A 56504-nucleotide genomic window follows, 5' to 3' on the forward strand; every position below is an offset into this window, starting at 1 on the left:
CACCGTCTCCTCCGACTCCTCACGCTCTCTCAAGCCATCGGCAATCTCGACATGCATGGCAAGAACATCAGCATGCTTCACCTGCAGGACGGTTCCACCCGACTTACGCCCGCCTACGACGTCGTGCCGCAAACCCACCTCGACAGCGACGGCAAGATGGCGCTCGCGATCAATCGAAAGTTCCTGCATGCGGCGATCACCGTCGACGACCTTATCGAAGAGGCGGAATCCTGGAAGCTGCGTTCGCCGCGAACGATCATCATGGAGACGCTGGATGCCGTGGAGGGGTTCGTTCATTCGGAAGCTCCCGTCAAGAACGCCTATGACCGACTTCAGGTCGACATCGCGGCATTCACGCGAAACCTTGTGGAAGGGCGACCGACTGGGCACGGCGAGTAGATTGCGTGGCGGACGCCGGCCCGAATTACGTGCTGACGAGCGGCACGATCCGATCGAACTCGTCGCGATACTTCTCGACGGTGACATCGAGGTCGTACCGGCTTTGGAGGTTCATCCAGAAACGGTCGGATGTGCCGAGGGCTCGAGACAGTCGCAGCGCCGTGTCGGGGGAGATCGCGCGCTTGCCGTGCACGATCTCGTTGATGCGTCGAGCGGGCACCGAGATGGTCTGGGCAAGGCGGTACTGAGTGATGACCATCGGGCTGAGGAACTCTTCGAGGAGGATCTCCCCAGGGTGGATCGGGTCGTGTGCGGTAGTCATGATGTCTCCCCTCTAGTGGTAGTCGGTGATCTCGACGTCGGCGGGTCCTGCCGGCGTCCAGGTGAAGCAGATGCGTAATGGTGATGGTACGCAGGGATCCTGGCGGCTATCCGTCTTTCTTAGCCACTAATTATGGGCGTCGCATCTCCTTCGCCGTCCGCGCATCCTTTCGGAGGGGCAACTTCCTCGAGGGTACATTTTGGCAATTGCCGAGACCAGAGTTGCCAATCTTGGGACACCTCTCGAGGCTTCGTGATTCGGCTTCACTGCGCTGAAGCGGCTCGATTTCACGCTCTTGGAGCCGTAGCACCGGTCCATCTGGTTGAGGTCAAAGCAGATCCGGATACCGATCCAACGGTCGGAGGGCGCGAATCGGTATCCGGGCATCTGGTTGCCGCCGTCGGAGCTTCCACCAGCGCGTCGATTTGGTTTCTGCTTTTCGGACCACATCGACCGATGGGTCCTTCCAGCCAAGCTGGAGAATCGGCGTCATTAGGGCGCGAGGAAAAATCGAATGTTCCGCTACGTTGATACCGTGACGCGTCGCTCCGGGGGAAAGATCATCGTCGTCATGCCCGCGCACAATGAGGCGGAGCTCATCCGAACCGCACTGGAGTCCCTCAGCGCCCAGACCCTGCTCGCCGATGAAGTCATCGTGGTCGCCGATCGGTGTCTCGACGACACCGCCGCTGCCGCGCGGGCGTCGGGGGCCACGGTGATCGAGACTGTCGACAACCAGTACGCCAAGGCGGGCGCGCTGAACGCGGTGCTCGATGACCTGCTTCCGCGCCTCACCGGCGACGATGCTGTGCTGATGATGGACGCAGACTCGTCGATCCCGCCCGAGTTTCTCGCCGAGGCCTCCGAACGGTTGGATGAGCCGTTCCGCGGCGACGTGCCTGTAGGTGGCGTCGGCGGCATCTTCCTTGGCACTCGGCCAATCGAGGGTTTCATTGGGCACCTCCAAAACAACGAGTACGTGCGCTATGCCCGCGAGATCGGGCGCCTCGAAGGCCGGGCCGCAGTGCTTACAGGTACAGCCACGCTGTTCTCGGTCCTCGCCCTGCGGGAAGTGAAGCTAGCGCGAGCGAAGGGGGAGTTACCGGCCGGGAAAGGTGTCTATGACGTCGGGGCGCTGACGGAAGACAACGAACTGACGCTTGCCCTCAAGCAACTCGGCTACAGCTGTGTGTCGCCGAAGGCGTGCACGGTTCGTACCCAGCTGCCGGACACGGCGGCGCGCCTCTTCTATCAACGGCTCCGTTGGCAGCGCGGGGCGATCGAGAACTTGTTGGCCTACGGAATCACCCGTCACACGCTTCCATACGTGGTGCGCCAGGTGATGAAGTACCTCGTCGTCATGTTCTTCCCGTTCTATCTCACGGCGGTCGTCTTCACATTGTTGACCGCCGGATCCATCGGGTTTCCTCTGTTCTGGACCGCGGTCACCGTGTTCATCGAGTTCGAGCGCGCCTGGACAGCGAGGAAGGGCGGATGGCGTTCGATCGCCCTCTCGGCCCTGGTGATCCCCGAGATCGCTTTCGACCTATTCCTGCACTCGGTGTACCTCAGGGCGGCGATCGACACGGCGGCGCATGCTCGGGAGTCCTGGGGGCGGCCGAGGCTCTCGTCCGTGTCGGGCTCTGAGCGTCGTCGTCGTGCCGTCGTCGGGGCGCTGACGGTGCTCTACATGATCGTCGCCCTCGGGGTGGTGATTGCTCTCGCGGTCGCCTGCAGCGTGCTCGGTGTCGCGTGGACGGTGATCTCAGTGCTCGTGCTGGCGGGAACGGCGCATGCCGCTATTCGCCTCAGCGGCAGAGATCCCCTCGGGTTCGCGCTCGGCAGCGGCGAGACCCTACTCAACGTTTCAAGGGCGAAGTAGAGCATCCGACCGATCGCGGTGGCCCAGCACGGCGGCCTTGATGCGATGTGGGTGATGATGGAGTGGGAGGCACGGACGACGGGCGGCGGATTTTGCCGTCCGCCCTTCGCGAGAATCGGGCGCGGTGGCAACATTTTGGCAACACTTGATCCGAATTTAGCCCACTCTCAAGTCATAACTTGAGACCGAAAAACCCCGAGATTCCGGGCTTTTTGGGCCGATTTGGCGCCACGAAAAGGGCTCACTTTCGCCCTCTCACGGCGGTAACACCGGTTCGAATCCGGTTGGGGTCACAGACGGTCCGGATGCCAATAATCCATTGGCATCCGGGCCTTTTGCGTTAAGGCCTCCTGAGCCCTCCACGGGATCAACCGTCGATAACTGTCCGCAAACGTTGCGCAGGGAGCACTTGCTGACGGTTGAGTTGCCGCCGGCACGCCGTGCGACCTTAGGGTGGCGTGTGCCGGCGACGCGAGAGTTTCGCCGGTTGTCCCTGAGGTGGATGAGGCGACCCAATGCTCGAGCTATCGAAACGGGTGGCGCGGTCATAATTGGTGTCCGGGCCGCTCAGCTCGGCCCCGGAGCCTCCCGCGGGCGATCAACCGTCGATAACTGTCCGCAATCGTTGCGCAGGGAACACTTCGTGACGGTTGAGTGGGTGGCCGCGCCTGCATCCGGTCATGCGCGGCGGATGCGTGGCCGAGCATCCGCTGCACCGACTTGAGGTGGGCGCCGGCCGACACTGCGAAGCTCGCGGCGGTGTGGCGCAACTCGTGGGGTGTCATCCCGTCGAGGCCGACTTCGTTGGCTGCGGGCTCAAACCAGCCTTTGCGGAAGGCGTTGCATCGCTGGGGTTTGAGCCGCATCCCTACTACAGACCGCCTGCGACCCAGGTCTAGATTCGCCGGGAGCCCGTGTCGATGAGCTTCACCTGAAGCCGGGCGCCGGAAGGATGAGATCCCAGATTCTCAGGGCCGACTGGTTGCCCGAGCGGGGTCCGCCAGACGCCACCGGCGGGATCAGCCGGCCACACGTCGCCGGTGATCGGCACGTAGGCCTTGTGACGGGGTGGGGTGGGCGGTACTTTATCCTCCATCACGTTCGGGTCACAATTCGTGTGCCCGATCAGTTCATCAGCAGTCACAACGTTTCAGGGGAGATCCTTCGTGAAGAAGTTAGTGGCATTTACCGCAAGCGCGGCTCTGTTGTCGGCGGCATTCTTGCTTGGCCCGCCCGCACAGGCTGCGGCTCCGACATACAACATCTCGACCCTCGCTGGGAAGGTCGCCTCGCTCAATGGCACGGCTGGTCTCCAGATCCGCTTCTCCGCCTATGTCGAGCAGGAGGCCAACACGGAGGTGTCGACCGCACCGGGCGATCCGATCACCCCGAACATCGTCCTCAGCAGTCCGTTGGACGGGACCTCGGTTGCTGCGCCGGCCGTCACTGTCAACCAGGACACCGCCGCCGCGCCCCAGAACGAGACCGCGATCGCCGTGGACCCCAATAATCCCAATCGGGTTGTGGGGAGCGCCAACGACTACGTGGCGCGCACCTGGGCCTGTTCTGTCTCGGGAACCCCGTGTAGCGCCTTGGGCGACGGGTACTCCGGTACCTACTTCTCCAACGACGGCGGAACCACCTGGTGCTGCAGCGCCTCAGACCCCTCGCACCTGGGGACGCTCATCCCCGGTGTCACCCATCTGGCGGGCGGCCCGTATGACGCGGCCGGCGACCCGGCATTGGCCTTCGACAGCCGGGGCACCGTGTACTACGCGGGGCTCGGGTTCAACAGGGCGAGCGCTCCGAACACGGTGACGGTGAGTAAGGGCACGTTTGACTCCGGCAGCCGCCTCAGCTGGGGCGCGCCGACGTTGATCAACGCGACGACCTCCCCGGCGGTCTTCAACGACAAGGAGTGGATCGCCGCCGATGCCAATGCGGCCAGCCCATTCCGTGACCGCGTGTACGTTTCCTGGACGCGCTTCGTCTTCAGCCCGACCACCGGCGCCTACGTGCAGTCGCCGATCTTCTTCGCGTCATCCAGCGACGGTGGGCGAACCTTCACGGCTCCGAAGTCCATCTCGGGCAACGTGCTGTATGACCAGGGTTCGCGTCCGGTTGTGGGTCCTGATGGCTCCCTCTACGTCTTCTTCGAAGGCGCGACGAGGTTGGCCACGGCCGATTCCACCTACGTGGTCAAGTCCACCGATGGAGGCGCGAACTGGGGCAAGCCACTGGCGATCTCCACGCTGGTCGACAGCGAGGTCCTCCGCGACACCGCGTTCCGCGACAACAGCTTCCCTGCTGCTGCGGCGGCCCCCAACGGTGATCTCTACGCGACATGGACGACGATGATGGGCGGGGCGTCCACCGCCGTGTACAGCAAGTCCACCAACGGCGGGACGACGTGGTCGGCGCCCGCTCGCGTCTTCTCGGCCGCCACGCGCACCGCGGTGGGCTACCCGGCCGGCACGCTGAGCGCGCCGTCACCGGGCGGGCCCGTCGAGGACATCTTCCCTGCCGTGGACGTGAGCTCCAATGGGCATGTCTACCTCGGCTCTTACCGCGGCAACACGGTGTCGCCGTGGCAGCTCTGCAAGGCCAGCCCACCGCCGCCGGTTGGTCGCATCACCTGTGATGTGCTCGGCGACTACATCCACAACACGAGGCTCGACTACGTCGTGACCGACCTGACGACCAGCCAGACGCGGACTGTGAGCACCCACCCGATCAACACTCGATACGGGTTCGGGGGCGGATTCTTCGGCGATTACACCGATCTATCGGCAGGGTCAGACGGAACGTTCCACGCGTTGTGGACCGACACCAACAACAAGCAGAACGTCGAGTGGTTCTACGGCGCCCAATTCGTGCCGACGCCTATCAACCAGCAGGACGTCGTCACCGCGCGAGGCAACTTCTAGTCAGCCTGAGTTCAGGTCGGTGAGAACGGCAACGTGGTCCGGCTGCGCAAAGCGCGCCGGGCCACGTTTGTCTGGTCGAGCTCGTCGCGCTGGCCGGACGGTCGTCCGTCAGTAAGTGTCCGCTGAAGGTGCGCAGGGAGCACTTTGTGACGGCTGAGTGGGTGTTCGTCGCCCAGCATCACGACGGGAGCTGATCGACGGTGCCCTGCGTCAGGCGCCCGCGGTCAGCGCCCTGAGCCGGCCGAAGGCCTCGCGGATGCACTGGGCGAAGTCACCGGTGGAGTCGTCCGCGATCCAGGTCGCGAAACCGATCTTGAAGACGGTGACGCCGGTCTCGGCGGCGAGGTTGGCGGTCAGTGTCGGGACCCCTCGTCGACGGAGGGCCTCGGCGACGGCGTCGGCGAGGGTCGAGAATTTGAGGAGTTCGCGCTCCTGAAGGCTCGAATTCGCGGCGACCACTGCCGCGCGTTGTCTGGAGTACTCCCGGCTCGGCAGCAGCGATGCGCCGATCTCCAGGGCGGCGAGCACGGCGTCGATGGGCTTCGCGTCGTCCGGCTCCGCATCGATCGCGCCCACCACGGCATCCTGCAGATCGCCCGATCCGGCGAACAGCACCTCCCGCTTGTCCGCGAAGTGGCGGAAGAACGTGCGCTCGGTGACGCCGGCACGCTCGGCGATTTCCGCGGCGGTCGTCTGCTCGAAGCCGTGCTCGGCGTAGAGCTCCATGGCGCTGAGCCTCAGGCGCCCCCGCGCATCTGGTTCCCATCGTCCCATCTGGTCATCTTAGTGATGTCCGTCACTGACATGGAGTGCTACCCTGATGACAGTGGCTGACATCGCCATTGACTCGGCACCCAGGCCGACCGAAAAGGAGACCCCCATGCGTGTGTTCGTCACCGGTGCGTCCGGATTCATCGGCTCGGCCGTCGTGCCGGAGCTTCTCGAGGCTGGGCACGACGTGGTCGGGCTCGCCCGATCCGATGACGCCGCCGCCGCGCTGATTGCCGCGGGCGCCACGGCGCGGCTCGGCAGCCTCGACGACCTCGACGGCCTGCGTGCGGGCGCAGAGGAATCCGACGCCGTGATCCACCTCGCCTACAAGCACGACTTCTCGGACATGGCCGGAGCCGCTGGATCCGAGCGCGCGGCCATCGAGACGTTCGGCGATGCCCTCGCCGGCTCGGATCGACCGTTCCTGTTCGCCTCGGGAGTCGCCGGGCTCGCGCCGGGGAGGGTGGCGACCGAGCGGGACGTCGTTCCGTGGACCGGCCCGGATGCGCCGCGCGGGGGAGCGGAGGCCCTCGCGTTCGCGTACGCCGGGCGCGGCGTGCGGTCGGTAAGCCTGCGATTCGCGCCCACCGTTCACGGCGAGGGCGACCACGGCTTCATCTCCACGATCGTGAATGTCGCGCGCGAGAAGGGCGCCTCCGGCTACGTGGGCGACGGCTCCAGCCGCTGGCCGGCAGTGCACAGGCTGGATGCCGCCCGCATGATCCGCCTGGCGCTCGAGAAGGCGGCGGCCGGCTCGGTCGTTCACGGAGTGGGGGAGGAGGGGATCGCGGCGCGGACGATCGCCGAGATCATCGGTCGCCACCTCGACGTGCCGGTCGTGTCGGTGGCGCCCGAGGATGCCGCGGCGCACTTCGGCTGGATCGGTGCCTTCTTCGCCCTCGACACCCCGGCCTCGAGCCTGCTCACCCAAGAGATGCTCGGCTGGACGCCGACCCGCCCCGGCCTCGTCGACGACCTCGAGGCCGGGCACTACTTCCGTTGATCACAAGGGTTCGGGACGGGGCCGTGGTTGACTCGACGGCATGACTGCAACGGCGACGCTCGGCAATCTGCGCGAGGTGGGCGGGCCCGGACTGCAGCGCGGCCGGGCCCGCACCGTCTACCGCGCGAACACGGAAGACGTGGGCCAGGAGGCGTATCCGCGGTCGGTGCGGACGGTGGTGGATCTCCGCCGAGCCGACGAGATCGCCGCGCTGCCGCATCCGCTCGGGGCGACGCTCGGCTACCGCAACGTGCCCCTGTTCGACCCCACCGTGCCCGACGAGGCGGTGGCGGGCGCGCTCACCCTCGAGGCCCAGTACGTGGACTGGCTCGACCGGCACCGGGCGACGATCGGCGAGGTGTTCCGCACCATCGCGGCCGCAGAGGGCGACCTGCTCGTCTGCTGTGCCGCGGGCAAGGACCGCACCGGCGTCGTGAGCGCGCTCCTCGCGCGCCTCTGGGGCGCCGACTCGAACGTGATCGGAGCCGACTACGCGGCCACCGGGCCGGCGCTGGCCGAGCGGTTTCGGCGGGAACGTGCCACGACGACCGATCCCGAGCAGACTGCCCGAAATCAGCGGTGCGTGCCCGAGACCGCCGTGCACGTCGTGAGCACCGTCGAGGAGCGGTTCGGATCGGTGCGCGGCTACCTGCTGTGGGTCGGCCTCAGCGAGGGCGAGATCGACTCGCTCTGACCGGCGGTGACCGTCCGCCCGCAACTCAACCGTCACTAAGTGCTCTCCGGGCGGCCGTAGCGAGCAGTTGGTGACGGATGAGCGGGTGGGTGCGGGTGGCCCGGGTCGGCCCGGCCCGGCCCGGGCCCGCCCGGTGGGAGAGTCCCCCTGCCAACTCAACCGTCAGTAAGTGCTGGCTGGACCGCCCCAGCGAGCAGTTGGTGACGGTTGAGTTGGGGCGGATGAGAGCTAGCATGAGCCAGTGCAGCAATTAACGAGAGACCCTCAGTTGGTTGGCGAACGGTGAGCGATTCGCTCGACGACCTCGCGGAGATGCTCGACCGCGCCCACTCGGATGCCGGCGCACGCGCAGATCCGCTCGATCCGGCGCGCATCGCGGCGAGACGCCGTCGCCACATCCGGCGAAGAATCACCGCGGGTGCCATCGCGCTCGTGATCGCCGCCGTGGTCGGCACATATCTTCCCGTGACCCTTCTTGCGCCCCTCGGCACTGCCGCCATGACGGTGCACAAGCCTCAGTTCGCCACCCCGGCCGCGGTGCAGCTCTCCCTTCCCGGCGTGGGCGCGAGCGCCATCAGTGTGGCGGGGGCCGAGGACTTCGCCGGCACGACGGGCACCGACGGCATCCTGGCCTCGAGCGGCGGCAACGGCGCGCTGCCGATCGCCAGCATCAGCAAACTGGTCACCGCCCTGGTGATACTGGATGCCAAGCCGCTCAAGCCGGACGAGGCCGGCCCCACGCTCGCCTTCGGCAAGGCCGAGGCCGACCTCTACGACAAGTACTACGTGCTGGGGGCGACCGTGTCCTCGATGAGGACCGGAACCTCGATGTCCGAGCACGACGCGATCGAGGTGATGCTCGTGGCGTCGGCCTGCAACTACGCGGAGGTCGCCTCCACCTGGGCGTTCGGCTCGCAGGCACGGTTTCTCAGCGCCACGCGCGCCTGGCTGACGGCCCACGGCCTGAGCGGCACGACAATCGTGGAACCCACCGGGCTCGACCCGCGAAACGTCAGCACCCCCACCGACCTGATCGCCATCGGAAAGCTCGCGATGGCGAACCCGGTGCTCGCGGCGATCGTGGGCTCGCCAAGCGTGAGCCTGTCCATCGGCACGCTCGCGAACAACAACAAGCTGCTCGGTACCGACGGCATCAACGGCATCAAGACCGGCACCCTCGCCAAGGCCGGCGCCTGCCTTCTCTTCTCCGCGGTCGTGGACGTCGGCACGGCCGCCCCCCTCACCGTGATCGGTGTGGTGCTGGGCGGCGCCGATCACGGGTCGGTGGACTCCGCCGTGAGCGCGCTGCTCGCGAGCATCAAGTCCGGTTTTCACCGGGTGCCCCTCGTGACCAAGGGCCAGGTGCTCGGCAGCTACTCGACGCCGTGGAAGGATCACGCCAGGATCGTGGCGGGGGACGACGCGACCGTGCTCACCTGGTCGAACAATCCCATCACCACCACCATGGTGACCAGTCCGCTGACGACCGGCGCGAACGGTGCGACGGTGGGAAGCGTGACCTTCGTGGCCGGGAAGGACACCGTCACGGTTCCCCTGCTGCTCGATGGCGCGATCACCGGCCCGGACGGCTGGTGGAGGCTGACCCACCCCGCGGAGCTGCTCGCGCGCTAGCGATCTCTCACGCGCCGGGGGGCCAGGTGCAACTCCGGCCGGGTGGTAGCGAGCTCGTCGAGCACTCGGGCGACCGCCTCGCCGGCGGGTCCGTCCAGCGCTCCGGATGTCGTCGCCCGGCGGACGAAGCCGTCCCAGTCCCCGCCGCCGGCACGGAGCGCCCGAAGCGGCGACAGCAGGGCCGCCCGGTGCAGCCACCCGTCACCGTCTCGGGCCCAGCGATCCAGTGCCACGTCCGCGCGAGCGCGGCTTCGCGGGGTCAGCCCATCGATGAGCGGGCCGATCACGTCCAGCGCGAGCGGGTCCACGAGCGCCCGCAGCCGGGCCCCGCGCACGAATCCCTCCAACCGGGTCAGGTCCGAGTTGTCGAGCAGCCGCAGATTGGACTGGAGGAGCACGACAGCGGCGAGGCGTCGCTCGAACACGGGCACTGCCCACAACTCTGAGCTCAACGCGGTGATGTCGTCGTGGGTCAGGCCCGGGTAGCGTCGACCCGCATCGCGGATCGTGCCACGCACGGCTCCCACCGATGCCCCGTAGAAGCGAAGGTCGCTTGCCAGACGGGCCCGCTCGGCCTCCGCTCGCTGCCAGGATCCCTCGCGCTGCAGGGTGGCATCCACGAACTCGCCGGCGTCACTCATCGTTCACGGGCGGCAGCGTCAGCCGCGCCACCAGTCGTCGAAGGGCGACGCCGGAACGCGCCGCTTGTGCTCCGTGACGAGGTAGCGCGCCTCGATCGCGTCGGCGACCGCGGACGGCACGTCGCGTCCCTCCAGGTAGTCGTCGATGTCGGAGTAGCTGAGGCCCAGGTTGGCCTCGTCGGTCTGCCCGGGAGTGTCGTCGAGCAGGTCCGCGGTCGGGGCCTTGAGGTAGAGCCGTTCCGGGGCGTCCAGGTGCTCGAGCAGGGCCCGCCCCTGTCTCTTGGTGAGGCCGGTGAGCGGCACGATGTCGACGCCGCCGTCCCCGTACTTGGTGAAGAACCCCGTCACCGCCTCCGCCGCGTGGTCGGTGCCCACCACGAGAAGCCGGCGCTGGCCGGCGATGGCGTACTGGGCGACCATGCGCGTTCTGGCCTTGACGTTTCCCTTGGTGAAGTCGCTCATGTCGGCACCCGTCGCATCGGCGAAGTCGGCCTGCACGCCGTCGACGCCGCGCTGGATGTTGAACGTCACGGTCTCCTCCGGGCGGATGAAGCTCAGCGCGAGCTGGGCGTCCTCCTCGTCGTGCTGCACGACGTACGGCATGCGCACCGCGACGAAGTCGGCGCCGACGCCCTCGCCCTGGAGTCTCTCGACGGCGAGCTGGCAGAGCCGGCCGGCCAGCGAGGAATCCTGCCCGCCGCTGACGGCGAGCACGAAGCCGGCCGCGCCGGTGGAGACGAGGTAGTCGCGGAGGAACCCGACTCGCTCTTCGATCTCCCGCTCCGGATCGATATCGGGCCGCACGGAGAGGTGGGCGATGATCTCTGACTGACGTTCCCGCATGCATCGACGATATCAACGCTGCTTCGTGAAGGTGCCCGGCGGGCTGGCCGTCTCCTAGACTCGGCGCATGCCGCGCCTGGTCGTCGTCCTTCCCCTCGTGCCGCTGCTGGTCGGGCAGACCTTCGCCATGGAGGACTGGCCCCTGCACATCACCGTGCTGCCGCCCTTTCTCACCGACGCCTCGCCCGAGCGGATCGCCGACGCCATCGCCGCCGCGACATCCGACCTGCCCGCCATCTGCGCCATCGCCGGTCGGGACGAACTCTTCGGGCGTCGGCACAACGTGCCGGTGACCGTGGTCGAGCACAACGAGGCACTCGCACGCCTGCACCGAACCCTCGCGGCGGCCCTGCTGCCGTTCGCCGCGGCCCCGGACGAATCAGCGTTCACCGGTCCCGGCTTCCGGCCCCACGTCACCGTCAAACCGCACGGGCGCGTCCAGGAGGGTGAGGTGCTCTCGCTGCGCCAACTCGCCCTCGTCGACATGGCGCCTCGGGACGCTCCGCAGGGGCGCCTGGTGCTCGCCACTCTGCCGCTTCCGGCACCCGGTGTCTCCGTGGAAGCGGCTACAGTCTGAACATGAAACGGATTACCTACGCCGGCGGGTCGATTGTCACCGGCAACGCCGTAGCGGCCGCACTCCTTGACTATGCCACGCAGATCGCAAGCAACGCGAACAGCTCCACGGTGGACATTCCGGTGCTCGAGGATGACGGCACAACGAGCATCCACACCCTCCTCGTCGGGCCCGCGACCCAGTTGGACGTGTCGGACGTGTCGGACGCCGAGGGTGTGTCGGCGGAGGATGAGGTCGAAGAATTCCCGATTCCGGACCTTCCGATCATCGGCATGGCCGCGTTGACCCCGTCTCCCGCGGACGAGTCTCAGGCGGAGAGCGACGCGCAACACTTCGACCGGGCCGTCGACGAGCTCGAGGAGGGACTCGCCGACGGCCGCTTCACATGACGAGTAGAATTCAGACGCTCCGGCCCGTTCCGGGGCAGTCGCACCACCTCATACCGATAGGTTCCCGATGGGAAAATTCATCTATGGCACACCCTCGATCTCAGTCGAGTTCGATGACCGGGTGCTGGCGCACCTGAAGGCCGTCATCGTCGCCAAGCTACGCCGCAATGAGGCATTCACTTTCTCCTGGGAATATGACGCCGCGCTGGGCAAGGGCAACAGTTCCGTGTGGCTCCACCCGGCCATCCCGATGCAGTTCGAGTTCTACGGCAGCCGCGCCCCGCAGCTCAACAGGGCCTGGCTGGAGGCGCTCGTGCAGCTGTCGAACACGCCGGGTGGGCTCCGGGTGATACCGGAGCCCAAGGAATTGGCCGCCGGGACGGCACCCTCCGCCGACTGATCACCGACTTCGCAGTCGTTGACCCTCGCGGGCGTGCCCGGATGGGACGTTCGGCCCAGCGCGGTGCCGAAACCTGGGGAACCATGGAACCCTCAGGGAGGTCTTCCGATGAAACTCAAGGTCATGCGTCCCGTGCGTATCCTGATCGCGGGAGCGCTCGTCGCGCTCGTGGCGGGATGCGGCATCGTCGCCCCCATCGTGCCGGGCGAGGACCGCACGGACACGAAGACGACGGATGCCGGCGGCGCGACGTCGGCCAGCGTCGAGGTCGACCTCGGCGCCGGCCAGTTGACCCTCGCGGGCGGTTCGAGCGGGCTGGCCACGACGAAGTTCACCTACAACGTGGAGAGCTGGAAGCCCACGGTCGACTACACCGTGAGCAACTCCCGCGGCACCCTGGTGATCGCTCAGCCGAGTGCACCGGTCGCGGTGGGCAAGAGCGTTCGCAACGACTGGGACGTGCGGCTCAGCAACAGCATCCCCATCGACCTCAAGGTCAACACCGGCGCCGGCAAGAGCATGCTCACGCTCGGCGGGATGTCTCTCGTCTCGGCCACCATCTCCGGCGGGGCGGGCGAGCTCCAGGCCGACCTGTCCGGCGACTGGAAGAAGTCGGCGGAGGTCGACGTGAACGGTGGGGTGGGGAAGATCAGCGTGCAGCTACCCTCCTCCGTGGGCGCGCGCGTGAGGGTGTCGACCGGCCTCGGCAGCGTGACCGTGAACGGCCTGACCAAGAGCGGCGACACCTGGGTGAACGACCAGTACGGCACGTCACCGGTCACCCTCGACGTGGTGATCAAGGCCGGCGTGGGCGAAGTGAACCTGGACGTGAAATAGGGCGGGGTGGAGTCGCGTAGCGCCCCTCGGTCAGCTCACGATCTCCGTGAGCCGCGCCCGAACGAGGTCGCCGAGCACGTCATCGGGGATGGGGTGCTCGGGGGTGAATCGAACGGTTCCCTTGGACAGCGAGAAGCCGCCGAGCCGGTCGCGCACCGAGTCGATGGCGGCGGGGGAGAAGGGGAACACCGAGAGGTGTTTGGCGCTCGCCGACACTCCGATCAGGGGCTTTCCGGCGACTCGCAGCGCGGGCACACCGTAGCTGACGCCGTCCTCGGCCCCCGGGGCGATGCCGCGAGCCACGTCGACGATGTGCCGCAGGCTGGCTCCCGCCGCTTCCGGGAGGCCGGCCAGAGTATCGTCAACGGAACCCATGAAGGGATTGTGGCACGGTGGTTCTTTCGTGACCATGTCCTTTCGGCCCGTTGCCGTTCGTCGTACCCACGTATCGACCAAACAAAGGAGATCTCATGGAGTACCTGCTGTTCATCTGCACCGACCCGGCCGCGCCGACCTATGTGCCGGAGGAGGACAACATCCAGGAGTGGGTGGCGGAGATGGAGGGTCGGGGCGTCACCCGTGCGGGAAACCGGCTGCGTCCGGTCGCCGACGCCACCACCGTCACGGTGCGGGACGGTGAGCTGATCGTGTCGGACGGGCCGTTCGCCGAGACCAAGGAGTGGATCGCCGGCTTCGACCTCATCGATTGCAGCGACCTGGATGAGGCGATCGAGATCGCCTCGAAGCACCCGATGGCCAGGTTCGGCAAGATCGAGATCCGGCCGATCTGGCCGTTCGGCACCGAGTAACAGGAGAGCGGTGACATCGCCCACTGACGAGCGATCCGACGAGCGATCCGACGAGCGATTCGCCGCCTCCGCCGTCGCTTCGGCCTCGGCGGAGGAGACGGCGCGAATCGTCTCCACCCTGATTCGCGTGACGGGGGACTGGGCGCTCGCCGAGGACTGCGTGCAGGATGCCTTCGCTCGGGCCCTGGTGGACTGGCCCGTGCACGGCATCCCGAGTAAGCCGGGAGCCTGGCTCACGACCGTGGCGAAGAACGCGGCCATCGACCGCCTGCGGCGCTTCGCCACCGAGCGCGCGGCGCTGCGCCAGCTGGCGATAATGGCCGAGCTCGAGGGGCTCGACAGCGAGGGCTCGGCGGGTTCCGGGCTCGAGGACGACGCGCTCGAGGACGACCGCCTGCGGCTCATCTTCACCTGCTGCCACCCCGCCCTGCCGATGGACGCGCGCGTCGCGCTGACCCTGCGCACGGTTGCCGGGCTCACCACGGGCGAGATCGCGCGCGCCTTCCTCGTCTCGGAGTCGACGATGGCCAAGCGACTGGTGCGCGCCCGGGCGAAGATCAGGGATGCCGGCATCCCGTATCGAGTGCCGCCGCCACGCCTGCTCCCGGGGCGCACCGCCGGGGTCTTCGCCGTGCTCTACCTGCTGTTCAACGAGGGCTATTCGGCGACGGGTGATCGGCTGGTGCGGGAACCTCTCGCTCGGGAGGCCATCCGCCTGACCCGCCTGCTCGTGCAGTTGCTCGGTGAGTCGCCTCACACCTCGGAGGCGCTCGGCCTGCTCGCGCTCATGCTGTTCCAGCACGCGCGCACGGCGGCTCGCCTCGACTCCGCCGGCGATGTCGTGACGCTCGAGCACCAGGACCGCTCCCTCTGGGATGCCGACGCCGTCGCCGAGGGCCTCGCCCTGCTGCGAACGGCGGATCGGCGCTGCCTCGAGCGCGGCGAGCGGCCCGGCCGCTACCAATTGCAGGCCGCGATCGCGGGCTGCCACCTCGTGGCGCGGGATGCCGCCAGCACTGACTTCGCCAGGGTGGCCGTTCTCTACGAGGCGCTGGCACTCATCGCGCCGTCGCCTGTGGTCGAGCTGAACCGCGCGGTCGCCGTGGCGATGTCGCAGGGGGCGGAGGCGGGGCTCGCCCTCGTGGACGCGCTCGACCGCGCGGGGTCCCTCGACGGCTACTACCTTCTGCCGGCGACGAGAGCCGACCTGCTGCGGCGGCTGGGCCGCACCACCGAGGCGGCGCGCGACTACCGCCGGGCCCGCGATCTCGCCCCGTCGGAGGTGGAACGGCGCTACCTCAGCCGGCGGCTGGCGGAGGGACGCGGATCGGCGGCGGAAAGATCTTTCCCAGACGGTCGGTGATTCTCGGGACGGTCAATGCGGGAGGAGTAGTTCGCCACCGACCCACGCCACCATGAAGAGGGTGACGAGGGAGCCAATGACGATCAAGACCCACGACAGATCGCGCCGAATGACGGCGACCACACCGAGAACGGCGCCGACGATGCCCAACGCGAAGATGGCGAACGTCGGGATCGGCGCGCCCACCGTTGACTTGAGGACGAAGAGCGCGGCGAAGGCGAGGATGAGCCCCAATGCCCACCAGCCGAGGGCGGACGCTGGCCATACCCGCGTGGACCGCAAGGGTTTACCTTTCCTTGTCATCGCGGGGGCGCCCCGTCATCCGCTCGATCTCGGCATCCACGTCCGCCTCGGTGTGATAGCGGCGGCCGGGACCATAGGCGTCCAAACCGGCGAAGAGGGCAGCGACGCCCATTCCGAAGATCGCCCAGATCGGCCAGAAGTACCCGCCGGGACTGGTGATGAACCAAATGGCGGTGAGCAGCAGGGCCACGGCGGCCCAGACGCCCAGGAACGACCAGAAATTGGACTTCGCCTTGAGGCGGCGCCGCGCGGCTTTTCTCAGATCTTCGTCGGTCATGGCCAGCAGGCTACGCCGGCCGGGAAGGGGTCACACGGACGAAGGTCCCGCGGATTCAGCGGGCGCGCAGCTCGCGGGCCAGGCGCTCGTAGTGCGCGGCGCGCGCCTCGATCTCGGCGGCCGATTCCGGCCCGGCCTGGCCGAGCTCCGCGCGCTGGAGCTGCGGCTGCGGCGCATCGTGGGCGTCGCGGATGAGCGCGACGGGCGAACCGCTCTCGATGGCGCGCGCCGGGGCGCCGTTCGACATCTTGTCGATCCAGGCCAGCGCCACGGCGGAGAGGATGAACACGGAGTGGATGATCACCTGCCAGAAGACACCGTCGGAGGTGTAGACCTCGTCGGTGACGTTGTCGGCCTCGGAGTTCTTGGCGCCGAGGTCGCCCACCTCGATGAAGGTCTTGAGCAGGTGGATCGAGGAGATGCCGATGATCGCCATCGCGAGCTTCACCTTGAGCACGTTGGCGTTCACGTGCGAGAGCCACTCCGGCTGATCGGGGTGACCCTCGATCTTGATCCGGGAGACGAAGGTCTCATACCCGCCGATGATCACCATGATCAGCAGGTTCGCGATCATCACCACATCGATGAGGCCGAGCACGCCGAGCATGATGGCGGCCTCCTCGATGTGCAGGGGGTCAGCGATCACCTCTTCCGCGAGGTGGAAGAGCTCCACCATGAAGACCACGACGTAGATCACCTGGGCGAGGATCAGCCCCACGTACAGCGGGGCCTGCAGCCAGCGGCTGAAGAAGATGAGGTAGCCGATGGCGGAGACACCGGAGTTCTGGGGGCGGAATTGGCGGGGCTGGCTGGGCGACGTCATGTCGCCGAGCCTAGACAGCCGCGCACGGGAAACCCTGTGAGCCGGAGCGGGTGGGTATTCTGCGGGCCTGGCCGCTCGTCCGGTAGGGTTGGGCACGCGAAGGGGAGTATTCCACCCGCGCTGCAGTCGTCAAGACGGTCGCCGATGATGCCGGCCCGGTTGCAGCGGTGCCGTTCACGGCGCGGAAGAGACTTTCGGGAATCAGGCGACCCATGCCTACCCCGACGAAAGGCCCCCGCCATGCACCTCGAACTCCCGCTCGCCTTCGAGGCGACATCCCTCGTGGTGATCATCGCGATCATCATCGCGGACCTCGTGCACGCCTACCTGCGTCCGCACGTGCCCTCCACCAAGGAGTCGAGCCTCTGGGTGGCGCTCTACGTGGTGCTCGCCCTCATCTTCGCCGTGCTCATGCTCGTCTTCGCCGACGCGGAACACGCGAGCCAGTTCCTGGCCGGCTGGCTCACCGAGTACAGCCTCAGCGTGGACAACCTCTTCGTCTTCGTGATCATCATGGCGAGGTTTTCGGTGCCGAGGCAGTTCCAGCAGGAGGTGCTGATGGTGGGCATCATCATCGCCCTCGTGCTGCGCGGCATCTTCATTCTGCTGGGGGCCCAGCTCATCGAGAACTTCAGCTGGATCTTCTACCTCTTCGGCGCCTTCCTGCTCTTCACGGCGTTCCAGCAGGCGTTCCTGAACAGCGAGGAGATGGATGAACGCGAGAGCGCCGTCATCCGCTTCCTGCGCAAGAGGATCCCGATCTCCAACGAATTCAATGGTTCGAAGCTGCGCACTGTCGTGGACGGCAAGAAGATCTTCACCCCGATCATCGTGGTGTTCCTCGCCATCGGCACCACCGACCTGGTCTTCGCGCTCGACTCAATCCCCGCCATCTTCGGCATCACTACGAGCCCGTTCATCGTGTTCACCGCGAACGTGTTCGCCCTGATGGGGCTCCGCCAGCTCTACTTCCTGCTCGGTGACCTCATCGACAAACTGGTGTACCTCAAGTACGGGATCGCGTTCATCCTCGCCTTCATCGGCGTGAAGCTCGTCTCCCACGCCCTGCACACGAACGAGCTGCCCTTCGTCAACGGCGGCAAGGGAGTGGACTGGGCTCCCGAGATCGACACCGTGACGTCGCTCGTCGTGATCGTGGTGTCGATGGCCGCCGCGACGGTCGCGAGCGTCATCAAGATCCGGGTCGACAAGCGCCGCGAGGTGGGCACCCCTACCCATTGACGGTCGGCCGGCGGTCGGTGAACATGCCAATAGAGTGATGAGCAGACTTTTGCTATGGGGGGAGGGGTGGATGTCGATCGAAATCCGGCAGGAATTCGAGCTTGCCGGCGTGACGGTACGTTTTCGATTCGCCGCCCACTCCGATCGCGGAGCCGTGCGCCGCGTGAACGAGGACAGCTACCTGAGCGCGGCTCCGATCTTCGTGGTCGCGGACGGGATGGGCGGTCACGCCTTCGGTGACCGCGCCAGCCAGACCGCCGTCGCCGCGTTCGCCGCGGCGTTCGACGGGACCAGGCCGACCCGCCCCGGCATCGTGCTCGACACCATCCGGCGGGCGAACGACGACGTGCTCGCCCTGACCGGCGAGACTGACTCGTTCGGCGCCCTCTCCGGCACGACCCTCACCGGCATCGCATTCGTGGACGTGGGCGGCGCGGACAACTATCACTGGATGGCCTTCAACGTGGGGGACTCCCGGGTCTACAGCTGGGATGGCCGCACGCTCCACCAGCTGAGTGTCGACCACTCCGCGGTGCAGGAGCTGGTGGATCTGGGCCAGATCACCCGTCGCGAGGCGGAGCGGCATCCGGAACGCAACATCGTGACGAGGGCCCTCGGCGCGGACACCGAGGTGGACCCGGACGTGTGGCTGCTGCCCGCCCGCCCCCACCAGACCTTCCTGCTCTGCTCCGACGGCCTCACCAAGGAGCTCGGCGACGACGAGATCGCGCGCATCATCGTCTTTCACGACGCCGAGGAGCGACGCGAATCGGACGGACTGCCGGTGACGCTCGCCGAGCGGCTCGCGAACGCCGCCGTCGCGGCCGGTGGTTCGGACAACGTGACCGTGATCATCGTGGAGTCCGAGCTGGTCGGGGCGAACGTGTCGGGGCCGGGGTCGAGCGAAGACACCATCGACCGGCACGGCCTGCCGAGATTTCTCGAAGAGACCAGGCCGAGGGGATGACCGTGGGCACCATGCGGATTCGACAGGCGTCGTCGGGCGGCTGGCTGGCCGTCGTGCGCGGCACGCGGCTGGTGGCGATCGGCCGTGCGCCGGAGAAGACCGTCATCGACCTCGCCTGGGACCGCCTCGCCGAGTCCGATGGGTTCCAACTGCTGCTCGACCTGCTCACCCGTGACGGGCTCGCTGCGACGCCGCCGTTCGTGCTCCTGGAATGGGATGCGACCGGCGGATGCCGTGTCGTCGTGCGCGGGTCGGCGAGCGTCACCGTCACCGGCGCCGGAGGCGATCAGGTCGTGAGCGGCCGGGGGGTGTCGACCTGGGTCGAGCGAGCCCTCGACGGCGTCGTCGCCTTCGCCCTGGACGTGCCGGACGCCGTGCCGATGACGCCCGCCGGGGCCCTGCCCTTCGAGGCAGGAAGCGCCTGGATCGCCGGACTCACGGCGTCGCTGACGCCTCCTCAGCAGAAGCCGAGCGGTCAGGCAACGACCGGCACGGCCGCGCCCACGGCGGCGGCGGTCACCGCCGATGTCGACATCGAGGCGACGGTCACGGAGGCGACGGTCACCGAGGCGCCCGCGAATTCCGAAGACCAGGAGACCGCCGAGTCCGTGGGGGCGACGATCGTGGCGCTGCCCGACCCCGCGCCGGAGGCCCCCCAGGAGGTGGCGGCCGATGACGGCTACGACTACCTCTTCGGCGCCACCGTGTTCCGCAACGTCGCGGACGCCGCGGTGCGGGCGGACGAGCCCGAGGAGTCGGACGCCGCGCCGGATGCCCCCGTCGCCGACGGCGACCACGACGGCCACACCGTGCTCACGGCGGACATCGCCGGGCTCCGCTCGAAGCGTCGGGCGAAGGGCGCTCCGCCCGCCCCCGCCCCGCTCCAGGCGTTCTGGCTGCTGCTCTCCACCGGCGCCCGCGAGGCGCTCACCCAGCCGATCCTGGTCGGGCGGTCGCCGAGCGTCAGCAAGGTGTCGGGCGGCCAGATGCCGCGCCTGATCACGATGGACACCGCCGACCAGGACATCTCCCGCAACCACGCCCAGGTGGCCGTGGAGGGCGACACCGTGGTGGTGACCGACCTGCACTCCCGCAACGGCACCATGGTTCTCCTGCCCGGCAAGGAGCCGCAGAAGCTGCGCGCCGGAGAGCCGACCTCGGTCATCGTCGGCACAGTCATCGATCTCGGCGGCGGAGTGACGCTCACGGTGGAAGAAGACTGATGCGCCGCGCCTCCTCCCAGCCGCCGGAACTGCCCGGCTACTCCTTCGTGAAGGTGCTCGGCTCCGGCGGTTTCAGCGACGTCTTCCTCTACGAACAGAAGCTGCCCAAGCGGCGGGTCGCAGTGAAGGTTCTGCTCACCGAAGACCTGACCGCTGCCACCCGCGCGTCGTTCGTGGCCGAGGCGAACCTCATGGCGCAGCTCTCGACCCATCCGTACATCGTCACCATTTACCAGGCCGACGTCGCCGCGGACGACCGGCCGTACTTCGTGATGGAGTACTGCTCTGGGCCGAGCCTCGCCGAGCGGTACAAGGAGGGCACCTTCGCCGTCGCCGACGCACTGCGCACCGGCGTGCGCCTCTCGAGCGCGGTCGCGACCGCGCACTCGGCCGGCATCCTGCACCGCGACATCAAGCCGGCAAACGTGCTCACCAACGACTACGGCTGGCCGGCCCTCACCGACTTCGGCATCTCGTCCGCCGTCGACGACGAGCTGCTTCCGGTGCACACGGGAACCCTCGCCGATGCGCTGCACGACACCGCATCCGGTGGCACCGGCAGCCAGTCCATCGGCATGTCGGTGCCGTGGTCGCCGCCCGAGATGTTCGACGACGACCCGTCGCCCGACGTGAGATCCGACGTGTTCTCGCTCGCGGCGACGATCTACACGATCCTGGCCGGACAGACGCCGTTCGAGGTGCGCGGCCGATCCAACGGCACGCTCGACCTCATCGGCCGCATCGAGCGCGGCGCGGTCACCCCGATGCCCCGGGACGACCTGCCCCGCTCCCTCGTCGCCGTGCTGCAGAAGGGGATGGCGTCCGACCGGGGCGACCGATTCTCGACCGCGGTGGACTTCGCCCGCGCCCTGCAGCGGGTGGAACTCGAGCTGGGCTACGCGCCCACCACCATCGACGTGCCGAACCTCTTCATCGACGCCCCGGACCGCGAGGCCGAGGGGGATGCAGCGGACGAGACGCGTGCCCGCGGCGTCTCGACGATCGAGGCCCAGCCGGCACCCGTGCCGATCGCCCAGCCCGCGACGGCAGGTTCCGACGAGACCCAGGTGCGCGGGGCCCAGCGGGTGGATGCCCAGCCGGCCGACCGAATCTCGGAGCAGACCGTGCTTCGCCAGCGTGCGGCGACGGCGGTCGCGGAGGCGCCGGCCGAGCAGACCATCGAGGAACCCCCGCGGGTCTCGCGTCGCAATCGCATAGTCGTCTGGTCGACCAGCGCCGCGGCGGTGCTCATCGCCGTGGCCGTCACGCTCGGCCTCGTGCTCTCCGGCGGCGCGCCCGGCGGGGAGGCACGACCCACCGCGAAGCCCGGCGGCACCGGTTCGGCCGTCGTCGCGTCGGTGCCCGCCCCGACCCTCGTCTCGGCGGCGCCGCTGGGATCGACCCTCGTGTTCACGGTGAAGAACGCCGCGGCGAAGCCCGGCGACACCTTTCTCTGGCGCCGCAGCGACCGGGGTTCGAGCGAACCGACCCAGCAGACCTCCTCCGGCGCCCTCACCGTGAAGGACTACACCGCCCCCGCGACCGTGTGCATCGAGGTGCGCATCCAGCGCGACGGGCAGACCGGCGACCCCCTGGACACGTGTTATCCGAAATGAAGCCCCTGAAGATCGAATTCTGCGGTGAATGGTACGAGGTCGAGCATCCGAGCGACTTCCACATCGGGTGCGAGTCCGACCTCGTGATCGACGACAACCCCTACCTGCATCGCCGCTTCCTGCGCATCTACGAGGACTTCGGCATGTGGTGGCTCGCGAACGTGGGCAACCTGCTCTCGGCGACCGTGACGGATGCGACCGGCCAGGTGCAGGCCTGGCTCGCCCCCGGCGCGCGCCTGCCCATCGTGTTCCCGCAGATGCAGGTGCTCTTCTCGGCGGGATCAACGACCTACGAGTTCACCATCCACTCCGCCGAGGACTACTACAACACCTCAGCCGCGATGGCCGGATCCGGCGGGTCGACCACGATCGAGCCGATCCCGCTCACCAGCACGCAGCGGCTGCTGATCGTGTCGCTCGCCGAGCACATCCTTCGCCAGTCGTCCCCGGGCCGGGGCGAGATCCCCTCTTCCGCCGAGGCGGCCGCCCGCCTGCACTGGTCGATGACGACCTTCAACCGCAAGCTCGACAACGTGTGCGACAAGCTCGACAAGGTGGGAGTGCAGGGGCTGCGCGGAGGAAAGGGGAACCTCGCCACCAACCGTCGGCTGAGGCTCGTCGAATACGCCGTGGCCACCCGGCTGATCAGCCAGGACGACCTCTACCTGCTCGACAAGAACGACCGGGAGCTGACGGCGGCCACCGACGGGGCCGATGGGTAGTTCTACCCATGCCGCGGGTCATTCTTGAAAAGACGCTCGTGTTAGGTTGTTTGCACGGTGGAGCCGCGTCGAGGGGTGAGGCGTCCCGCCGCCATGGTTCGTCAAATCCCGGGGGTCCAGCGCATGCGTGCGGTGCTGAAATGGATCCGAACGCGCAAGACCATCGCGTCCGCGCTCGTGATCGCGGTGATCGCCGGCGTGCCGCTCACCATCGCGGCCCTGCACCCCGGCTTCCCCGTCTCCGACGTCGAGCTGACCTCCCGCGACGTCTGGGTGACCAACGGCGAGCAGCTGCTCGGCGGGCGGCTCAACCGGCAGATCGACGAGCTCAACGGCTCGGTCGTCGCCTCGAGTGCCGACTTCACGGTTCTGCAGGACGGCGACACCCTCTTCATGTACGACCCGACGGCCGGCAAGATCGAGTCGGTCAACCCGGCGTCCACCACGGTGACCTCGGCGATCGACGTGCCCAAGGGCTCTGAGGTGTCGTACGGCGGCACGACCCTCGCGATCACCTCGCCCAGGGGCGAGCTGTGGCTCGTCTCCGCGGTCGGCGACCTGCGGTTCAACTACGTCTCGGCGCCGCCGGTGCTCAAGCTGGGGGCGGATGCCCATGCCGTGGTCACCCGCGCGGGAGCGGTCATCGCGGTCTCGCCGTCGCGCAAGTCGATCTTCCGCATCCCGACCCTCGCCGACACCCCGCAGGCGAAGCCGTTCCCCGCGGTCGGCGCCTTCCAACTCTCCGCGGTCGGCGACAGGGCCGTGGTGTTCGACCAGTCCACGAACAGTGTCGTGACGGAGGACGGTCGTGCCCACAAGCTCCCCTCGAAGGGGCTGCGGCTGCAGCAGGTGGGCCTCGACTCCCCGTATGCCGTCGTGGCGACCGGCGACTCGCTGCTCGAGGTGGACCTCGGCTCGGGAGCCGTGCACACCGTCTCGGCAGGCCTGAGCTCGCCGGCGACGAAGGCCGCGCAGGTGGCGGCTCCGGTCTTCCTGGACGGCTGTGCCCACGGGGCCTGGGCGAGCGCGCAGAAGTACCTGCTGGCCTGCGACGGAAAGAAGGCCGAGCGCCAGGACATCGAGCAGCCGACCCAGGGCAACTCGCTCGAGTTCCGGGTCAACCGCTCGGTGATCGTGCTCAACGACCTCACGAACGGCAATACCTGGGTCGTGAGCGAGAACATGCGCCTGGTGGAGAACTGGACGGATGTGACGCCTCCGGAGGAGAAGCACACCCAGGAGACCGGCGACAAGAAGTCGGCGACCCAGTCGTTCAAGGACACGCTTGCGCAGCGCACCGACACCAATCGGCCGCCGACCGCCGTGGACGACGCCTACGGCATCCGGCCCGGCCGAACCACAATCCTCTCCCTGCTCGACAACGACTCGGATCCCGACGGCGACGTGCTCGTCATCTCGGCCCACGACAGGATCGCGGACGGCACCGGGCGTCTCGATCCGATCGACGGCGGCCGTGCGCTGCAGTTCACCCCGGCCGAGGGATTCGTCGGGTCGATAAGTTTCGGCTACACCGTGGATGACGGCCGCGGCGGCACGGCGCAGGCGTCGGTGACCGCGCGGGTCGTGCCCACCGGCAGCAACCAACTGCCCATCGCCGTGCGCGAGGCGGGGGTGAGCGTCGAGGCGAACCAGACGGTGAGCTACAACGTGCTCGCCGACTGGAAGGACCCGGACGGCGACGACCTCTACCTGATCGGCGCCTCCCCGAAGTCCGGCGACCTCGTGCGGTTCACCCCGGACGGCTTCATCACGTTCACCCACCAGACCTCCGAGCTCGGCAAGAAGGAGGTCTCCTTCCAGGTCAGCGACGGGCACGGCGCGCCGGTCACCGGCACGCTCACCGTGGACGTACAGCCCACCGGCTCGCTCGACCCCATCGGCACGCCCGACTTCGCGACCACCTTCACCAACGAATCCACGGTGGTCGAGCCGCTCGCGAACGACCTCTCGCCCTCCGGTGCCCAGCTCTCCCTGATCGGCATGCAGGACGCGACCGGCGGCGCGGTCGCCTCGTTCAACACCGAGCGCGGCACCATCCACTTCAGTTCGGGAAAGCCGGGCATCTATTACCTCAAGTACACCCTCGGCGCCGGGGACAGGACGAGCGTGGGCCTGGTGCGGGTGGACGTACAGGACAAGCCCTCCGACGACAAGCTTCCGCCCGTCGCGGTGAAGGACACGGCGTACCTGCGCGGAGACCAGCCGGCCACCGTCGCTGTGCTCGCGAACGACGTGAGTCCGAGCGGACGCGTGCTGGCCGTGCAGTCCGTGGCCGTCGACCCGGCGGCGAAGGCCAAGGGCCTCGTCGTGGAGCTCCTGGGCAACAGCCAGGTGCGGGTCACCTCGCCGGCGGCGCTCACCGACCAGGTCAACTTCAGCTACACGATCTCCGACGGGTTCGGCACGGCCACCGCCGGGGTCACCGTGGTGCCGGTGCCTCCCCTCACCAAACACCAGCCGCCCGTCGCGGCGAACGACGTGGCTAAGGTGCGCGCGGGCGACATCGTGACCGTGGACGTGCTGAAGAACGACTTCCACCCCGATGACGCCCCGATGACGCTCGACAAGAAGCTGGTGACGCCGCCGACCGCGGGCATCGCCTTCGTGGACAGGAACACGGTGCGCTACCAGGCGCCGACCGCGCCAGGCGAGTACCGCGTGGACTACCGCGTGGTGGACCCGTTCGGCGAGTCGGCCACCGCCAGCGTGACCTTCACCGTGACCCCGCTCGACGAGAAGAACAACCGCGACCCCATTCCGACGCCGCTGGTCGGTCGGGTGCTCGCCGGCGGCAGCATCCGCGTGGATGTGCCGCTCGACGGCATCGACCCGGACGGCGACTCGGCCCAGCTGCTGAGCTTCCCGACCAACCCCACCCTCGGCGCCGTGACGACGGTCGGCACCAACTACTTCATCTACCAGTCCTCGAAGACGTCGACTGGCACCGACGAGTTCAGCTACCAGGTCTACGACGCGTTCGGCGCGACCGGAAACGGCGAGGTGAGTATCGGGGTGATCCCCGCGCCCGCGCAGCTGGCGCTGCCCTCCGCCGTGCCGGACAACCTGTCGATCCGCCCGGGCCGTCTCGCCCAGGCCGACCTGCTCGCCAACGACTCCGACCCGCAGGGCGCCACGATCAAGGTGTCCAAGAAGCTCGTCGACGTGCCGAAGGGCATCGACGCCAAGGTCGTGGACGGCCGCTACCTCGTGGTGAAGGCGCCGCAGGAGGAGCAGTCGTTCTCGCTGCGCTACCAGCTCACCAACGACCGGGGCGGCTCGGTGATGAGCTACGTGCTGGTGAAGGTGACGAAGGACGCGCCCATCCTGCCGCCCGTCGCCGGCGATTACGCGATCAAGACGAAGGACATCGCCGGCAAGAAGTCGGTGAAGATCAACCTGTTCCCCACCTACGCCTACAACCCCTCCGGCGAGACCAACGACCTCAAGGTCACCTTCGAGGGGCCCAACGCCGACGCGGCCGGCGCCCTCGCCACCCCGGGCCGGGTGGAGGTGACGCCGGGCAAGCAACGCATGGCGATCGCCTACCGGGTCACGAACGCGCAGGACAAGCTCAGCGCGATGGGGTTCATCCTCGTTCCGGCCGCGGTCTCCGACAGCTTCGCCGACCCGCCCGTGATCGACCCGAACCTGCCGGTGCAGTACGTCTCGATGAACGAGACCAGGAGCTGGGACCTCAAGGACATCCTGAAGGTGCCGTCCGGCCGGGATGCCTGGATCACCGACGAGAAGACGGTGAGCGCCCTGCAGTCCAACGGCGACCGCGTCTACGTGGACAAGGACACGCTCAAGTTCACCCCCGCGAAGGATTACCGGGGGCCGGCATCCATCAACTTCACGGTGACGGATGGCGCGTCCCTCAACGACCCGAAGGGCAACAAGGCCAACCTGCGCCTCAACATCGTGGTGGGGGACCCGCAGTTCCGCGACACCCCGCCCGAGTTCACCGCTCCGGAGACCCAGGTGGAAGTGGGCGAGTCGACCACCATCGACCTGCGCGCCTCGACCGCGCAGCCGAACCCGCAGATCCTCAGCGAGGTCACCTACTCGAACATCACGGGCGGCAGCTCCAAGATCGTGCCGAGCCTCAACGGCTCCCAGCTCACCATCACCACCCCGCGGAACACGCCCAAGGGCACGACCGGCACCCTTGGCGTGACGCTGCGCTGGGACAAGTTCACCGTTCAGGGCACCATCAAGGTGACAGTCGTGGGCTCCACCCGGCCGCTCGCGGTCGCGGTCGACGACAAGCTCGAGGCCAAGCGCGGGGACCCGGCGACGGTCGTGCATCCGCTCGCCAACGACTCGAACCCGTTCCAGACCACCGGCGAGGCGCTCACCGTGGTGGATGCGAAGGTGCAGAACACCGGCCAGCCGGCCACCATCTCCTTCACCAAGGACTCCGTGAAGATCGCGCCGAGCCCCGCTCTCAAGAGTGGGGATGTGGTGGTGGTCTACACCGTGGAGGACAGCACCCAGGACAAGGACCGCCGCGTCAACGGCACCATCACGCTCACCGTGAGCGACGTGCCGGACCAGGTGGCGAAGCCCACCGGCACGTCCGCGATCGGCGGGGACGGAAACGCCACCTGGCGGTTCATCGCCCCGGCGACCAACGGCAAGCCCATCACGTCCTACGACGTGAAGACGAGCCCTGGGGGCGCGACCGCGAACTGCACCGCGGGCGCCGACTGCACAATCTCCGGCCTCCAGAATGGAACGCCGTACACCTTCTCGGCCCGCGCCATCAATGCTCGCGGGGCCGGCCAGTGGTCGGTCGAGAGCGACCCGATCACGCCGTACGGCACGCCCGGAATGCCGACCGTGACCGCCACGGTCTCGAGTCCGTGGGCGCCGACCGGGAGCATCCGGGCCACCTGGGCGGCGGTCACCAGCGGAGGCGGATCGACCGTCTACACCTGGCGAGCGAGCAACGGTGCGACGGGCACCACCACCGGCACGAGCTCGGCCCCGGTTTCTGGCCTGCCCGCCGGCAGCTACAGCTTCACGGTGTCGGCCCAGAACACCGGCGGAAAGACCGGTGGCACCGGCACCTCCAACACCGTGCAGATCCAGAACCAGACCGTGCCCGGCAAGATCAACCCGAGCGCGACCGTGGTGGATGACACCGACCCGGGAAGCATCCGCTTCGACTGGAACTCGCCTGGTGGTGGCCCCGCGGTGACCGACAACATGGAATACGTCTACTCGATCGACGGGGGCGGCGCAGTCGCGACAACGTCGACGAGTATTTCGAAGGGCGGGCTGGGCGCCGGATCGCACTCGATCTCCGTCTACGCGCGCAACAATGCGGGCAACGGCGCTGCCGGCACTGCGTCCGCAAACATCAAGGTGAAGCCGGCCAACCCCTCGGTGGAGCTGAAGGCCGACCCGCAGGGGCAGTCCGGTCAGGGCGGCAGCTGCTCCGGTAACTGCCACAAATACGACGTGACGCTGCACAACTTCGTCAACAACTCGCACACCATCAGCTTCTACTGCCAGGGCGCGTTCGGCTCGGACACCTTCTCGGGCAACACCTACCTCAGCACCAAGTTCTGCGGATTCTCCGGAACCTACGTGACTGTCGACGGTGTGAAGAGCAACACCGTCAACTTCAACTTCTAGCGATTCGATTGAAAGGGAGCACGTGCCAGTAACCCAGGAGCAGTCGGCGTGGTTCGCCGACGCCTTCCAGAAGCTCATCTCCAACGTCGACAAGGCGATCATGGGCAAGGACCATGTGATCCGCCTCGTGCTCACTGCGCTCATCTCCGACGGCCACGTGCTGCTCGAGGACTTTCCGGGTACCGGCAAGACCGTGCTCGCGAAGGCGCTGGCGAACACGCTCGACGGCTCGACCTCGCGCATCCAGTTCACGCCCGACCTGCTGCCGTCCGACGTCACCGGCGTGCAGATCTACGACCAGGGCAAGGGCAAGTTCGAGTTCCACCCCGGGCCGATCTTCGCGTCGATCGTGCTGGCCGACGAGATCAACCGGGCGAGCCCGAAGACCCAGAGCGCGCTGCTCGAGGTGATGGAGGAGGGCATCGTCACGATCGACGGCGAGGGCCACGCCGTGGGGGCGCCCTTCATGGTGATCGCCACCCAGAACCCGGTGGAGCAGGCCGGAACGTACAAGCTCCCCGAGGCGCAGCTCGACCGGTTCCTGATCAAGACCTCCCTCGGCTACCCGGACACCAAGACCGCGGTCGCCCTGCTGATGGATGTGACGACCCGGGCGCGCGCCTCCCTCGTCTCGCCCATCATCAAGCCGGACTCGATCGTGGCTATGGCCGCGCTCGCCTCCGAGGTGTTCGTCGACGAGTCGGTGATGCAGTACCTCAGCGACATCGTGGATGCCACCCGCACCCACCGCGACGTGGCGCTCGGCGTGAGCATGCGCGGCGCGATGGCGCTCGCCCGGGCGATCAAGACCTGGGCGATCGCGCAGGGACGCACCTACGCCACCCCCGACGACGTGCGCGACCTGGCCGTGCCAGTGCTCGCCCACCGCGTGATCATCGACCCGGAGTCGGAGTTCGCCGGGGTCAAGGCCGAGGACATCATCACCCGCATCCTCGTGGACATCACCCCGCCCACCTACCGAGCGGCCTGATCGCAGCGGCATGACGACGACACCGATCCCGAGGCAGAGCCGGGTGCTGAAGACGCGCCGGGTGCGCGACTTCTTCGCCGCGCTCGCCGAACGGTCGCGCCCGGCGCGCGTCGCCGTCGCGCGTGCCGTTGGGCCGGTGCTCGCGACGGTGACCGGCTCCGGCTGGCTGGTGCTCGTGGTCGCCGCCCTCTCCATCGTGCTCAGCCTCGTGTTCGGCTGGCAGGAGTTCAGCTATCTCGGCGCGGTGCTGCTCGCCGCCCTGCTGATCGGCACCCTCTTCCTGTTCGGCCGGTCGTCGTATGGCGTGTTCATCGAGCTCAACCCGCGCCGCGTGGTGGTGGGCGACCGCGCGATGGGGCGGATGCTCGTGACCAACACCGGAACGCGCGCGCTCACCCCCACGCGCATGGAGCTGCCGGTGGGCCGCGGTCTCGCCGAGTTCCAGCTGCCTTCCATGAAGCCGAAGGAGGAGCACGAGGAGCTCTTCGCCGTGCCCACCAACCGCCGGGCCGTGATCGTGGCCGGTCCGGCCGAATCGGTGCGGGGCGACCAGCTCGGCCTGCTGCGCCGCGCGGTCCGCTGGACCGACCCGGTGGACCTGTTCGTGCATCCGCTCACCGTGCGTCTCGTGCCGTCGGCGGCGGGGCTGGTGAAGGATCTCGAGGGCCAGGTCTCGAAGAAGATCACATCCAGCGACATCGCCTTTCACGCCCTGCGGCCGTACGTGCCGGGCGACGACCGGCGCTACGTGCACTGGCGCACCTCGGCACGCGTCGGCCAGCTCATGGTGCGTCAGTTCGAGGAGACCCGCCGCTCCCAGCTCACGATGATCCTCGCCACGCGCTCGGACCTCTACGCCTCGGACGAGGAGTTCGAGCTCGCGATCTCGATCACCGCCTCGATCGCCGCCCAGGTGATCCTGGACGACACGCAGATGAACGTCGTGAGCGACTCAGGCACCTGGCGCACCCAGAGCGTCACCTCCATGATGGATGCCTCCTGCCGCATCGAACCGGTCGGCCGGGTGTTTCCGAGCGTGCGGGACTTCGCCCGCGAACGCACCAAGAGGCTGCCGGCGCCGAGCGTCGTGATGACGATCGGCGGCTCGAACATGTCCACCGCCGAGTACCGCAGCGTCGAGTCGCTCTTCGGCCAGGACACCAATCAGGTGGCCTTCCATGTCTCCCTCGGCGCCGAACCGAAGATCTCGTCCGTGGCCGGTCTCTCCCTCGTCACGGTCGGCGCGCTGCGTGACCTCTCGCAGCTCGTGCGAAGGATCGCCGAATGAGCGCCGAGCCCACCACGACCCGGCCCGACAGCATCCGACGGGTGACCGGGCGAACGTGGGTCGACATCGCCGTGCTCCTCACCCTCGCGATGCTCGGGATCATCGGCTTCGAGCCGTCGTTCGGCGGCTACAGCTTCCTGCTCGCCGGCGTCGGCGGCCTCGCCGTGGGGGCCGCCACCGGCATCCTCACCTCGGTGTTCCGGCTCAACGCCGTCGCCACCGCGCTCGTGGCGGTGCTCGCCTACTTCCTGTTCGGCACCGCGCTCGCCGTGCAGTCGCAGGCCGTGCTGCTCGTGCTGCCGACCCTGCAGTCCCTCGCGAGTCTCGCCATCGGTGCGGTCTACGGTTGGGCCGACATCGTCACCCTGCGCACCCCGGTCGGCGCGCCGCAATACATCGCCGTGGTGCCGTACGTCGCGACCTGGATCGTGGCCCTCGTCGCGACGACCCTCGCGACCCGGTGGCTCACGTCCCGCCCGCGCACGGCGTGGCGGTTCGGCGTCGCGCTGATCGGGCCGATTGCGATCTACCTCGCCGGCATCCTCATCGGCACGGACGAGCCGTACCAGGCCGGCGTGCGCGGGGCGGCGTTCGCCGTGATCGCCCTCGTCTGGCTCGGCTGGCGCCGGCCGAACGGCGCCGTGGTGGCGCCTGCCGGGGCGAGACGCCTGCGCAACCGCAAGCTTGCCGGAACTGCGGTGCTCGTGGCCGGAGCCCTCATCGTGGGCGGGGGAGCGGGCCTCGTCATCGCGCCGGCGAACGACGAACGCTTCGTGCTGCGGGATGAGATCACGCCGCCCTTCGACCCCCTGCAGTACCCGAGCCCGCTCTCCGGCTTCCGGCACTACACGAAGGCGGCCGAGAAGCAGGACCTGTTCACGGTGAGCGGCCTGAGGAAGGGCGACACCATCCGGCTCGCCACCCTCGACTCGTTCACCGGCAAGCTCTGGACGGTGACGGGTCCGGAATCGAGCACGAACGGCTCCGGCTCCTTCAGCCTCGTCGGCCGCAAACTGCCGAAGCAGACGTTCATCACCCCGGACACCCGCCGCAACGTGACCTTCACGATCGAGAAGTATCGGGATGTCTGGCTGCCGAGCGTGGGCTACCCCACCTCGCTCGACTTCACGGGCGGTTCCGCGAAGGGAAGCGGCGACAGCCTGCGCTACAACGACGTGACGGGCTCGGCCGTGCTCACGACCGGGCTCAAGGCCGGCGACCGCTACGTGATGAACGCGACCCTGCAGCGGGTGCTCTCCACCGCCGACCTCGCCAAGGCCACGATCGCGAGCGTCGAACTGCCGCCGGTGACGGCGAGCCCGGACGTGGTGACGTCCAAGGCGCAGGACTTTGCCGGCAAGGCGACCACGCCCGCCGCGCAGCTCGAGGCGATCCGCCGCAAGCTCGTGGACACCGGCTACCTCAGCCATGGCCGGGCGTCGGACACCGTCGCCTCCCGGGCCGGGCACGGCGCCGACCGGGTGAGCGACCTGCTGCAGCGCAGCCAGATGGTGGGCGACCAGGAGCAGTACGCCTCGGCGTTCGCGCTCATGGCCAGGAGCCTCGGCTTTCCGGCGCGGGTCGTGATGGGCTTCGCCCCGAAGATCGCGGACGGGCAGAAGGCGGTGACGGTGACGGGCAACGACGTCACCGCGTGGGTGGAGGTGGCGTTCACCGGAGTGGGCTGGGTGGCCTATAACGCCACGCCCAAGGAGACCGACATCCCGCAGGACCAGACGCCGCAGCCGCAGAGCGAGCCGCAGCCGCAGGTGCGGCAGCCCCCGCGCTCGGAGAAGCACGACGACCAGCTGCTCACCCCGGTGAAGATCGACGACTCGAAGTCGAAGGACAAGAACGCCCCGTTCCTCCTGCCCGCCTGGGCCGTGGCGCTCGGCCTCGGCCTGCTGATCCCGGCCGCGCTGATCTTCGGCCCGGTGCTCGTCGTCGCGGGCCTCAAGAACCGCCGCCGGCGTCGTCGGCGCGAGGCGGCGACGGTGGATGCGCAGATGGCCGGCGCGTGGGACGAACTCGTGGACGGCTACGCCGAGCTCGGCTTCACCCCGCCGAAGAACTCGACCAGGACCATGGTCGCCGCGGAGTTGGCGAGCCAGCAGGCGGACGGTTCTGCGTCGGGACTGCGCGGCATCGCCCTCGAGGCCGACGACGCGGTGTTCTCCGGCCAGGAGATCGAACCGGAGCGCAGCGACCGGGTGTGGACGGAGGCGCTGGCCGCCGTCGCGGCGGCGCGTGCGGCGCTCACCGGCACCCGACGCTGGATCAGCCGGTACCGCCTGCGCCGCACGCGCGGTGCGCGGCCTACCGACCGGCGTCGAGCCGCGCCATGGCGAGCCTCTCGGCGGCCTCCAGCGTCGTGATGCCCTGGTCGCGCGCGTCGGCGAAGATCGTCGCGACCGTGTCCCCGATCGCGTCGACCCGAGCCGAGATGGCGGCGAGGTCGGCGTTCGGCTGCGAGGCGACGTCGAGATAGACCACGCCTCCCGCGTTCACCACGAAATCGGGGGCCCAGAGGATGCCGCGGGCCGCGAGCTCGGAGGCGCCCTCGCGCCGGGCGAGCTGGTTGTTGGCCGCGCCGACGACGCCGAGCACGTTGAGTTCGCTGATCACGCTCGAGGTGAGCACCCCGCCGAGGCCGCACGGCACCAGCAGGTCGGCGTGCACCCGCAGCGCATCCGCGACGTCCACCCAGGTGGCCCCGATCTCGCGGGCGAAGTCCTGCTTGGCCAGATTGACGTCGGTGACGGTGAGTTTCGCGCCGGCCCTGGACAGCGCCGTGGCGAGGCGGCCGCCGACCTGGCCGAGGCCCGAGATCACGATGTGGCGTCCGGCGATCTCGCGGCTGCCGAACAGCGCCTCGACGGTCGTGACGATGCTGGCGTAGACGCCGGCGGCCGTGGCATCCGCGGGCTCGCCGACGCCGCCCTGGTCGGCCGGCAGCCCGCAGACATGCTCGGTGCGCTCGGCGACGATCGCCATGAGCTCGGCGCTCGTTCCCACGTCTTCCGCGGTCATGTATGCGCCGCCGAGGCTCTCGATCGCGTCGCCCAGGTCGAGCATCGCATCGCGCTTCTGCTCGTCGGTGAGCACCGTGCCCACGGGGAGGTAGATCACGGACTTGCCCCCGCCGCGGTTGAGGCCGGCGGCGGCGTTCTTCAGGGTCATGGCGGCGGAGAGTCGCAGCGAGTCGGCGACGGCATCCGTCCAGTTGTCGTACTGCCACACCCGCGCTCCGCCGAGGGCCTGGCCCAGTCGGGTGGAGTGAACGGCGACGCTCATGATCAGGCCGGAACGCGGTCCCGTGGTGATGAGCACTCGTTCGTGAGTGAACGGGATGGCTGCGAGGGCATCCAGCGACGGCGATGGCTGCGTGAGGGTCAAGTGAGTTCTCCTTGGTGTGGCCTTGTGGGCTGAGGGCGTCGCGCGATTGTGGTGCGCGACAGGGTCCAGCCTATGCCGATTCGACCCTCACGGCCGAGGGAGCGAAACTCTCGTGCGTTAGCATTGCTCGCCTAGGCATCGCGGGGGAGGAGAGCACCATGACGACCGGCGAAACGAACCCCTTTTTGATCGTTCCCCCGCCCGGACTCGTGCCGGCCCCGGCGAGCGAGAAGCCCGCGCCGGCCGTGTCGCCGGCCGAACCGGACGAGTTCATCAGCCTTCCGCCGGGCATCGTCGACTCGGCGACCTTCCGCATCGACGCGCAGCGGCCCAGCCGAGCGGTGGAGAGGCCCACCGACGACATCGTGTTCTTCCCAGCGGCGCCGGGTTTTCCGGTGGCCACGCCCGCCCCGGCCTCCGATCCGGTCGACGAGGTGCTGCCGGATGCCCCGAGTGCCGGCTGGACCCTCCAATTGCCCGGGGGCACGACCGTCGCCATCGACTCGGCGGTGTTCATCGGGCGTGACCCGTCGCGCACGCCGGATCGGCCGACCGCCGAGCTCCTCGCGGTGGTCGACCCGGCCAGGACCGTGTCCAAGACGCACGCCCTGCTCGAGATCGACGAGCACGGCCTGTGGGCGCACGACCTCCGGTCCACCAATGGAGTGTTCATCACCGAGCCGGGCGGCGCCGAGGTGGACGTGCCGCCGGGATCGAGGACCCGGGTGCCGGCGGGCGCCGATCTCGAGCTCGGCGACTACGTGATCCGGGTGCAGCGCGGCGCGTGACGCCTCCTCCTTAAACTCCCCAGAATCGGTGTTAGCCTGTCTGGATGTTGTTCGGTCTGCTTCTCCTTCGTGGCCGCGACGGGTCCTAGCTTTCAGGCCTCCCCCTCGTCGCGGTGTGTTGCGTCGCGGGGTCTGGTGCTGGCATTAGCGCCGCTGGCTGACCACCGTTTGGTAGAGGAGAGCGCACCACAATGAACCATGTAGCCCCGGCAGTGCCCCGCACACTGGCCGAGAAAGTCTGGGACGACCATCTCGTCGTCAAGGGCGAAGCGGGCAGCCCCGACCTCATCTACATCGACCTGCACCTGGTGCACGAGGTCACGAGCCCGCAGGCCTTCGACGGCCTTCGCCTCGCCGGCCGGCCGGTTCGCCGCCCGGACCTGACGATCGCGACGGAAGACCACAACACCCCGACCCTCGACATCGACAAGCCGATCGCCGACCTCACGAGCCGCACCCAGATCCAGACGTTGCGCAACAACTGCGCGGAGTTCGGCGTGCGGCTGCATCCACTCGGCGACATCGAGCAGGGCATCGTGCACGTCGTCGGTCCGCAGCTCGGCCTCACGATGCCGGGCATCACCGTGGTCTGCGGCGACTCGCACACCTCGACCCACGGGGCGTTCGGCGCGATGGCGTTCGGCATCGGCACGAGCGAGGTCGAGCACGTGCTCGCCACGCAGACCCTGCCACTCACCCCGTTCAAGACGATGGCGATCACCGTCGAGGGCGAGCTTCGCCCCGGGGTGACGGCCAAGGACATCATCCTCGCGGTGATCGCGCAGATCGGAACCGGCGGCGGACAGGGCTACGTGCTCGAGTTCCGCGGCAGCGCCATCCGCTCACTCTCCATGGAGGGCCGGATGACGGTCTGCAACATGTCGATCGAGGCGGGGGCCCGGGCCGGCATGATCGCGCCGGACCAGGTGACCTACGACTACCTCAAGGGCCGGGCGCACGCGCCGACGGGCGAGGACTGGGATGCCGCGGTGGCCTACTGGAACACCCTGGGTACCGACGTCGACGCCGTGTTCGACGCCGAGGTGTTCCTCGACGCGAACGAGCTCGAACCATTCGTCACCTGGGGAACGAATCCCGGTCAGGGCGCGTCGCTCAGCGGAAGCGTGCCAGACCCCTCCGTCATCGCCGATCCGAACGAGCGATCCTCGGCCGAGCGCGCCCTCGAATACATGGACCTCGAGGCGGGCACCCCGCTCAAGGACATCCGGGTGGACGCCGTGTTCATGGGGTCATGCACCAACAGCCGCATCGAAGACCTTCGCGCCTTCGCCTCGGTGATCAAGGGCCAGAAGAAGGCGGATGGCGTGCGCGTCATGGTCGTGCCCGGCAGCGCCCGGGTGCGGATCGAGGCCGAGGCCGAGGGCATCGACCAGATCGTGAAGGACTTCGGGGCGGAGTGGCGGTTCGCCGGCTGCTCGATGTGCCTCGGGATGAATCCCGACCAGCTCGCGCCGGGCGAGAGATGCGCCTCCACCTCCAACCGCAACTTCGAGGGTCGCCAGGGCAAGGGCGGGCGCACCCACCTCGTCTCGCCGCTCGTCGCCGCGGCGACCGCCATCCGCGGCACTCTCTCCAGCCCGTGGGACCTCGGTGTCACGGCGAACTCCACTTCGGAAGGGGTGAACGCCTGATGGACAAGGTCTCCGTGGTCACCGGCGTCGCCGTGCCGCTCGAACGCGCGAACGTCGACACCGACCAGATCATCCCCGCCGTCTTCCTCAAGCGAGTGACGAAGACCGGCTTCGACGACGCGCTCTTCTACGCGTGGCGCCAGGACCCGGACTTCGTGCTGAACCGGCCGGAATTCGCCGGCGCCCGCGTGCTTATCGCCGGCCCGGACTTCGGTACAGGATCGAGCCGGGAGCACGCCGTCTGGGCACTGCGCGACTACGGCTTCCACGCCGTGCTCAGCCCGAGATTCGGCGACATCTTCCGCGGGAACGCGGGAAAGCAGGGCCTCCTCGCCGGCGAGATCAGCGAAGAGGACGTCGAGAAGATCTGGGCGGCGATCGAGGCCCAGCCGGGCATCGAGGCGTCGGTGGATCTCGTGTCCAAGACGGTCACGATCGGCGAGATGACCGCTCCTTTCGTAATCGATGATTACACTAGGTGGCGGCTCCTTGAAGGCCTTGATGACATAGGCCTTACGCTGCGCGATGAGGCGCAGATCACACGGTTCGAGCTCGCCAGGGAGACCTGGCGACCGCGCACTATACCCGTACAACAGGCAGTAGGTGATTGAGTGAACTCCCTTGTGAAGGATGCCCAGAAGGCTGGCGAACGAGTGGGCTTGAAGTCCGACCAGATCGTGATTACCGGAGGGAATCCTCTCAAGGGTCGCATCCGCGTGCGGGGGGCGAAGAACCTCGCGACGAAGGCCATGGTGGCCGCGCTGCTCGGTGAGACGCCGAGCGTGCTGCGCGACGTGCCGGACATCAGCGATGTCGAGGTCGTGCGCGGCCTGCTCAAGGTGTACGGCGTCGTCGTGACGAGCACCCTGCCCGGCGAGCTGCAGTTCGACACGAGCAATGTCGAGCGCGCCCACTTCGCGGAGATCGATGCGCACGCCGGCTCGAGCCGCATCCCGATCCTGTTCTGCGGTCCGCTGCTGCACCGCCTCGGTGAGGCGCGCATCCCGGACCTCGGTGGCTGCCGCATCGGCGACCGTCCGATCGACTTCCACCTCGACGCGCTGCGCGCCTTCGGTGCCGTGGTCGACAAGAGCTTCGAGGGCATCTACATCACCGCCCCCGATGGACTCAAGGGCGCGAACATCACCCTGCCGTACCCCAGCGTCGGCGCGACCGAGCAGGTTCTGCTCACCGCCGTGCGGGCCACGGGAACGACGGAGCTCAAGAACGCGGCGATCGAGCCGGAGATCATGGATCTCATCGCCATCCTGCAGAAGATGGGCGCCATCATCTCGGTGGAGCCCAACCGCGTGATCCTGATCGAGGGCGTCGACCGCCTCGTCGGCTACAAGCACACGGCGCTGTTCGACCGCAACGAGGTCGCGAGCTGGGCCGCCGCCGCGCTCGTGACCAAGGGAGACATCTTCGTCGAGGGCGCTCGCCAGGTGGAGATGATGACCTTCCTCAACGTCTTCCGCAAGGTGGGCGGCGCGTTCGACGTGGAAGACGACGGCATCCGCTTCTACCGTCCGGAGGGCGACCTCAAGCCGGTGACGATCGAGACCGATGTGCATCCCGGATTCATGACGGACTGGCAGCAGCCGCTCATCGTGGCCCTCACCCAGGCGACGGGCATCTCCTACGTGCACGAGACGGTGTACGAGGACCGCTTCGGATTCACGGATGCCCTCAACGAGATGGGCGCGAACATCGTCGTGCACAAGGAGGGTCTGCCCGACCACCCCCGCAGGGTCGCCCGGCGCGACTTCGAGCAGGCGGCCGTGATCACCGGGCCGACGAAGCTGCACGGAGCGAACGTGCGCGTGCCCGACCTTCGCGGCGGGTTCAGCTACCTCATCGCGGCGCTCAGCGCCGAGGGAGTGTCGACCGTCAGCAACGTGGGCATCATCAGCCGCGGCTATGAGCACTTCATCGACAAGCTCGAGGTGCTCGGGGCCGACTTTGTCTTCGAGGGATAACTCGGCAGTGCCGCGAGAGACAGCGCCGGAGCGCCAGAAGCCGGACCACCACAAGTCGGAGAAGATAGCGATCTTCCGCCTGCTGGCGGTGCTGTTGATTCCGCCGATGGAGTTCCTCGCCCGCTACGTGATCATCGACGGCGACAAGCTGCCGAAGCACGGTGCGTTCGTCTTCGCGCCCAACCACTACAGCGAGATCGATCCGGTGGTGATCGGGCGGGTGATGTACAAGCTCGGGCGCGCTCCGCGGTACCTGACCAAGGCATCCCTCTTCACGGTTCCCGTGCTCGGCTGGTTCCTGCGCACCTCGGGCCAGATCCCGGTCGAGCGGTCCGGCGTCTCCCGCGGCAGCGACCCCATCGCCTCGGCGAACAAGCTCGTGCGCGACGGCCTCGCCGTGGTGATCTATCCGGAGGGGTCCCTCACGCGGGACCCCGACCTGTGGCCGATGCGCGGCAAGACCGGCGCGGTGCGGATGGCGCTCGAGGCCGGCGTTCCGCTCATCCCGGTGGCGCACTGGGGCACCCAGCTCGTGATGCCGCGCTACGGCAAGAAGATCAGCCTGTTTCCGCGCAAGACCATTACAGTGAAGATCGGCGACCCCGTGGACCTCTCCGCCTTCGCGGGCCGCGGACTCGATCCGACCACGCTCCACGAGGCGACCGCGGTGCTCATGGCCGCCATCACCTCCCTGCTCGTCGACCTTCGCGGCGAGCCAGCCCCCGCCGAACCGTGGGATCCGGCGAAGCACAAACAGAGTGAGACCGGTCGATTTGAGTAACACCATGCCCATCAGAATCACGGCGCCCGGCGCGCGCAGGGTCGCCGTGCTCGGCGCCGGCAGCTGGGGCACCACCTTCGCGAAGGTGCTCGCCGATGGCGGGGCCGACGTGGCCCTGTGGGCTCGCCGGGCCGAGCTCGCGCGCGAGATCTCCCAGTCGAAGCGCAACAGCGACTACCTGCCCGGCATCAACCTGCCGCGAAACCTCTGGTCGAGCCCCCGCATCCCCGAGGTGATGGACGGTGCTGAGATCGTGTTCGTCTCCATCCCCAGCCAGTCCCTGCGCGAGAATCTGCGGATAATCCGCGACGTGATCCCCGCCGACGCCATCGTCGTGAGCCTCATGAAGGGTGTCGAGAAGGGCACCCGGTTCCGGATGAGCGAGGTGATCCACCAGGAGCTGCAGATCGACGAGAGCCGCATCGCCGTGGCTTCCGGCCCGAACCTCGCGCTGGAGATCGCGAAGGAGCAGCCGACGGCCGCCGTGGTGGCCTCGACGAGCCTCGAGACCGCGACCATCGTGGCAGAACTGGCCACCAATCCGTATTTCCGGTCCTTCGTGAACACCGACGTGATCGGCACCGAGTTCGGCGGCGTGCTCAAGAACCTCATCGCCGTGGCGATCGGCATCGTCGACGGCGTCGGCTACGGCGAGAACACGAAGGCGTCGATCATCACCCGCGGCCTCGTGGAGATGACCGACTTCGCGGTGGCCTACGGCGGCCTCGCGCAGACGCTCTCCGGCCTCGCCGGGCTCGGCGACCTCATCGCCACCTGCGAGTCCCCGCTCTCCCGCAACAACACCGCGGGCAGACTCCTCGGCCAGGGCTACAGCTTCACGGATGTCGTGGCCCAGATGAACCAGACGGCGGAGGGGCTGTCGTCGGTGGCACCCATCCTCGAACTCGCGGCGGCGAAGGGCGTGGACATGCCGATCGTGCTCCAGGTGGCCGGCGTGCTCGCCGGCACCATGAACCCGCGCGACATCGCGCCGCACCTCACCACCGACAGCGACAAGCCGGCGATCCTCGTCGAGTAGTGTCTGCTACCCGGTGGGGCTCGGCGTCGGCGTTTCCGTTCCGAGCACGTCGTCGCGACTGAGGCACTTCGACGTCTGCTTGATCGAGCCGACGGCGTTGGCCAGCTCGTCGAGGTACTGGGTGCCCTGCCCATTGGTGAGTCGGGAGTCGACGATCACTTCGATCGCCGGAGTGCGTCCGAACGTCGTGAACACGTAGACGGGTGCCTTCGAGCTGTCGCGCAGCCAGTCGATTCCGCTGACCGTGTGGCAGACGTCCTTGGTGGGCCCGGGCGGCGTCACTCCGCAGCGCAGCAGGATGGCGGCCGGGTTGCCCCAGGCGCTGGTGGCCTGGGCGTTGGTCTGGCGGATGGCCTCGTTCGCGAGGGAGTGCGGCAGGCGCACGATCACCTCGGCGCAGTCGGGGTTCGTGGCGTCGGCGGCGGGGGTCAGCGGCACCGTGGGGGTGCACGCGACGACCGCCAGGAGAAGGAGCGGTGCGAGCACGGCAAGGGCGCCGGCCCTGAGCTTCGAGTTCATCGCGTTCAGGCTACCGTTCCGGTCGTGGCCCAACCTGCGTGCGGGGTTCTACGACCGCGTTTGTCCGCCCGTGTTTCTCGGGCTTACGCGCGTTTCTCCGGAGGTTTCGCGGACATCCGGATGCCGAGGCCCGCGTTTGCGGGGGACGCCCGCCCGCGAGGGCCCCACGAACGCAAAACCTCCGGAGAAACGCCAGTGCGAGAAACGCCAGTGCGAGAAACGCCGGTGCGAGAAACGCCGGTGCGCGAAACGCCGGTGCGCGAAACGCCGGTGCGAGAAACGCCGGTGCGAGAAGCGCCGGTGCGCCGCCCGCTTGGTCACACCTCGATCTCGCCCCCGACGTCGCGCAGGTGGTCGCGGAAGCTCAGGCCGGGATCGAGCGCCCGGCTGGCAAGGAACTCGTCGAAACGCACCTGGCTGCGCAGGGAGATGCCGGACCGGATGCGTTGGGCCTGCGCCCGTTCGGTGTCCCTGATCGTCTCGGCGAGGGCGAACACCCGCTCTGCCTCCGCTGCCGGCACGAACAGCACGCCGTCTTCGTCTCCGAAGACGAGGTCGTCGCGGCCCACCGTCCACTCGCCGACCGTTGCCGCCTCCAGAGCGTCTGGCGTCCGGTCTCCGACGCTCAGGGGTCCGGTCGGCAGGGCGCCCAGGCTGAACAGCGGCAGGCGGATGGCGAGGATGTCGACCGTGTCGCGGTGGAGGCCCCACACCGCGATGCCGCCCAAACCGGCGGACGCGGCCTCGAGGGCCACCAGATCACCCACGCAGCTCTCGTCGAGCCGGCCGCCGTTGTCGACCACGAGAACGTCGCCGGGCGCCGACGACCCGAAGGCCTCGAGGAAGATGTCGACGCTGCCGACATGGCGCACCGGGATCACCCGACCGGCAATCCGCATGCCGGAGGCGAGAGCGACGAGCCCGCTCGGCGCACACCTCACGGGGACGCCGGCGCGGAGGCAGCCGTCCGCGAGATGGGCGGTCGTGAGTTCCCCGAACCTGCGCGCCAGGGTGTCGTTGTCCATGGGTGTCGTCTCCTTGCTCGGGTCCGTGGCTGTACTCGGGGCCGGTGCACATAACGGTAGCGTTTGAGGCATGCCCTCCCCGCGCGACCACGACACCCTCGCCAGCATCGGGGAGAGCGCGGTGCTTCTGCGGATCTTCCCCCGGCTGCCCGGCTCGGCGGCCGGCCTCCTCGGGCCGGGGGACGACGCGGCGGTGGTCGCCGCGCCGGACGGCCGCTTCGTGGTGACGACGGACATGATGGTCCACGGCCCGGACTTCCGTCTCGCCTGGTCGACCCCGCACGATCTCGGCTGGAAGGCCGCGGCATCCAACCTCTCGGACATCGCCGCGATGGGCGCGGTGCCGACTGCTCTCGTCGTGGCGATCGCCGCCCCGGCTGACTCGCCCGTCACCCTGCTCGAGGGCATCGCGGATGGGCTGCGGGACGCGTGCGCCGCCCTCGCGCCGGGCTGCGGGGTGGTGGGGGGCGACCTCTCCGTGTCGCCGACGCTCACGATCGCCGTCACCGCCTTCGGCGACCTCGAGGCACGTCAACCCATCTTGCGCTCGGGAGCGCGGGTGGGCGACATCGTCGCGGTGGCCGGTGTGCTCGGCGAGGCCGCCGCCGCCCTTTCGCTGCTCTTCAGGGAGGCTGTCGACCCGCTCGGACATCCGGATGCCCGGCTCGCGGCCGCCCTGCGCCCACGCACCGCGCCGCAGCTGGCGCCCACGCCGCCGATCTCCGCGGGGAGGATCGCCGCGCTCGCCGGGGCGACGGCGATGCTCGACCTGAGTGACGGGCTCGCCATCGACTCGGCCCGGCTCGCTCGGGCGAGCGGTCTCGGCATCGACTTCGATCTCGCTGCGCTCCGCGCTCAGGGCGCGGACCCGGCCCTGGCGCTCGGCGGCGGCGAGGATCATTCGCTGCTCGCGACGTTTCCCGCCGACACCGCCGTGCCCGCGCCGTTCCGCCGCATCGGGGTCTGCGTGGCCGGGGAGGGTCTCACCGTGGACGGGGAGCCGCACGATTCGGCCGGCTGGGATCCGTACCGCGACTGGAGCGGGTCCGCCGGGTAGCGACACCTTGCGCTTCCCTGCGCTGCTTCGTCGCTAGGGCGCTCGCGGCGGGAGCAATGCCGCCTCGGCGGGAAAAAACGGGAGCTCGCACCGGCCCGCCAGCGGCGTCAACGGCGTCTGAGCACCTCGCGGCGGGGGAAAACGCACCCGGCGGCGGGGAAATGTCGTGGCGGAGGGAGGCGCGTCTCCCGCCGCGAGGAGTTATCCCCGCCGCGAAACGTGACTCCCTCCGCGAGGAGTCATCACCGCCTAAACGCCGAGCCGCGGCCCGCAGAACAACTCAGACCGCGCGAGCCCACCACAGCGTCGTGTCGCCGTAGTCCTTGCGACGGTCGAGTTCGATTCCGGATGGCCACCCGGGTTCCGGGGACCGGCTGCTGCGTTCGACCATCACCACGGCATCCGCGGAGAGGCGCCCGGACAGGGACTCGAGGCTCTGCGCGAGCTCGGACTCGTCGAGTTCATACGGCGGATCGAGGAACACGAGATCCCACTCGTCGGGAGTCGAGTCGAGGAAGGCCTGGGCGGCCTGGCTGGACACGACGACACGCAGCTCGCTGCCCTTCGGCGCGCGGCCGAGCACGACGGCGGCGTTCTTGCGGCAGACGTTGGCGGCGGCGGCGACGCGGTCGACGAGGGTCACGTGCGCGGCGCCCCGGCTCGCGGCCTCGAGGCCGAGCGCGCCGGATCCGGCGTAGAGGTCGAGCACGCGGGCTCCGGCGATCACGTCCCGGGCATCGAGGGCCGAGAAGATCGCCTCGCGAACCCGATCGCTCGTGGGCCGGGTGCCGGAGCCCGGCGTCGCGAGGGTCAGGGAGCCGGCGAACCCGGCGATGATGCGTGTCATGGCGCAACGAGCCTACCGGCGGCCGTGCCGTCGCCGATTCCGCTTCCGGATCCGCGCCCGCATCCGCTTCCGCTTCCGCTTCCGCTCACACGCGTTTCTCCGGAGCATTGCGGATCCGCGGGCACTCGAGGTCCCTTCTGTGCAGAGGGCGCGGGCCGCGGCATCCGGAGGATCGCGAAACCTCCGGAGAAACGCGTGTCAGCCGGGCAACACAGCCGGGCAACACAGCGGGCAACAGGGCCGGGCAACACGGCCGGGCAACGCAGCCGGGCAACGCAGCCCGGAAACCTGCCCGGCCCTCCGCCAATTGTCTACCGCGCGGGATTACCGTTGGAGGCATGGCTCCCGATTTCCGCAAGCCGTTCCGCGTCATGACGTTCCGCACTCGTCAACTGCCGCCGAGCGTCGCTCAAGAGACCCCAGAGGTCACCGCTCCGCTGCGTCCGAGCCTGGTCAACAATGCGATCTACGAAGACGGATGCCGCGTCGCGACCCTCGACTCCCTCGACGACACCTTCGCGGCGCTCGAGGCACGGCCGGGCTCGATGGCCTGGATCGGGCTCTACCGCCCGACCACCGCGGAGATCACCTCGCTCGCCGACCAGTTCGGGCTGCACGAGCTCGCCGTCGAGGACGCGATCGTCGCCCACCAGCGGCCGAAGATCGAGCGCTACGGGTCGACCCTGTTCGTGGTCTTGCGCGCCGCCCGCTACCTCGACGCGAAGGAGGAGGTGGAGTTCGGCGAGCTGCACGTGTTCATCGGCCACAACTTCGTGATCACGGTGCGGCACGCCGAGTCGCCGGACCTCTCGCTGGTGCGCGGCCGCCTCGAGGGCACGCCAGAACTGCTCGCCCGCGGCACCGAGGCGGTGCTGTACGCGATCCTCGACGCCGTGGTCGACGGCTACGTGCCCGTCGTCGCCGGCCTCTCCAACGACATCGACGAGATCGAGACGCAGGTGTTCGATGGGGACCCGAGCGTCTCCCGGCGCATCTACGAGCTGTCCCGCGAGGTCATCGACTTCGAACGAGCCGTGCGCCCGCTGATCGGCATGCTCGATCAGATCTCGCACGGTTTCGAGAAGTACAAGATCGGCGAGGACCTTCAGCAGTACCTGCGAGATGTCGCCGACCACGTCACGAACGTCAACGAGCGAATCGAGGAGTTCCGCATCCTGCTGCGCGACATCCTCACCGTGAACGCGACTCTCGTGGCCCAGCGCCAGAACGAGGACATGCAGAAGGTGGGGGAGGCGAGCAACCGCCAGGCGGAGGAGGCCCGCAAGATCTCCGCGTGGGCCGCCATCCTGTTCGTGCCTTCGATCATCACCGGGATCTACGGGATGAACTTCCACGCGATGCCGGAGCTGGCCTGGCCGTTTGGCTACCCGATCGCGATCCTGCTCATGGTGGCGGTGAGCGGCGGGCTGTTCGCCATCTTCCGCAATCGGCGCTGGCTGTGAGCGCGGATGCCGTGCGGACGGCAGAGGCCCAGCCCTCCGACCTCGACGACCTCTTCACGCCGTCGGAGGAGGTCGCCGATCGGCGACGGGCGTCCCTGCCGGTGCAGCTCGCCGTGGTGCTCGCGGCGGTGTCGGCACTCTGCATCGTCGCCGTGCTCGTGATCGCCGTCGCGGCGCCGGTCGTGGCGCAGGTCGTCGCCACCCTCATCGCGCGGCTCGCAACCCTGTCGTACTAGCGGGGTCGGCAGTCGCGAGTACCCTCGGAGGGTGGAATCCCCCCTTGACGCCAAGCTCAGCACCGCCCTCGGCGGCCGCACGGCCTCGGCCATCGAGAAGGGGCTCGGGCTCGCGACGGTCGGCGACCTCCTGAGCCACTACCCGCGCCGGTACGCCCAGCGCGGTGAGCTCACGGCGCTCACCGAGCTCCCGCTCGATGAGAATGTGACGATCGTCGCGGAGGTAATCGAGAGCCGGGAGCGCCCGATGCGGGCCAAGCGCGGGTCGATCCTCGAGGTGCGGATCAGCGACGGAAAGGGCATCCTCACCCTCACCTTCTTCAACCAGGCCTGGCGCGCCAAGGAGCTACGGCCGGGAGTGCGCGGGATCTTCGCCGGCAAGGTGGGCGACTACCGGGGATCCATGCAGCTCGCACACCCCGACTACGAGCTCTTCGAGGCGCCGAACGCCGATGGCACGGCCGCGGACGGCACGACTGTAGACGGCACAGCGGCGGCCGCCGACGAGCTGGCCCGCAAGTGGGCCGAGCTGCCGATTCCGATCTATCCGGCAACGGCCACCGTCGCCTCCTGGCAGCTGCAGAAGGCGATCGGCGTCGTGCTCGACACCCTGAACCCGCTCGCCGACCCGGTGCCGGGGCCGGTGCGCGGCGACCGCAAGCTCATGAGCTACTCCCGCGCGGTCGAACTGATCCATCGTCCGCAGAAGGACGCCGACTGGGTGGCGGCGCGCAAGGCGCTGCGGTTCCAGGAGGCGTTCGTGTTGCAGGCCGCGCTGCTGCAGCAGCGTCAGTCGCTGCGCGAGCAGGCCGCCGTTCCGAGGGTGCCCAGGGCGGGCGGATACCTGGAGCGCTTCGACGCGCAACTCGCCTTCACGCTCACCGGCGACCAGACCACGGTCGGGGCCGAGATCGCCGACGACATCGCGGCGACGGCGCCGATGAACCGGCTCGTTCAGGGCGAGGTGGGGTCGGGCAAGACGCTCGTGGCGTTGCGTGCGATGCTCGCCGTCGCCGATTCCGGTGGCCAGTCGGCGTTGCTGGCGCCCACCGAGGTGCTGGCCGGCCAACACCTGCGGTCGATCGTGAAGACCCTCGGACCGGATCTCGCCGCCTCCCTCCGGCCCGCGATCATCACCGGGCAGCTGCCGGTCGCCGACAAGCGCAAGGCCCTGCTCGCCGCCGTCTCCGGCCAGGCGAACATCGTCGTCGGCACCCACGCCCTGATGAGCGACAACGTCGGGTTCTTCGACCTCGGACTCGTCGTCGTCGACGAGCAGCACCGCTTCGGGGTGGAACAGCGCGAGGCCCTGCGGCGCAAGGGCGCGACTCCGCCGCACGTGCTCGTGCTCACCGCCACGCCCATCCCGCGCACGGTCGCGATGACCGTCTTCGGCGACCTGGACGTGTCGACGATCGCCGAGCTGCCGTCCGGCCGGGTGCCGATCCAGAGCTTCGTCGTGCCGCTCGCCGACAAGCCGGGCTGGGTGAACCGGGTCTGGGAGCGCCTCGCCGAGGAGCTCGCGAAGGGCAGGCAGGGCTTCGTCGTGTGCCCGGCGATCGACTCGACCACGGTGGACGACACCGACGACGAACTGGAGTCGAGTCCGGCCAAGCGGGCGAACGTCACCGACGTTCTCGCCGAGCTGCGCGCCAACCCGCTGCTCGCATCCGCCCGCATCGAGCAACTGCACGGACGTCTCCCGAGCGAGGAGAAGGACGCGATCATGCGCGCGTTCGCCCGGGGCGAGATCGATGTGCTCGTCGCGACGACGGTGATCGAGGTGGGCGTCGACGTGCCCAACGCGTCGACCATGGTGATCCTGGACGCCGACCGTTTCGGCGTCTCGCAACTGCACCAGCTGCGCGGGCGCGTGGGGCGCGGTGGCGTGCCCGGGCTGTGCCTCATGGTGACGGACGCCGAGGACGGCACGATGGCCCGCGAGCGCGTCGAGGTGGTCGCCTCCACCCTCGACGGCTTCGAACTGGCGCAGAAGGACCTCGAACTGCGGCAGGAGGGCGACGTGCTCGGCAGTGTGCAGTCCGGCGGCCGGTCGTCCCTGCGCCTGCTGCGCGTGGCCAGGGACGGCGAGCTGATCACCGAGGCCCGGGCGATCGCCAGGGCGGTGCTCGACGATGACCCGGCGCTCGCCGGGCACCCCGCCCTGCGCGCGGCCCTCGACCGTCGCCTCGACGAGGCCAGTCGCGACTTCCTCGCCAAGAACTAGGGACTCATGCCGCAACAGGGCCGGTCGATGTCACAAGTCCGTAACGTCGAGCCGATAGTCTCGGAGACATGAACAGGATCGCCGTCGTCCCTGGTTCCTTCGACCCCGTGACCCTCGGTCATCTGGATGTCATCGAGCGCGCTGCGGGGATCTTCGATCAGCTGCACGTTCTGGTCGTGCACAACCCGGACAAGTCGGCCCTGCTCCCGGTGGCCCAGCGCGTGGCTCTCATCGAGCGGGCGATCGCCGAGGGCGGCCTGCCGGAGAACATCACGGTCACCTCCTGGAGCGTGGGCCTGCTCGTCGACTACTGCACCGATGTCGGCGCCAGCGTGCTCGTGAAGGGTGTGCGTTCCCAGGTGGACGTGGCCTACGAGACGCCCATGGCGATCGTCAACCGCAACCTCGCCGGTGTGGAGACCATCTTCATGCTGCCGGATCCGGCCCACGCCCACGTGTCGAGTTCGCTCGTCCGCCAGGTGGCGGCGCTCGGCGGAGACGTGAGTCCGTACGTTCCGCGCTCGGTGGCCGACTTCCTGCAGAAGCTGTAGCCGCCCGCCCAGACAGTCGCCGGGCGCGCGTGCGGTCGCGATTGTTCTGGTGGCAGGATGGAGTCATGCTTCCCCTCAAACTCGGTTACAAGGCGTCCGCTGAGCAGTTCGACCCGCGTGAGCTGGTGGAGATCGCGGTCGCCGCGGAGGCGCACGGCATGGAGAGCGTCGCGGTGAGCGACCACTTCCAGCCGTGGCGACACACCGGCGGGCATGCGCCGTTCTCGCTGGCCTGGATGGCGGCGGTCGGCGAACGCACGAAGACGGTTCAGATCGGCACGTCGGTGATGACGCCGACCTTCCGTTACAACCCCGCCGTGCTCGCCCAGGCCTTCGCGACGATGGGCTGCCTGTACCCGGGGCGGATCATGATCGGGGTGGGCACCGGCGAGGCGCTGAACGAGATCGCGACCGGATTCCGTGGCGCGGGGGAGCAGGACTGGCCGGAGTTCAAGGAGCGCTTCGCCCGGCTGCGTGAAGCGGTGTCCCTGATGCGCCAGCTCTGGACCGAGGACCGGGTCGACTTCCAGGGCGAGTACTACTCCACCCACGGAGCCTCCATCTACGACCGGCCGGACTTCCCGGTGCCGGTGTACATCGCGGCCGGCGGCCCGGTCGTCGCCCGCTACGCCGGGCGGGCCGGCGACGGCTTCATCTGCACGTCGGGCAAGGGCATGGAGCTCTACACCGAGCAGCTCATCCCGGCGGTACAGGAGGGCGCTGACAAGGCGGGCCGCGACTCCGCCGGCATCGACCGGATGATCGAGATCAAGCTCTCCTACGACACCTCGGTCGAGGCGGCGCTGGAGAACACCCGGTTCTGGGCCCCGCTGGCGCTCTCCAAGGAGCAGAAGCACGACATCACGGACCCGATCGAGATGGAGGCCGCTGCGGACGCCCTGCCGATCGAGCGGATCGCCTCCCGCTTCATCGTGGGCGCCGACCCCGAAATCGTGGTCGCCGAGATCAAGACCTACCTCGATGCCGGCTTCAATCACCTGGTGTTCCACGGCCCCGGCCAGGACCAGCGACGCTTCCTCAGCCTCTTCGAGAAGGACCTCGCGCCGCGCCTGCGAGCGCTGGTGTAGCTCCACTGACCAGCGGCGTTGGTCTGGTGGCGCCGTGCCGGGAGGGCGTTTCGACTTGCATGTTCCCGCCACTGTGCGGCAGTCCCTTGCCCTGGCACGAGTTGTGCAGGACGTCCTGGTGACTTGCGGGTGCCCGCCCCGCGGACTCTGGTTGTGCAGGACGGGTTGTGCAGGACGGCTCGGGCGGATAGCGAGGACGAGAGGTGCAGAAACGACGGGAGCGTCCTGCAGACCGGGACCCTTCGGATCGCCACCCCCCCCCTGCCGTGTCCTGCACACGCTGTCCTGCACAACTGGAGTCTGTGGGGTAGGCACCCAAGACTCCGGGCCCGGTCCTGCAGAACACGGCCCGATCGACGCTGACGGCGCCGCAGAGGGTCGCCGACGGCCACACGCGAACGTCCGTAATGGGTTTCGAGCCAGAGCAGCGTCAGCGTGGGACAGAGAGGCGCACTCTTGCTTGGGCAGTAGCCCAGCGCGGAAGGCCGCCGCCGGGGCGATCCCCGGCGACGGCCTCCGTCGCATCCGCCTTCATCAGCGGAGCGGCAGGTTGAGCCGGATCCACCGTTCGGTGGCGCGCTCGCGCTCGAGACGGGCGATGTGCAGCTCGACGCGGCGAGCACGCCGCTCGCGCGACTCGACGTCGAGCGGTCGGCGACCCCACTTGATCAGGGCCACGCCGAGGTGCAGCGCTGCCCGGTCGAGCAGGCTCACCCGACGAACGGGGCGCTCCTGACGGTACTGCCCGGGTTGGGGCGGATGATCGTGGCGACCGGGAGTGGTCGACACGGCGTTGTGTGACGCGGTGCTATTCATTCGTGATGTTCCTCTGCGTGCGGCAGCGGGCGCGGGCGAGCGCGGTGGCGTTCGCCCGCCGACCCGTGCGGCGGGAGCCACTCCGAGAGCGGCGGACGGGACGGCGCGTCGGTGACGGGCCGTGCGGGGTGGTGGGCCAGAGCAGGCATGACGGTGATCGCCGTGTTGAGGCCTGCCGGGCCGGGGCTTCGAGAGCGTCACCACCGTCTGGACCGGTGGCGGAGTGTGCTTCCGGGGAAGCGGCGCTAACCGATCAGGCGGTGGGGACGCCGACGAAGCCGGCGGGGATTCGGGACATTCCCGGAATATCTGTGGTGTACACGCTGGCCTCCTTTCGACGATGGCGCTTGATCACCGTACCGGCAGGAGTGACCGGCACGCAAGGAGAAATTCGATCAATCGAACAATCGTCGAATTGGGGGCGATCGAGTCTCGTCATCGACCCGGGAATTCCCTAAGATCGCCTCATGTACCTCGTCGTGCCCTTCCTGGTCCTCGGAATCGTGATCGCCGCCCTCGTCGACATCATCGGCTCCGACCAGTCGCGCATCCGGCACCTCGACAAGACCCTGTGGCTCCTGATCGTGATCCTGTTGCCGCTGGTCGGCTCGATCGTGTGGTTCGCCATCGGCCGGGAACGTCCCCAGGCGGTCGACCGGGGAAGCTTCGGCGACCCGCGGCGGCGGGAGACGCCGGTGCCGCTGCCGAGCAGCAGCAGCACCGAGCGCGAAATCGAGGCGCTCGAACGGGAGATCCGCGACAGCGAGAACGAGGACCGCATCCGACGGCTCGAGGCCGAGTTGCGCGCGAGGGACCTCAAGGGCTGACCCTGCCGCAGGGCCGTGCCGTAGGGTGCAGGGGTGGGATTCTCTGCGGCCGAACTGGACTCCTTCCGCGGGCGAACGCTGCCCGATCTCGTCGGTCCCGGCCTCCGCCTGCTCTTCGTCGGCATCAATCCCGGACTGCGCACCGCCGCCGTCCAGGCGCACTTCGGCAGGCGCGGTAACCGCTTCTACCCGGCACTCTTCCGCGCGGGAATCGTGGACCGCGTGATCGACGCCTCGCACGGGCTCGATCCGGCCGACCGCGACCATCTGATAGCCCGGGGGGTCGGCATCACGAGCCTCGTGTCGGGCGCGACGCGCCGAGCTGACGAACTGGACGACGCGCAGTTGAGGGCCGGAGGGGAGGCCCTGGCGGCGCGCGTGGAGAGCCTTCGGCCGGCGGCGGTCGCGATGCTCGGAATCACCGCCTACCGCATCGCGTTCGATCGCCGCACGGCGCTCGTGGGCAGGCAGCCGGAGACGATCGGGGGCGCCCAGCTGTGGGTGGTGCCGAATCCCAGCGGGCTCAACGCGCACTCCACGCTCGCCGATCTGAGTGACGCCTACCGCGAGGTCGCGGTGGCCGCCGGGATCCCCGTCTTCGCCGGCTCCCCTCCCGGCACGCGAGAATAGAGGCATGCCCCCCACCGCGCCCCACATCGGCTACGCCGCCATGCTGGAGCAGTTCCACCCCACCGAGATCATCGAACTGAGCACCCACGCGGAGCGGAACGGCTTCGCCGGCACCATGGCGGCCGACCGCTTCCAGCCGTGGGTTCCGCGGCAGGGGCACGCGAGCTTCGTTTGGAACGTGCTCGGCGCCCTCGGGCAGACCACCTCCGGGGACCTCGGTACCGGCATGACCGTGCCGACCTTCCGCTGGCATCCGGCCATGGTCGCCCAGGCGAGCGCCACCCTCGAAGCCATGTATCCGGGGCGGCACTGGCTCGGCATCGGCTCCGGGGAGGCGATCGACGAGCATGTCACCGGCGCCTACTGGCCGGAGACCGCCGAGCGCATCAACCGGATGTTCGAGGCCGTCGACGTGATCAACAAGCTCTTCACGGCCTCGGCCGCCGGGCGGGACGCCAAGCACTCCGGCACGTTCTTCAAGCTCGAGTCGTCCCGGCTGTGGACGATGCCGGCCGCGCCGCCGCCGATCCTGGTGGCCACCTCGGGGCCGGTCACGGCCAAGCGCGCGGGGCGCGTGGTGGACGGGCTCATCGTGGACGGAGCGCCGATCGAGAAGATCGCCGCGCTGCTCGACCGCTTCGACGAGGGAGCGCGCGAGGTCGGCAAGGACCCGTCCCGCAGCCTCAAGGTGCTGCGCCTGCACCTCAGCTGGGCGCCCACGGCCGGCGAGGCGATGGCCAACGCGATCACCGAGTGGCCGAACGGCGGCATGCGGTTCCCGCGCTCCGACATCCGCTCGCCCTTCGAATTCGAGCAGCTCGCCCGGCTCGTGCGGGCGGAGGACTTCGAGGGCCGGATGCTCGTGTCCGAGCAGCCGGACGCGCACCGCGCACACATCCAGCGCTACCTCGACCTCGGCTTCGACCGCATCTACCTGCACAACGTCGGCCGCAACCAGCGTGAGTGGATCGACGTCTTCGCCCGCGACGTGCTGCCGGCGCTCACCCGATGATGCTCTCCGTCTTCGCCCTCGACGGGATCGCCGAGATCGTCTCCGGCGACGACCTCGCCTCGATCATCGGCGATGCCGCCGACGGCCGCCTCCGGGACGGCGACATCCTGGCCGTCACGTCCAAGGTGGTGTCGAAGGCCGAGGGCCGCATGATCTCCGCCGTGGACCGGGAGCAGGCCATCACGGACGAGACAGTGCGTGTCGTGGCCACCCGCGCCTACCCCGGCGGGGTCACCCGGATCGTGGAGAACCGCCTCGGCGTGGTGGGAGCCGCCGCCGGCGTCGACGCCTCGAACACACCGGAGGGCACGGTGCTGCTGCTGCCGGTGGACCCGGATGCCTCGGCCGGCGCCATCCGTGCCGCGCTGTCCGCACGCTTCGGGCTCCGACTCGGCGTGATCATCACCGACACGCTCGGCCGGGCCTGGCGCGAGGGCCAGACCGATGTCGCGATCGGTGCCAGCGGGGTCGTGGTGCTCGAGGACCTGCGCGGCTCGACCGACACTCAGGGTCGATCGCTCGAGGTCACCCTGCCCGCGGTGGGAGACGAGATCGCGGCCGCGGCCGACCTGGTGAAGCGCAAGGCCAGCGGGCTGCCGGTGGCCGTCGTGCGGGGGATGGGCCACCTTCTCGACGAGGCGGCGCCGGGCGCCAGGGTGCTGGTTCGACCGTCGGAGAAGGACATGTTCCGGCTGGGCACCGATGAGGCCTGGCGCGAGGGCTTCGAGGCGGGGCGCGCGGCGCGTGACTGACTGGTGGATCGTCGTGCCGGTGAAGGGCACGGCGCACGCGAAGTCCCGCTTCGGCGGGTCCCTGGGCGCGCACGCACCGCTCGCGCGGGCCATCGCCCTCGACACCGTGGAGGCCGCTCTCGCCACCGCGGGAGTGCGAGGGGTACTCGTCGTGACGTCGGCCGAGGCATCAGCCGACTTCGCCGGGATCGGCGCGACAGTCGTCGTGGAGACGGGGCGGCCTGGCCTGGCCTCGGCGATCGCTCAGGGCATCGAACTGGCGACCCCCGGGTCGTCCACGGGGGACGGCATTGCGGTGCTGCTCGGCGACCTGCCGGCCCTCACCGCCGAGGAACTGGGGCACGCCCTCGAGCTCGCGGCCGCCCATCGGCTGGCGATGGTGCCGGATGCCGCCGGCACGGGCACCACCCTCATCACGGCGGTGGGACCGGTGGTGCATGTGCCTGCCTTCGGAGTCGGATCTGCGGCCGCGCACGCCGCCGCCGGGTACGTCGCGCTGCCCGTCTCCGCCGCTTCTGGCCTGCGACGGGACGTGGACACTCTCGACGAGCTTCGGGAGTTGACCGGGCGGCTGGGCGCGCGAACGACGGCGGCGTTCCGCGGGGCGTGAGGGGGCCCGCTGATCTCGCCGAGCCACGGTCGCTGTGGGTGAGGTGCGCACAGGTGAGGTGCCCACATCTGCCGCCATGTCGGCGGCACATGCGACGAAAGTGGGCACCTCACTGAGTTCGAGCCCGGAAGCAAGTCGCAGGGGAGAGCGCGGATCGATCAGCGCGAGTTGACCACGTCCAGCGGCAGCAGCCGCAGCGACTTGCCCGTCGACGCGTAGCCGGTGGACGCGTTGCGGCGCGCGACCTCCCGCCGCTCCGCCGACGGCTCGCCGTAGGTCGTGGTGCGCTGGTAGGCCTCGCGTCCGATCGCCGAGGTCAGTTCCTCGAGCTCGTCCACGGTCTTCTCCGACCCGTTGTCGGCGCCGGCCATGCGGCTGATCGTCTCCTCCATGAGCGTTCCGCCCACATCATCCGCCCCGCCCTGCAGCATGAGTTGCGTGCCCTCGGTGCCGAGCTTCACCCACGAGGTCTGGATGTGGTCGATGCGGCCGTGCAGCATGAGGCGCGCGACCGCGTGCACCGCCCGGTTCTCCTGGGCGGTCGGGCCGGGGCGGGCGACACCGGCGAGATATACCGGTGAGTTCATATGAACGAATGGCAGCAGCACGAACTCGGTGAACCCGCCCGTCTCGTCCTGCACGCGGGAGAGGGTGCGCAGGTGCCCGACCCAGTGGGTGGGGTTGTCGACGTGGCCGTACATCATGGTGGAGCTGGAGCGGATGCCGATGCTGTGCGCGGTCGACACGATGTCGATCCAGGCGGCGGCCGGCAGCTTTCCCTTGGTAAGCACCCAGCGCACCTCGTCGTCGAGAATCTCGGCGGCCGTTCCCGGGATCGTGTCGAGCCCGGCGGCCTGCGCCTCGAGCAGGAAGTCCCGGTAGCTGAGGCCAGTTCGAGCCGCCCCGTTCACGATCTCCATCGGGCTGAACGCGTGCAGGTGGATGCCGGGCTGGCGCTCCTTAACCTGGCGGGCGAGGTCGAAGTAGGCGGTGCCCGGCAGATCCGGATGGATGCCGCCCTGCATGCAGATCTCCGTCGCCCCGATGTTCCAGGCCTCGTCCACGCGGTCGCCGACCTGCTTCATGGACAGGGTGAACGCGTCGGCATCCGTCTTGCGCTGCGCGAAGGCGCAGAAGCGACAGCCGGTGTAGCAGACGTTGGTGAAGTTGATGTTGCGGTTGACGACGTAGCCGACGCGGTCGCCGACCGTGTCGTGGCGCACCCGGTCGGCGAGGCTGGCGAGCGCATCCAGGTCCTGTCCCTCTGCGCCCAGGAGGGCGAGGTACTCGGCGTCGGTGAGGCCCGCCGGGTCGGTCTCGGCGCGGGACAGCGCGGCGCGCACGGCGGGCTCGCCGGAGTGGCCGGCCGCTCGACGGGTGTCGCCGACGGTCTCGCGCAGCTCCGACCAGTCGCCGTAGACGTCCTCGAAGTCGCTGCGCCGGTCGGTCGAGCGACCCTCGGTGTCGATCTCGGTGTGGAGGTTGACCCGGCCGGAGCCGATCCACTCGGGGTCCGGTTCCTGCCACGGCAGTCCGACCGGAACCCGACCCTCGACGGCGAGTCCTTCGGGGGTGGCGAGAGCGCGGATGTGGGGGAGCAGCCGCGGGTCGAGCCACGGCACCTCCGCCCGAACGTAGTGCGGGTGCACGGTGAGGCGCTCGCGCAGGGTGTAGCCCGCGGCATCGGTGAGCCTCGCCAGCTCCTCGATGTTCGGCCACGGGCGTTCGGGGTTGACGTGGTCGGGGGTGAGCGGGCTCACGCCGCCCCAGTCGTCGATGCCGGCGCGCACGAGCAGGGCCAGCTCGTTCTCGTCGGTGAGGTTCGGCGGTGCCTGGAGGCGGGCTCCCGGCCCCAGCACGATGCGCGACACGGCCACCGCGGCGATATATTCCTCTACCGGCAAGTCATCGCGTCGCATCATCGCGGTCGACATCTTGGAGCGGAAGTTCTGGATGATCACTTCCTGGATGTGCCCGTGGCGCCGGCTCGCGGCGCGGATCGCGAACAGCCCGTCGACTCGCTCGGCGTAGGTCTCGCCGATGCCGAGGAGGAGTCCGGTGGTGAACGGGACGTTGCTGCGGCCGGCGTCCTCGATCACCCGCAGTCGGATGGCCGGGTCCTTGTCCGGCGACCCGTAGTGCGGCTGCCCCTTCTCGGTGAAGAGTCGAGTCGACGTGGTCTCGAGCATCATGCCCATCGACGGCGAGACCGGCTTGAGGCGCTGGATTTCCTCCCACGTCATGACGCCAGGATTCATGTGCACGAGGAGTCCGGTCTCCTCGAGGATGCGCACGGCCATGGCCCGAAGGTAGGCGATCGTCGAGTCGTAGCCGTTCGCATCCAGCCATTCCCGCGCCTCCGGCCAGCGCTCCTCCGGCCGGTCGCCGAGGGTGAAGAGCACCTCCTTGCAGCCGAGGGCCGCGCCGTTGCGGGCCACCTCGAGAATCTCGTCCGGCGACATGAACATCGCCTTGCCCTGCGCCTTGAGCTGCGCGGGAGTCTTCACGAAGGCGCAGTAGTGGCAGCGGTCCTGGCAGAGGTGGGTGACCGGGATGAAGACCTTGCGGGAGTAGGTGATCACGCCGGGGCGCCCGGCCCGCTCG

Annotated in this window: 53 protein-coding genes (1 of these 53 running past the window's edge); 38 read left to right on the forward strand and 15 right to left on the reverse strand. The window is 68.8% G+C overall.

The window, feature by feature from the left end; genetic code table 11:
• Positions 1 to 399, forward strand: a 399-nt coding sequence (locus ACHZD8_RS06365; protein ID WP_394769326.1) for a HipA domain-containing protein, incomplete at its 5' end; no start/stop codon positions are given.
• A 25-nt stretch (positions 400 to 424) separates the two neighbouring features.
• On the opposite strand, the gene ACHZD8_RS06370 is transcribed toward ACHZD8_RS06365, so the two are convergent.
• The gene (locus tag ACHZD8_RS06370) at positions 425 to 721 is read right to left on the reverse strand and encodes a HigA family addiction module antitoxin (protein ID WP_394769327.1); all 297 of its coding nucleotides are present in this window, start codon (positions 719 to 721) and stop codon (positions 425 to 427) included.
• 514 nt (positions 722 to 1235) lie between these two features.
• Between ACHZD8_RS06370 and ACHZD8_RS06375 the strand changes: the two genes are divergently transcribed.
• Positions 1236 to 2603, forward strand: coding sequence for a glycosyltransferase (locus tag ACHZD8_RS06375; RefSeq protein WP_394769328.1), 1368 nt, complete (start codon positions 1236 to 1238; stop codon positions 2601 to 2603).
• 545 nt (positions 2604 to 3148) lie between these two features.
• Here the strand turns inward: ACHZD8_RS06375 and ACHZD8_RS06380 are convergent.
• A complete protein-coding gene (locus ACHZD8_RS06380; protein ID WP_394769329.1) occupies positions 3149 to 3469 on the reverse strand; it encodes a tyrosine-type recombinase/integrase in 321 nt (106 codons plus the stop codon).
• 354 nt (positions 3470 to 3823) lie between these two features.
• Between ACHZD8_RS06380 and ACHZD8_RS06385 the strand changes: the two genes are divergently transcribed.
• Positions 3824 to 5530: a sialidase family protein gene (locus tag ACHZD8_RS06385; RefSeq protein WP_394769330.1), complete on the forward strand. Its 1707-nt coding sequence runs from the start codon at positions 3824 to 3826 to the stop codon at positions 5528 to 5530.
• Between the two features lie 210 nt (positions 5531 to 5740).
• Here the strand turns inward: ACHZD8_RS06385 and ACHZD8_RS06390 are convergent, their stop codons facing one another.
• Positions 5741 to 6304 carry a TetR/AcrR family transcriptional regulator gene (locus ACHZD8_RS06390; protein WP_394769331.1) on the reverse strand — a complete coding sequence of 188 codons (564 nt, stop codon included), beginning with the start codon at positions 6302 to 6304 and terminating at the stop codon, positions 5741 to 5743.
• Positions 6305 to 6410: 106 nt separating this feature from the next.
• On the opposite strand from ACHZD8_RS06390, the gene ACHZD8_RS06395 reads away from it, so the two are divergent.
• The 3 genes from ACHZD8_RS06395 to ACHZD8_RS06405 all read left to right on the forward strand — a co-directional run bounded on the left by ACHZD8_RS06395 (position 6411) and on the right by ACHZD8_RS06405 (position 9630).
• Entirely contained in the window at positions 6411 to 7304 is an 894-nt protein-coding gene (locus tag ACHZD8_RS06395) for an SDR family oxidoreductase (protein WP_394769332.1), read from the forward strand.
• 40 nt (positions 7305 to 7344) lie between these two features.
• Entirely contained in the window at positions 7345 to 7998 is a 654-nt protein-coding gene (locus ACHZD8_RS06400; RefSeq protein WP_394769333.1) for a tyrosine-protein phosphatase, read from the forward strand.
• A 282-nt stretch (positions 7999 to 8280) separates the two neighbouring features.
• Positions 8281 to 9630, forward strand: a complete 1350-nt coding sequence (locus ACHZD8_RS06405) for a D-alanyl-D-alanine carboxypeptidase family protein (protein ID WP_394769334.1) — start codon at positions 8281 to 8283, stop codon at positions 9628 to 9630.
• Here the strand turns inward: ACHZD8_RS06405 and ACHZD8_RS06410 are convergent.
• Both ACHZD8_RS06410 and nadE read right to left on the reverse strand, forming a co-directional pair.
• The gene (locus ACHZD8_RS06410; protein WP_394769335.1) at positions 9627 to 10271 is read right to left on the reverse strand and encodes a DNA alkylation repair protein; all 645 of its coding nucleotides are present in this window, start codon (positions 10269 to 10271) and stop codon (positions 9627 to 9629) included. The two genes, ACHZD8_RS06405 and ACHZD8_RS06410, sit on opposite strands and share 4 nt — an antisense overlap.
• An 18-nt stretch (positions 10272 to 10289) precedes the next feature.
• On the reverse strand, positions 10290 to 11114 hold the full coding sequence (nadE, locus tag ACHZD8_RS06415) for an ammonia-dependent NAD(+) synthetase (protein ID WP_394769336.1): 825 nt from the start codon (positions 11112 to 11114) through the stop codon (positions 10290 to 10292).
• A gap of 67 nt (positions 11115 to 11181) precedes the next feature.
• Here nadE and ACHZD8_RS06420 point away from each other — a divergent pair, with 67 nt between their 5' ends.
• The 4 genes from ACHZD8_RS06420 (at position 11182) to ACHZD8_RS06435 (ending at position 13317) form a co-directional block, all read left to right on the forward strand.
• Positions 11182 to 11691, forward strand: coding sequence for a 2'-5' RNA ligase family protein (locus ACHZD8_RS06420; RefSeq protein ID WP_394769337.1), 510 nt, complete (start codon positions 11182 to 11184; stop codon positions 11689 to 11691).
• A 2-nt stretch (positions 11692 to 11693) separates the two neighbouring features.
• Positions 11694 to 12080 carry a hypothetical protein gene (locus ACHZD8_RS06425; protein WP_394769338.1) on the forward strand — a complete coding sequence of 129 codons (387 nt, stop codon included), beginning with the start codon at positions 11694 to 11696 and terminating at the stop codon, positions 12078 to 12080.
• Positions 12081 to 12147: 67 nt separating this feature from the next.
• Positions 12148 to 12480, forward strand: a complete 333-nt coding sequence (locus ACHZD8_RS06430; protein ID WP_394769339.1) for an ATP-dependent DNA ligase — start codon at positions 12148 to 12150, stop codon at positions 12478 to 12480.
• Positions 12481 to 12588: 108 nt separating this feature from the next.
• On the forward strand, positions 12589 to 13317 hold the full coding sequence (locus ACHZD8_RS06435; RefSeq protein WP_394769340.1) for a toast rack family protein: 729 nt from the start codon (positions 12589 to 12591) through the stop codon (positions 13315 to 13317).
• Positions 13318 to 13347: 30 nt separating this feature from the next.
• On the opposite strand, the gene ACHZD8_RS06440 is transcribed toward ACHZD8_RS06435, so the two are convergent.
• Positions 13348 to 13692, reverse strand: a complete 345-nt coding sequence (locus ACHZD8_RS06440; protein ID WP_394769342.1) for an iron chaperone — start codon at positions 13690 to 13692, stop codon at positions 13348 to 13350.
• Between the two features lie 95 nt (positions 13693 to 13787).
• Here ACHZD8_RS06440 and ACHZD8_RS06445 point away from each other — a divergent pair, with 95 nt between their 5' ends.
• Both ACHZD8_RS06445 and ACHZD8_RS06450 read left to right on the forward strand, forming a co-directional pair.
• Positions 13788 to 14126, forward strand: coding sequence for a YciI family protein (locus tag ACHZD8_RS06445; RefSeq protein WP_394769343.1), 339 nt, complete (start codon positions 13788 to 13790; stop codon positions 14124 to 14126).
• 10 nt (positions 14127 to 14136) lie between these two features.
• The gene (locus ACHZD8_RS06450; RefSeq protein ID WP_394769344.1) at positions 14137 to 15489 is read left to right on the forward strand and encodes an RNA polymerase sigma factor; all 1353 of its coding nucleotides are present in this window, start codon (positions 14137 to 14139) and stop codon (positions 15487 to 15489) included.
• Between the two features lie 12 nt (positions 15490 to 15501).
• Here ACHZD8_RS06450 and ACHZD8_RS06455 read toward each other — a convergent pair whose 3' ends face one another.
• The 3 genes from ACHZD8_RS06455 to ACHZD8_RS06465 are packed head-to-tail and all read right to left on the reverse strand — an operon-like array spanning position 15502 to position 16892.
• The gene (locus tag ACHZD8_RS06455; protein WP_394769345.1) at positions 15502 to 15771 is read right to left on the reverse strand and encodes a hypothetical protein; all 270 of its coding nucleotides are present in this window, start codon (positions 15769 to 15771) and stop codon (positions 15502 to 15504) included.
• 4 nt (positions 15772 to 15775) lie between these two features.
• Positions 15776 to 16069, reverse strand: coding sequence for a 2TM domain-containing protein (locus tag ACHZD8_RS06460; protein ID WP_394769346.1), 294 nt, complete (start codon positions 16067 to 16069; stop codon positions 15776 to 15778).
• Positions 16070 to 16124: 55 nt separating this feature from the next.
• A complete protein-coding gene (locus ACHZD8_RS06465; protein WP_394769347.1) occupies positions 16125 to 16892 on the reverse strand; it encodes a TIGR00645 family protein in 768 nt (255 codons plus the stop codon).
• Positions 16893 to 17132: 240 nt separating this feature from the next.
• On the opposite strand from ACHZD8_RS06465, the gene ACHZD8_RS06470 reads away from it, so the two are divergent.
• From ACHZD8_RS06470 to ACHZD8_RS06510, 9 genes are all read left to right on the forward strand, one after another.
• Positions 17133 to 18134 carry a TerC/Alx family metal homeostasis membrane protein gene (locus tag ACHZD8_RS06470; protein ID WP_394769348.1) on the forward strand — a complete coding sequence of 334 codons (1002 nt, stop codon included), beginning with the start codon at positions 17133 to 17135 and terminating at the stop codon, positions 18132 to 18134.
• A gap of 70 nt (positions 18135 to 18204) precedes the next feature.
• Positions 18205 to 19101: a PP2C family protein-serine/threonine phosphatase gene (locus tag ACHZD8_RS06475; protein ID WP_394769349.1), complete on the forward strand. Its 897-nt coding sequence runs from the start codon at positions 18205 to 18207 to the stop codon at positions 19099 to 19101.
• Entirely contained in the window at positions 19098 to 20324 is a 1227-nt protein-coding gene (locus tag ACHZD8_RS06480) for an FHA domain-containing protein (RefSeq protein WP_394769350.1), read from the forward strand. Before ACHZD8_RS06475 ends, ACHZD8_RS06480 begins: the two co-directional genes overlap by 4 nt.
• On the forward strand, positions 20324 to 21940 hold the full coding sequence (locus tag ACHZD8_RS06485; protein WP_394769351.1) for a serine/threonine-protein kinase: 1617 nt from the start codon (positions 20324 to 20326) through the stop codon (positions 21938 to 21940). Before ACHZD8_RS06480 ends, ACHZD8_RS06485 begins: the two co-directional genes overlap by 1 nt.
• The gene (locus tag ACHZD8_RS06490; protein WP_394769352.1) at positions 21937 to 22662 is read left to right on the forward strand and encodes a hypothetical protein; all 726 of its coding nucleotides are present in this window, start codon (positions 21937 to 21939) and stop codon (positions 22660 to 22662) included. Before ACHZD8_RS06485 ends, ACHZD8_RS06490 begins: the two co-directional genes overlap by 4 nt.
• A 132-nt stretch (positions 22663 to 22794) precedes the next feature.
• Entirely contained in the window at positions 22795 to 28326 is a 5532-nt protein-coding gene (locus ACHZD8_RS06495) for an Ig-like domain-containing protein (protein WP_394769353.1), read from the forward strand.
• Between the two features lie 22 nt (positions 28327 to 28348).
• The gene (locus tag ACHZD8_RS06500; RefSeq protein ID WP_394769354.1) at positions 28349 to 29317 is read left to right on the forward strand and encodes an AAA family ATPase; all 969 of its coding nucleotides are present in this window, start codon (positions 28349 to 28351) and stop codon (positions 29315 to 29317) included.
• A 10-nt stretch (positions 29318 to 29327) separates the two neighbouring features.
• The gene (locus ACHZD8_RS06505; protein WP_394769355.1) at positions 29328 to 30605 is read left to right on the forward strand and encodes a DUF58 domain-containing protein; all 1278 of its coding nucleotides are present in this window, start codon (positions 29328 to 29330) and stop codon (positions 30603 to 30605) included.
• Positions 30602 to 32980, forward strand: coding sequence for a transglutaminase domain-containing protein (locus ACHZD8_RS06510; protein WP_394769356.1), 2379 nt, complete (start codon positions 30602 to 30604; stop codon positions 32978 to 32980). The genes ACHZD8_RS06505 and ACHZD8_RS06510 overlap by 4 nt, the downstream gene beginning before the upstream one ends.
• Here ACHZD8_RS06510 and ACHZD8_RS06515 read toward each other — a convergent pair.
• Positions 32922 to 34001 (reverse strand): Glu/Leu/Phe/Val dehydrogenase dimerization domain-containing protein, encoded by a 1080-nt coding sequence (locus tag ACHZD8_RS06515; protein ID WP_394769357.1) that lies wholly within the window; start codon positions 33999 to 34001, stop codon positions 32922 to 32924. The two genes, ACHZD8_RS06510 and ACHZD8_RS06515, sit on opposite strands and share 59 nt — an antisense overlap.
• 158 nt (positions 34002 to 34159) lie before the next feature.
• On the opposite strand from ACHZD8_RS06515, the gene ACHZD8_RS06520 reads away from it, so the two are divergent.
• The 6 genes from ACHZD8_RS06520 (at position 34160) to ACHZD8_RS06545 (ending at position 40240) form a co-directional block, all read left to right on the forward strand.
• Positions 34160 to 34789 (forward strand): FHA domain-containing protein, encoded by a 630-nt coding sequence (locus tag ACHZD8_RS06520; RefSeq protein ID WP_394769358.1) that lies wholly within the window; start codon positions 34160 to 34162, stop codon positions 34787 to 34789.
• Between the two features lie 191 nt (positions 34790 to 34980).
• Positions 34981 to 36441 carry a 3-isopropylmalate dehydratase large subunit gene (gene leuC / locus ACHZD8_RS06525; protein WP_394769359.1) on the forward strand — a complete coding sequence of 487 codons (1461 nt, stop codon included), beginning with the start codon at positions 34981 to 34983 and terminating at the stop codon, positions 36439 to 36441.
• Positions 36441 to 37052 carry a 3-isopropylmalate dehydratase small subunit gene (gene leuD, locus ACHZD8_RS06530; RefSeq protein ID WP_394769360.1) on the forward strand — a complete coding sequence of 204 codons (612 nt, stop codon included), beginning with the start codon at positions 36441 to 36443 and terminating at the stop codon, positions 37050 to 37052. The genes leuC and leuD overlap by 1 nt, the downstream gene beginning before the upstream one ends.
• Positions 37053 to 38420, forward strand: a complete 1368-nt coding sequence (gene murA, locus ACHZD8_RS06535; protein WP_394769361.1) for a UDP-N-acetylglucosamine 1-carboxyvinyltransferase — start codon at positions 37053 to 37055, stop codon at positions 38418 to 38420.
• 106 nt (positions 38421 to 38526) lie between these two features.
• Positions 38527 to 39201, forward strand: coding sequence for a lysophospholipid acyltransferase family protein (locus tag ACHZD8_RS06540; protein WP_394769448.1), 675 nt, complete (start codon positions 38527 to 38529; stop codon positions 39199 to 39201).
• Between the two features lie 4 nt (positions 39202 to 39205).
• Positions 39206 to 40240: an NAD(P)H-dependent glycerol-3-phosphate dehydrogenase gene (locus ACHZD8_RS06545; protein WP_394769362.1), complete on the forward strand. Its 1035-nt coding sequence runs from the start codon at positions 39206 to 39208 to the stop codon at positions 40238 to 40240.
• Between the two features lie 6 nt (positions 40241 to 40246).
• Here ACHZD8_RS06545 and ACHZD8_RS06550 read toward each other — a convergent pair whose 3' ends face one another.
• Positions 40247 to 40759: a DUF3515 family protein gene (locus tag ACHZD8_RS06550; protein WP_394769363.1), complete on the reverse strand. Its 513-nt coding sequence runs from the start codon at positions 40757 to 40759 to the stop codon at positions 40247 to 40249.
• A gap of 317 nt (positions 40760 to 41076) precedes the next feature.
• Entirely contained in the window at positions 41077 to 41784 is a 708-nt protein-coding gene (locus ACHZD8_RS06555) for an RraA family protein (protein WP_394769364.1), read from the reverse strand.
• 70 nt (positions 41785 to 41854) lie between these two features.
• Here ACHZD8_RS06555 and thiL point away from each other — a divergent pair, with 70 nt between their 5' ends.
• The gene (gene thiL, locus ACHZD8_RS06560; RefSeq protein ID WP_394769365.1) at positions 41855 to 42841 is read left to right on the forward strand and encodes a thiamine-phosphate kinase; all 987 of its coding nucleotides are present in this window, start codon (positions 41855 to 41857) and stop codon (positions 42839 to 42841) included.
• Positions 42842 to 43121: 280 nt separating this feature from the next.
• Here thiL and rsmD read toward each other — a convergent pair whose 3' ends face one another.
• On the reverse strand, positions 43122 to 43688 hold the full coding sequence (gene rsmD / locus ACHZD8_RS06565) for a 16S rRNA (guanine(966)-N(2))-methyltransferase RsmD (protein WP_394769366.1): 567 nt from the start codon (positions 43686 to 43688) through the stop codon (positions 43122 to 43124).
• Between the two features lie 338 nt (positions 43689 to 44026).
• On the opposite strand from rsmD, the gene ACHZD8_RS06570 reads away from it, so the two are divergent.
• The 5 genes from ACHZD8_RS06570 to fgd all read left to right on the forward strand — a co-directional run bounded on the left by ACHZD8_RS06570 (position 44027) and on the right by fgd (position 49253).
• A complete protein-coding gene (locus ACHZD8_RS06570; RefSeq protein ID WP_394769367.1) occupies positions 44027 to 45151 on the forward strand; it encodes a magnesium and cobalt transport protein CorA in 1125 nt (374 codons plus the stop codon).
• The gene (locus ACHZD8_RS06575; RefSeq protein WP_394769368.1) at positions 45148 to 45387 is read left to right on the forward strand and encodes a hypothetical protein; all 240 of its coding nucleotides are present in this window, start codon (positions 45148 to 45150) and stop codon (positions 45385 to 45387) included. The genes ACHZD8_RS06570 and ACHZD8_RS06575 overlap by 4 nt, the downstream gene beginning before the upstream one ends.
• 31 nt (positions 45388 to 45418) lie before the next feature.
• A complete protein-coding gene (locus tag ACHZD8_RS06580; protein WP_394769369.1) occupies positions 45419 to 47614 on the forward strand; it encodes an ATP-dependent DNA helicase RecG in 2196 nt (731 codons plus the stop codon).
• 68 nt (positions 47615 to 47682) lie between these two features.
• On the forward strand, positions 47683 to 48165 hold the full coding sequence (gene coaD, locus ACHZD8_RS06585) for a pantetheine-phosphate adenylyltransferase (RefSeq protein ID WP_147783926.1): 483 nt from the start codon (positions 47683 to 47685) through the stop codon (positions 48163 to 48165).
• Positions 48166 to 48230: 65 nt separating this feature from the next.
• Complete coding sequence (fgd, locus tag ACHZD8_RS06590; protein WP_394769370.1) at positions 48231 to 49253, forward strand: glucose-6-phosphate dehydrogenase (coenzyme-F420); 1023 nt, start codon at positions 48231 to 48233, stop codon at positions 49251 to 49253.
• 534 nt (positions 49254 to 49787) lie between these two features.
• Here fgd and ACHZD8_RS06595 read toward each other — a convergent pair.
• Positions 49788 to 50069: a hypothetical protein gene (locus ACHZD8_RS06595; RefSeq protein ID WP_394769371.1), complete on the reverse strand. Its 282-nt coding sequence runs from the start codon at positions 50067 to 50069 to the stop codon at positions 49788 to 49790.
• A 467-nt stretch (positions 50070 to 50536) separates the two neighbouring features.
• On the opposite strand from ACHZD8_RS06595, the gene ACHZD8_RS06600 reads away from it, so the two are divergent.
• Genes ACHZD8_RS06600 through cofC form a run of 5 tightly spaced genes read left to right on the forward strand, consistent with a single transcriptional unit; the run spans position 50537 to position 53900 of the window.
• A complete protein-coding gene (locus ACHZD8_RS06600; RefSeq protein WP_394769372.1) occupies positions 50537 to 50896 on the forward strand; it encodes a PLDc N-terminal domain-containing protein in 360 nt (119 codons plus the stop codon).
• A gap of 33 nt (positions 50897 to 50929) precedes the next feature.
• Complete coding sequence (locus tag ACHZD8_RS06605; RefSeq protein ID WP_394769374.1) at positions 50930 to 51526, forward strand: mismatch-specific DNA-glycosylase; 597 nt, start codon at positions 50930 to 50932, stop codon at positions 51524 to 51526.
• A 4-nt stretch (positions 51527 to 51530) separates the two neighbouring features.
• A complete protein-coding gene (locus ACHZD8_RS06610) occupies positions 51531 to 52538 on the forward strand; it encodes a TIGR03557 family F420-dependent LLM class oxidoreductase (protein ID WP_394769375.1) in 1008 nt (335 codons plus the stop codon).
• Positions 52538 to 53290 (forward strand): coenzyme F420-0:L-glutamate ligase, encoded by a 753-nt coding sequence (gene cofE / locus ACHZD8_RS06615; RefSeq protein ID WP_394769449.1) that lies wholly within the window; start codon positions 52538 to 52540, stop codon positions 53288 to 53290. Before ACHZD8_RS06610 ends, cofE begins: the two co-directional genes overlap by 1 nt.
• Complete coding sequence (cofC, locus tag ACHZD8_RS06620; protein WP_394769376.1) at positions 53283 to 53900, forward strand: 2-phospho-L-lactate guanylyltransferase; 618 nt, start codon at positions 53283 to 53285, stop codon at positions 53898 to 53900. The genes cofE and cofC overlap by 8 nt, the downstream gene beginning before the upstream one ends.
• Before the next feature lie 158 nt (positions 53901 to 54058).
• On the opposite strand, the gene ACHZD8_RS06625 is transcribed toward cofC, so the two are convergent.
• Positions 54059 to 56504 carry the 3' portion of a bifunctional FO biosynthesis protein CofGH gene (locus tag ACHZD8_RS06625; RefSeq protein ID WP_394769377.1) on the reverse strand. It continues 179 nt past the right edge of the window, so only the last 2446 of its 2625 coding nucleotides appear in the window; its start codon lies off the right edge, out of view; it ends in the stop codon at positions 54059 to 54061.

The sequence above is a fragment of the Lacisediminihabitans sp. genome (genome assembly GCF_043726815.1).
Lineage (GTDB): Bacteria > Actinomycetota > Actinomycetes > Actinomycetales > Microbacteriaceae > Lacisediminihabitans.

Bases quoted from the DNA above. Each gene is read 5' to 3' on its own strand.
- ACHZD8_RS06425 (WP_394769338.1), top strand. From the start codon at position 11,694: ATGAAACGGATTACCTACGCCGGCGGGTCGATTGTCACCGGCAACGCC.
- ACHZD8_RS06555 (WP_394769364.1), bottom strand. From the start codon at position 41,784: ATGGACAACGACACCCTGGCGCGCAGGTTCGGGGAACTCACGACCGCC.
- ACHZD8_RS06595 (WP_394769371.1), bottom strand. From the start codon at position 50,069: ATGAATAGCACCGCGTCACACAACGCCGTGTCGACCACTCCCGGTCGC.
- ACHZD8_RS06370 (WP_394769327.1), bottom strand. From the start codon at position 721: ATGACTACCGCACACGACCCGATCCACCCTGGGGAGATCCTCCTCGAA.
- ACHZD8_RS06390 (WP_394769331.1), bottom strand. From the start codon at position 6,304: ATGGGACGATGGGAACCAGATGCGCGGGGGCGCCTGAGGCTCAGCGCC.
- ACHZD8_RS06465 (WP_394769347.1), bottom strand. From the start codon at position 16,892: ATGACGTCGCCCAGCCAGCCCCGCCAATTCCGCCCCCAGAACTCCGGT.
- ACHZD8_RS06395 (WP_394769332.1), top strand. From the start codon at position 6,411: ATGCGTGTGTTCGTCACCGGTGCGTCCGGATTCATCGGCTCGGCCGTC.
- thiL (WP_394769365.1), top strand. From the start codon at position 41,855: ATGCCCTCCCCGCGCGACCACGACACCCTCGCCAGCATCGGGGAGAGC.
- ACHZD8_RS06430 (WP_394769339.1), top strand. From the start codon at position 12,148: ATGGGAAAATTCATCTATGGCACACCCTCGATCTCAGTCGAGTTCGAT.
- ACHZD8_RS06485 (WP_394769351.1), top strand. From the start codon at position 20,324: ATGCGCCGCGCCTCCTCCCAGCCGCCGGAACTGCCCGGCTACTCCTTC.
- ACHZD8_RS06520 (WP_394769358.1), top strand. From the start codon at position 34,160: ATGACGACCGGCGAAACGAACCCCTTTTTGATCGTTCCCCCGCCCGGA.
- ACHZD8_RS06470 (WP_394769348.1), top strand. From the start codon at position 17,133: ATGCACCTCGAACTCCCGCTCGCCTTCGAGGCGACATCCCTCGTGGTG.
- rsmD (WP_394769366.1), bottom strand. From the start codon at position 43,688: ATGACACGCATCATCGCCGGGTTCGCCGGCTCCCTGACCCTCGCGACG.
- ACHZD8_RS06540 (WP_394769448.1), top strand. From the start codon at position 38,527: ATGGAGTTCCTCGCCCGCTACGTGATCATCGACGGCGACAAGCTGCCG.
- leuD (WP_394769360.1), top strand. From the start codon at position 36,441: ATGGACAAGGTCTCCGTGGTCACCGGCGTCGCCGTGCCGCTCGAACGC.
- ACHZD8_RS06410 (WP_394769335.1), bottom strand. From the start codon at position 10,271: ATGAGTGACGCCGGCGAGTTCGTGGATGCCACCCTGCAGCGCGAGGGA.
- ACHZD8_RS06545 (WP_394769362.1), top strand. From the start codon at position 39,206: ATGCCCATCAGAATCACGGCGCCCGGCGCGCGCAGGGTCGCCGTGCTC.
- ACHZD8_RS06460 (WP_394769346.1), bottom strand. From the start codon at position 16,069: ATGACCGACGAAGATCTGAGAAAAGCCGCGCGGCGCCGCCTCAAGGCG.
- coaD (WP_147783926.1), top strand. From the start codon at position 47,683: ATGAACAGGATCGCCGTCGTCCCTGGTTCCTTCGACCCCGTGACCCTC.
- ACHZD8_RS06445 (WP_394769343.1), top strand. From the start codon at position 13,788: ATGGAGTACCTGCTGTTCATCTGCACCGACCCGGCCGCGCCGACCTAT.
- ACHZD8_RS06375 (WP_394769328.1), top strand. From the start codon at position 1,236: ATGTTCCGCTACGTTGATACCGTGACGCGTCGCTCCGGGGGAAAGATC.
- ACHZD8_RS06505 (WP_394769355.1), top strand. From the start codon at position 29,328: ATGACGACGACACCGATCCCGAGGCAGAGCCGGGTGCTGAAGACGCGC.
- ACHZD8_RS06610 (WP_394769375.1), top strand. From the start codon at position 51,531: ATGCCCCCCACCGCGCCCCACATCGGCTACGCCGCCATGCTGGAGCAG.
- ACHZD8_RS06480 (WP_394769350.1), top strand. From the start codon at position 19,098: ATGACCGTGGGCACCATGCGGATTCGACAGGCGTCGTCGGGCGGCTGG.
- ACHZD8_RS06435 (WP_394769340.1), top strand. From the start codon at position 12,589: ATGAAACTCAAGGTCATGCGTCCCGTGCGTATCCTGATCGCGGGAGCG.
- ACHZD8_RS06490 (WP_394769352.1), top strand. From the start codon at position 21,937: ATGAAGCCCCTGAAGATCGAATTCTGCGGTGAATGGTACGAGGTCGAG.
- fgd (WP_394769370.1), top strand. From the start codon at position 48,231: ATGCTTCCCCTCAAACTCGGTTACAAGGCGTCCGCTGAGCAGTTCGAC.
- ACHZD8_RS06475 (WP_394769349.1), top strand. From the start codon at position 18,205: ATGTCGATCGAAATCCGGCAGGAATTCGAGCTTGCCGGCGTGACGGTA.
- ACHZD8_RS06550 (WP_394769363.1), bottom strand. From the start codon at position 40,759: ATGAACTCGAAGCTCAGGGCCGGCGCCCTTGCCGTGCTCGCACCGCTC.
- cofE (WP_394769449.1), top strand. From the start codon at position 52,538: ATGCTCTCCGTCTTCGCCCTCGACGGGATCGCCGAGATCGTCTCCGGC.
- ACHZD8_RS06600 (WP_394769372.1), top strand. From the start codon at position 50,537: ATGTACCTCGTCGTGCCCTTCCTGGTCCTCGGAATCGTGATCGCCGCC.
- nadE (WP_394769336.1), bottom strand. From the start codon at position 11,114: ATGCGGGAACGTCAGTCAGAGATCATCGCCCACCTCTCCGTGCGGCCC.
- ACHZD8_RS06420 (WP_394769337.1), top strand. From the start codon at position 11,182: ATGCCGCGCCTGGTCGTCGTCCTTCCCCTCGTGCCGCTGCTGGTCGGG.
- leuC (WP_394769359.1), top strand. From the start codon at position 34,981: ATGAACCATGTAGCCCCGGCAGTGCCCCGCACACTGGCCGAGAAAGTC.
- ACHZD8_RS06380 (WP_394769329.1), bottom strand. From the start codon at position 3,469: ATGCGGCTCAAACCCCAGCGATGCAACGCCTTCCGCAAAGGCTGGTTT.
- ACHZD8_RS06510 (WP_394769356.1), top strand. From the start codon at position 30,602: ATGAGCGCCGAGCCCACCACGACCCGGCCCGACAGCATCCGACGGGTG.
- ACHZD8_RS06400 (WP_394769333.1), top strand. From the start codon at position 7,345: ATGACTGCAACGGCGACGCTCGGCAATCTGCGCGAGGTGGGCGGGCCC.
- ACHZD8_RS06440 (WP_394769342.1), bottom strand. From the start codon at position 13,692: ATGGGTTCCGTTGACGATACTCTGGCCGGCCTCCCGGAAGCGGCGGGA.
- ACHZD8_RS06570 (WP_394769367.1), top strand. From the start codon at position 44,027: ATGGCTCCCGATTTCCGCAAGCCGTTCCGCGTCATGACGTTCCGCACT.